Source organism: Vibrio sp. Vb1980 (assembly GCF_033338615.1).
GTDB classification, from domain to species: Bacteria; Pseudomonadota; Gammaproteobacteria; order Enterobacterales; family Vibrionaceae; genus Vibrio; species Vibrio alginolyticus.
The window spans coordinates 671,959-729,629 of record NZ_JAWOSZ010000001.1 but is presented as its reverse complement, the minus strand read 5'-3'; the positions used below and the strand labels follow the sequence as shown (position 1 = coordinate 729,629).

General features: G+C 45.8%; 41 protein-coding genes and 1 pseudogene (2 of these 42 only partly in view). 23 read left to right on the top strand and 19 right to left on the bottom strand.

Annotated features, from left to right (window positions below):
• The 4 genes and pseudogenes from R7F64_RS03195 to R7F64_RS03175 all read right to left on the bottom strand — a co-directional run.
• Window positions 1-295, bottom strand: the 5' portion of a protein-coding gene (locus R7F64_RS03195) for a hypothetical protein (protein WP_318071452.1). Its footprint begins 176 nt before the window's first position; only the first 295 of its 471 coding nucleotides appear in the window; the start codon lies at window positions 293-295; its stop codon lies beyond the left edge, outside the window.
• Window positions 285-1,195 (bottom strand): annotated as a pseudogene (locus tag R7F64_RS24495) (hypothetical protein). The gene R7F64_RS03195 and the pseudogene R7F64_RS24495 overlap by 11 nt, the downstream one beginning before the upstream one ends.
• 320 nt (window positions 1,196-1,515) lie before the next feature.
• Window positions 1,516-1,761: a hypothetical protein gene (locus tag R7F64_RS03180; protein WP_213910309.1), complete on the bottom strand. Its 246-nt coding sequence runs from the start codon at window positions 1,759-1,761 to the stop codon at window positions 1,516-1,518.
• A 40-nt stretch (window positions 1,762-1,801) separates the two neighbouring features.
• The gene (locus R7F64_RS03175) at window positions 1,802-2,017 is read right to left on the bottom strand and encodes a DUF3820 family protein (protein ID WP_005375557.1); all 216 of its coding nucleotides are present in this window, start codon (window positions 2,015-2,017) and stop codon (window positions 1,802-1,804) included.
• Window positions 2,018-2,161: 144 nt separating this feature from the next.
• On the opposite strand from R7F64_RS03175, the gene R7F64_RS03170 reads away from it, so the two are divergent.
• Window positions 2,162-2,470 carry a cysteine-rich CWC family protein gene (locus R7F64_RS03170; protein WP_080276966.1) on the top strand — a complete coding sequence of 103 codons (309 nt, stop codon included), beginning with the start codon at window positions 2,162-2,164 and terminating at the stop codon, window positions 2,468-2,470.
• A 38-nt stretch (window positions 2,471-2,508) separates the two neighbouring features.
• Here the strand turns inward: R7F64_RS03170 and R7F64_RS03165 are convergent, their stop codons facing one another.
• Window positions 2,509-2,853: a HopJ type III effector protein gene (locus tag R7F64_RS03165; protein WP_017634382.1), complete on the bottom strand. Its 345-nt coding sequence runs from the start codon at window positions 2,851-2,853 to the stop codon at window positions 2,509-2,511.
• A gap of 199 nt (window positions 2,854-3,052) precedes the next feature.
• On the opposite strand from R7F64_RS03165, the gene R7F64_RS03160 reads away from it, so the two are divergent.
• Window positions 3,053-4,822 carry a choice-of-anchor I family protein gene (locus R7F64_RS03160; protein WP_318071451.1) on the top strand — a complete coding sequence of 590 codons (1,770 nt, stop codon included), beginning with the start codon at window positions 3,053-3,055 and terminating at the stop codon, window positions 4,820-4,822.
• A 71-nt stretch (window positions 4,823-4,893) separates the two neighbouring features.
• On the opposite strand, the gene R7F64_RS03155 is transcribed toward R7F64_RS03160, so the two are convergent.
• The gene (locus tag R7F64_RS03155; RefSeq protein WP_104976512.1) at window positions 4,894-5,232 is read right to left on the bottom strand and encodes a 4a-hydroxytetrahydrobiopterin dehydratase; all 339 of its coding nucleotides are present in this window, start codon (window positions 5,230-5,232) and stop codon (window positions 4,894-4,896) included.
• A complete protein-coding gene (gene phhA / locus R7F64_RS03150) occupies window positions 5,222-6,016 on the bottom strand; it encodes a phenylalanine 4-monooxygenase (protein WP_318071450.1) in 795 nt (264 codons plus the stop codon). The genes R7F64_RS03155 and phhA overlap by 11 nt, the downstream gene beginning before the upstream one ends.
• A gap of 222 nt (window positions 6,017-6,238) precedes the next feature.
• Between phhA and R7F64_RS03145 the strand changes: the two genes are divergently transcribed.
• The gene (locus R7F64_RS03145) at window positions 6,239-8,206 is read left to right on the top strand and encodes an acetoacetate--CoA ligase (protein WP_318071449.1); all 1,968 of its coding nucleotides are present in this window, start codon (window positions 6,239-6,241) and stop codon (window positions 8,204-8,206) included.
• Window positions 8,207-8,361: 155 nt separating this feature from the next.
• Here R7F64_RS03145 and R7F64_RS03140 read toward each other — a convergent pair whose 3' ends face one another.
• Window positions 8,362-8,937 (bottom strand): class I SAM-dependent DNA methyltransferase, encoded by a 576-nt coding sequence (locus R7F64_RS03140; RefSeq protein WP_017821100.1) that lies wholly within the window; start codon window positions 8,935-8,937, stop codon window positions 8,362-8,364.
• A gap of 171 nt (window positions 8,938-9,108) precedes the next feature.
• Between R7F64_RS03140 and R7F64_RS03135 the strand changes: the two genes are divergently transcribed.
• Window positions 9,109-9,987, top strand: a complete 879-nt coding sequence (locus R7F64_RS03135) for a LysR family transcriptional regulator (protein ID WP_005375568.1) — start codon at window positions 9,109-9,111, stop codon at window positions 9,985-9,987.
• 176 nt (window positions 9,988-10,163) lie between these two features.
• The gene (locus R7F64_RS03130; RefSeq protein ID WP_005389400.1) at window positions 10,164-11,057 is read left to right on the top strand and encodes a cation diffusion facilitator family transporter; all 894 of its coding nucleotides are present in this window, start codon (window positions 10,164-10,166) and stop codon (window positions 11,055-11,057) included.
• A gap of 151 nt (window positions 11,058-11,208) precedes the next feature.
• Here the strand turns inward: R7F64_RS03130 and yddG are convergent, their stop codons facing one another.
• Window positions 11,209-12,111 carry an aromatic amino acid DMT transporter YddG gene (yddG, locus tag R7F64_RS03125; protein WP_005389394.1) on the bottom strand — a complete coding sequence of 301 codons (903 nt, stop codon included), beginning with the start codon at window positions 12,109-12,111 and terminating at the stop codon, window positions 11,209-11,211.
• A gap of 120 nt (window positions 12,112-12,231) precedes the next feature.
• On the opposite strand from yddG, the gene R7F64_RS03120 reads away from it, so the two are divergent.
• From R7F64_RS03120 to R7F64_RS03100, 5 genes are all read left to right on the top strand, one after another.
• Window positions 12,232-12,381: a hypothetical protein gene (locus R7F64_RS03120; RefSeq protein ID WP_017634379.1), complete on the top strand. Its 150-nt coding sequence runs from the start codon at window positions 12,232-12,234 to the stop codon at window positions 12,379-12,381.
• 12 nt (window positions 12,382-12,393) lie between these two features.
• Window positions 12,394-13,044 (top strand): isoprenoid biosynthesis glyoxalase ElbB, encoded by a 651-nt coding sequence (gene elbB, locus R7F64_RS03115; protein ID WP_017634378.1) that lies wholly within the window; start codon window positions 12,394-12,396, stop codon window positions 13,042-13,044.
• Between the two features lie 333 nt (window positions 13,045-13,377).
• The gene (yiaY, locus tag R7F64_RS03110) at window positions 13,378-14,526 is read left to right on the top strand and encodes an L-threonine dehydrogenase (protein ID WP_005442614.1); all 1,149 of its coding nucleotides are present in this window, start codon (window positions 13,378-13,380) and stop codon (window positions 14,524-14,526) included.
• A gap of 149 nt (window positions 14,527-14,675) precedes the next feature.
• On the top strand, window positions 14,676-15,752 hold the full coding sequence (locus tag R7F64_RS03105; RefSeq protein ID WP_213899610.1) for a PQQ-dependent sugar dehydrogenase: 1,077 nt from the start codon (window positions 14,676-14,678) through the stop codon (window positions 15,750-15,752).
• Between the two features lie 142 nt (window positions 15,753-15,894).
• Complete coding sequence (locus R7F64_RS03100) at window positions 15,895-16,509, top strand: HAD family hydrolase (RefSeq protein ID WP_318071448.1); 615 nt, start codon at window positions 15,895-15,897, stop codon at window positions 16,507-16,509.
• 108 nt (window positions 16,510-16,617) lie between these two features.
• Here R7F64_RS03100 and R7F64_RS03095 read toward each other — a convergent pair whose 3' ends face one another.
• The 4 genes from R7F64_RS03095 to R7F64_RS03080 all read right to left on the bottom strand — a co-directional run bounded on the left by R7F64_RS03095 (window position 16,618) and on the right by R7F64_RS03080 (window position 38,982).
• Window positions 16,618-17,097, bottom strand: coding sequence for a Dps family protein (locus R7F64_RS03095; RefSeq protein ID WP_005388254.1), 480 nt, complete (start codon window positions 17,095-17,097; stop codon window positions 16,618-16,620).
• Window positions 17,098-17,396: 299 nt separating this feature from the next.
• The gene (locus R7F64_RS03090) at window positions 17,397-19,397 is read right to left on the bottom strand and encodes a methyl-accepting chemotaxis protein (protein ID WP_151515434.1); all 2,001 of its coding nucleotides are present in this window, start codon (window positions 19,395-19,397) and stop codon (window positions 17,397-17,399) included.
• Window positions 19,398-19,518: 121 nt separating this feature from the next.
• Entirely contained in the window at window positions 19,519-19,872 is a 354-nt protein-coding gene (locus R7F64_RS03085) for a hypothetical protein (protein WP_005388258.1), read from the bottom strand.
• 432 nt (window positions 19,873-20,304) lie between these two features.
• Window positions 20,305-38,982: a tandem-95 repeat protein gene (locus tag R7F64_RS03080; protein ID WP_318071447.1), complete on the bottom strand. Its 18,678-nt coding sequence runs from the start codon at window positions 38,980-38,982 to the stop codon at window positions 20,305-20,307.
• A gap of 182 nt (window positions 38,983-39,164) precedes the next feature.
• Between R7F64_RS03080 and R7F64_RS03075 the strand changes: the two genes are divergently transcribed.
• The 7 genes from R7F64_RS03075 to R7F64_RS03045 all read left to right on the top strand — a co-directional run bounded on the left by R7F64_RS03075 (window position 39,165) and on the right by R7F64_RS03045 (window position 48,717).
• Window positions 39,165-39,533, top strand: a complete 369-nt coding sequence (locus R7F64_RS03075) for a hypothetical protein (RefSeq protein ID WP_031777210.1) — start codon at window positions 39,165-39,167, stop codon at window positions 39,531-39,533.
• A gap of 9 nt (window positions 39,534-39,542) precedes the next feature.
• On the top strand, window positions 39,543-40,892 hold the full coding sequence (locus tag R7F64_RS03070) for an HlyD family type I secretion periplasmic adaptor subunit (protein ID WP_318071446.1): 1,350 nt from the start codon (window positions 39,543-39,545) through the stop codon (window positions 40,890-40,892).
• 3 nt (window positions 40,893-40,895) lie between these two features.
• Window positions 40,896-43,127: a response regulator gene (locus R7F64_RS03065; RefSeq protein WP_318071445.1), complete on the top strand. Its 2,232-nt coding sequence runs from the start codon at window positions 40,896-40,898 to the stop codon at window positions 43,125-43,127.
• Window positions 43,102-44,526: a TolC family protein gene (locus R7F64_RS03060; RefSeq protein ID WP_318071444.1), complete on the top strand. Its 1,425-nt coding sequence runs from the start codon at window positions 43,102-43,104 to the stop codon at window positions 44,524-44,526. Before R7F64_RS03065 ends, R7F64_RS03060 begins: the two co-directional genes overlap by 26 nt.
• On the top strand, window positions 44,516-46,102 hold the full coding sequence (locus R7F64_RS03055) for an ATP-binding cassette domain-containing protein (RefSeq protein ID WP_054728910.1): 1,587 nt from the start codon (window positions 44,516-44,518) through the stop codon (window positions 46,100-46,102). The genes R7F64_RS03060 and R7F64_RS03055 overlap by 11 nt, the downstream gene beginning before the upstream one ends.
• Window positions 46,099-48,237: an ATP-binding cassette domain-containing protein gene (locus R7F64_RS03050; RefSeq protein WP_318071443.1), complete on the top strand. Its 2,139-nt coding sequence runs from the start codon at window positions 46,099-46,101 to the stop codon at window positions 48,235-48,237. Before R7F64_RS03055 ends, R7F64_RS03050 begins: the two co-directional genes overlap by 4 nt.
• Before the next feature lie 105 nt (window positions 48,238-48,342).
• Window positions 48,343-48,717: a hypothetical protein gene (locus tag R7F64_RS03045; RefSeq protein ID WP_318071442.1), complete on the top strand. Its 375-nt coding sequence runs from the start codon at window positions 48,343-48,345 to the stop codon at window positions 48,715-48,717.
• 26 nt (window positions 48,718-48,743) lie between these two features.
• Here R7F64_RS03045 and R7F64_RS03040 read toward each other — a convergent pair whose 3' ends face one another.
• The 3 genes from R7F64_RS03040 to R7F64_RS03030 form a co-directional block, all read right to left on the bottom strand.
• On the bottom strand, window positions 48,744-49,634 hold the full coding sequence (locus R7F64_RS03040) for an RNA polymerase sigma factor RpoD/SigA (RefSeq protein WP_086047295.1): 891 nt from the start codon (window positions 49,632-49,634) through the stop codon (window positions 48,744-48,746).
• A 332-nt stretch (window positions 49,635-49,966) separates the two neighbouring features.
• On the bottom strand, window positions 49,967-51,409 hold the full coding sequence (locus R7F64_RS03035) for a diguanylate cyclase domain-containing protein (protein ID WP_025768459.1): 1,443 nt from the start codon (window positions 51,407-51,409) through the stop codon (window positions 49,967-49,969).
• A 230-nt stretch (window positions 51,410-51,639) separates the two neighbouring features.
• Window positions 51,640-51,927: an alternative ribosome-rescue factor A gene (locus R7F64_RS03030; RefSeq protein ID WP_017821594.1), complete on the bottom strand. Its 288-nt coding sequence runs from the start codon at window positions 51,925-51,927 to the stop codon at window positions 51,640-51,642.
• A gap of 365 nt (window positions 51,928-52,292) precedes the next feature.
• On the opposite strand from R7F64_RS03030, the gene R7F64_RS03025 reads away from it, so the two are divergent.
• The 4 genes from R7F64_RS03025 to R7F64_RS03010 all read left to right on the top strand — a co-directional run bounded on the left by R7F64_RS03025 (window position 52,293) and on the right by R7F64_RS03010 (window position 54,137).
• Complete coding sequence (locus R7F64_RS03025; protein ID WP_005375625.1) at window positions 52,293-52,502, top strand: cold-shock protein; 210 nt, start codon at window positions 52,293-52,295, stop codon at window positions 52,500-52,502.
• An 89-nt stretch (window positions 52,503-52,591) separates the two neighbouring features.
• Window positions 52,592-53,137, top strand: coding sequence for a YaeQ family protein (locus tag R7F64_RS03020; RefSeq protein ID WP_005375627.1), 546 nt, complete (start codon window positions 52,592-52,594; stop codon window positions 53,135-53,137).
• A complete protein-coding gene (locus R7F64_RS03015) occupies window positions 53,124-53,666 on the top strand; it encodes a hypothetical protein (RefSeq protein WP_017635869.1) in 543 nt (180 codons plus the stop codon). The genes R7F64_RS03020 and R7F64_RS03015 overlap by 14 nt, the downstream gene beginning before the upstream one ends.
• 111 nt (window positions 53,667-53,777) lie before the next feature.
• Entirely contained in the window at window positions 53,778-54,137 is a 360-nt protein-coding gene (locus R7F64_RS03010) for a glutaredoxin family protein (protein WP_005375631.1), read from the top strand.
• Between the two features lie 191 nt (window positions 54,138-54,328).
• On the opposite strand, the gene R7F64_RS03005 is transcribed toward R7F64_RS03010, so the two are convergent.
• Window positions 54,329-54,955 (bottom strand): OmpA family protein, encoded by a 627-nt coding sequence (locus R7F64_RS03005; RefSeq protein ID WP_025768460.1) that lies wholly within the window; start codon window positions 54,953-54,955, stop codon window positions 54,329-54,331.
• Window positions 54,956-55,237: 282 nt separating this feature from the next.
• On the opposite strand from R7F64_RS03005, the gene R7F64_RS03000 reads away from it, so the two are divergent.
• Both R7F64_RS03000 and R7F64_RS02995 read left to right on the top strand, forming a co-directional pair.
• A complete protein-coding gene (locus R7F64_RS03000) occupies window positions 55,238-55,870 on the top strand; it encodes a thiol:disulfide interchange protein DsbA/DsbL (RefSeq protein ID WP_005375635.1) in 633 nt (210 codons plus the stop codon).
• Window positions 55,871-55,883: 13 nt separating this feature from the next.
• Window positions 55,884-56,357, top strand: coding sequence for an FKBP-type peptidyl-prolyl cis-trans isomerase (locus R7F64_RS02995; RefSeq protein ID WP_005375638.1), 474 nt, complete (start codon window positions 55,884-55,886; stop codon window positions 56,355-56,357).
• Window positions 56,358-56,439: 82 nt separating this feature from the next.
• Here the strand turns inward: R7F64_RS02995 and cyoE are convergent, their stop codons facing one another.
• Both cyoE and R7F64_RS02985 read right to left on the bottom strand, forming a co-directional pair.
• Window positions 56,440-57,339, bottom strand: coding sequence for a heme o synthase (gene cyoE, locus R7F64_RS02990; RefSeq protein WP_182016671.1), 900 nt, complete (start codon window positions 57,337-57,339; stop codon window positions 56,440-56,442).
• A protein-coding gene (locus R7F64_RS02985; RefSeq protein WP_033906821.1) for a COX15/CtaA family protein crosses the window boundary here: on the bottom strand, window positions 57,332-57,671 show its 3' portion. It continues 680 nt past the right edge of the window; the window shows 340 of its 1,020 coding nt (coding positions 681-1,020); the start codon falls outside the window, past its right edge; the stop codon is at window positions 57,332-57,334. Before R7F64_RS02985 ends, cyoE begins: the two co-directional genes overlap by 8 nt.

Sequence of the window (57,671 nt, the reverse complement as noted above, 5' to 3'; positions counted from 1 at the left end):
CTGTTTTTGTCGAAAATGGTACTTTTAGTAATAGTTCTGTTGACCTGTGTAGCATAGCTATGGGAATGATCGCTATAAAACCAAATATTAGAAGGCCTACAAAAGAAGCAACATTGTTCACTAAACCTGCTAGTTTTACTTTAGGAAAGATACCGATTGAGTTGTTAATGCTAATTAACTCATTAATTGAGCTGTAGCTCAACCACACCATAAAAACCATAAGAGGCCAACTAGCCATCACTTTAAGCCAACGCTTTATCTTTAGTCTTCGGTTAAATTTTTCATTAGAAATCATTAATAGTTTTCTCTACTTGATTCTTCATCGGTTCCGTGAATTTAAATTGGTCATCTAGTTTAGATATTTCCTTTCCTACAATAAACGCAGTAACAGCGAAAATACCAAGTGTTAGAGCGGTTGGCACAACAAGTACCGTACTTAATGTTGCGACTCCCAGAATAGTTATTCCTTGAGCGATAACTCCTGCGGCAATGCCCTTAGATATATCCGCTGTAAATTGGCCGACCACTTCACCTAGCGTTTTTTCATCATGTAGAATGTAGTCAACCGCATTAACCGCACCACTAAACACAAGTTCAACATAGATGTTGCCTTTCAAGAAACTGACATTGCCTTGAACAGTATTTAGAGCATGACCAATTTTAAGCATTTGTGGTGTTGCTTCTTGCCAACGGATACCTAGGTCTAAATATTTAGGCTTGTAGTTCTCAACCACAATATTCATTACACCATTGATATTGACAGCTTTAGCGGTTGCCCCCAACCGCCAAGCTCTTTAGCGACCTCATAAGCGCCTTTAAGCCCCATGCCTACGCCAGTGTAGTCCTTGCCGTTCGAAAGTTGTCCATGCGAGTCTTTGATGAGCAAGTCTAAATACTCGTTACCTTCTTCAACAGTCAGTACCGCAATACTCACGTTCTCTTGTTGAGAGGTGTCCCACTGATATTCTTTAGCTTGCTTTTGTAAATCATCGTTCCATTCTTTTTCTGTTAGGTCGTAAGCTTGTTGGACCGCTTTGCGTTCAGCAAGAACGCGCTCTCTATTTTCAGCCCATCGTTTCTCATCGCTCGCGGTAGATCTCAGCTCTTCCTGACGTTCTCAGCGTTGACGTGCTGCTCGTTCTCTAGTGGTTTCTTGTCTTTCTTCTGGGGCTACAGGAGAGGATTCATATCTCATGGGAGTCGGTTTTACTGATAAATAAAAAGGATAATAACAATATTTTCAGTGATTTATCATCCCCAACAAGATTGCATGATGATTTAACCAATTAAATAGGCAGTTTGACTAATCAAACAAGCACAATGAAGGCTCAATAGTGTTGAGTTACATTCAATCGGATAACTTTTCGTAGGGTAAAACGTACAAACCAAATTTTGTAGAGTATTTATTCCAGTTCTTTTTTGGGGCAATAAAGAGTTAGCCTAACGGTCTGGCTCTTTTGAATGAAAAAATAGTCTGGTGGGAGAACTTGTAAGGCTGTGGCAGGTTACACTCACTTACTCCTTAGGCAGGTGACCAGTTTCCTTCGCAAGCTTTTGCATCGCCTCGGCAAACGTTGTTGTCCCGCTTTTAGCTTTAAGCTGTATTACCTTATATCCCAACTTTTCCAACGCTTGGCGCTCTGCCAAAACAGCTTTGTCATTGTGTTGGCTACCTTGAGCTGGCTGATGAATGTAACATCCCTCTAGTTTACCATCTTCGACCAATTGGTGATGTTTCAGTGCATCGATATCAAAATTCATAATAAGTCTTTTCATTAAGAGTGGGAGTTTCTGTGGCTAGTTACATACGCTTCAAAGGCTTCACGACACTATCTAAGCCTTCAATTTTGAGCGCTAAACATAGCTTGAGCAAATCCCCTAGCTCGCCGCTTGGCCAGCCCTTTTTATCAAACCACAGTAAGTATTCTTCAGGCAGGTCGATTAACACTCGCCCTGCATATTTCCCAAATGGCATTTGCATTCTAGCGAGTTTAATGAGGTTTTCTTTTTCTAACATAAGTGACAGAGAGTTAAGGTAACTCGTCCAAGGGTAACACTGGTTCTCCCTCCTCACCAGCAAATCGCAGTCACGTTTATTTTTGGCGGCCTTGACTCGCTTTATGCTAGAGTACGCGGCATAAAAAATGAGAACGAGAAAGCAATGAAGTCACCTTGTCGAGCTGCATGTAAAAATAACGCCGGAATATGCTCTGGTTGTCACCGAACGATGGATGAAATCATCCAATGGAAAGACAAAACCGATCTCCAACGAGATGCGATTATCGAACAAATCGCAGGAGAAGATTCAACGCACAGTTGTCCTGAGTGCGGGACTCAAGCCCATTGTGATATCGCCGCAGGCAAAGAGACATGCTGGTGCTTTACTATAGAAACCCGTGATTTACCCAAGCCAAGCGCCAACCAGCTGTGTTTGTGCCGAAAATGTCTAGAAAAAAAGCCAGTCGCGTAATACGACTGGCTTACTGATCATCGTTTTCTGACTGGTGTTTATTTAGCGGTTAAAGCGGACGCTTCAAACTTAATGCCTTCCCACCCTGTCACCATAAAATTACGAATATTCTGGTGATCGCTGTTCTCTGGATACTGCAATACATCTTCACGATAAAAACGGCCAAAGCAGGCTAGCGTCGCTTCTTTGTCTAGGTTGTTTAGCAAACCGAAAGCGAAGATCTTACACGAACCGTTGTTCTCGCCTGCATTGTTTTGTGTCTCACCATTTACAAAAGCGGTTGGCTCAAACGTATAGTTATCTTCGATCACCGCCATCGTTGCTTCAAATTCGACCTGCTCTGGTGACGCTGCCAATAAATCTAAAAACGATTTTAATTCCATTATTCCTCTATCCCTACTTCATCATATTGATGACACATTAGTTTCATAAAAAGCCAATATAAGAGTCATCAATCATACATATATTCAGAGCCTTACCAAATCACACGTCATTCAGCGCTCTATCATTCCAGTTGCGGAAATGGACAGCAGCATAAAACCCATGCTGATTGACAACCTATCGGATTGATAAGGAGATATCATGATCACCCCTTTAAAGGCAATCGGTGCACTCGCATTGTCATCACTTGCCATCGCGTGTTCATCACAACCCGAAGATACCGTGGCTTCATTCGCTACACAATGCAAACCTACCACTGCGCCCGTTACTGGGGAAACTTCAATTCAAGGGTTAACGTTTATCGGGACATCCGTTGCTGATGCTCCATTCGATACATCGGCAGCTGAAATCGTGAGTTATGACGCCTGTACAGATAAGCTCTATGTGGTGAATGCTCAAGCAAAACGTATCGATGTACTTTCTATGGATGACAACGGCGTACCAACGCAAAGCGCATTCATTGATCTCAACAGCGCTGGCGAAGCAGCGGGCATTGAAATTGGCGCAGCAAACAGTGTCGCTGTATTCAATGGTTTGGTAGCTGTTGCGATTGAAAACAGTAATAAACAAGCGAATGGTATTGTTGGCTTGTACCGCTCCGACGATTTGTCATTAGTCATGACGTTTCCAACAGGCGCATTGCCAGACATGGTTGGCTTCTCGAAAGATGGCCGATACATCGCAACCGCTAATGAAGGAGAACCAAACAGCGATTACAGCATTGACCCTGAAGGTAGTATCACTTTGATCGATCTGAGCCTTGGTGTTACTCAAGCAGAAGTGTCACAAATTGGCTTTAACGAATTTGATGATTCACGAAAAGCAGAGCTTCCAAAGAATGTGCGTATTTCGGGGGCAAACGCCACCATCGCACAAGATCTAGAGCCGGAATACCTCACTTTTGCAGATAACGGCAAAATCTATGTCGCGCTACAAGAAAATAACGCCATGGCAATCGTCAATCCAGAGAGCAAATCAGTAGAGCGAATTGTTGGCTTGGGTGAGAAGTCTTGGTCGGGCGCTAAACTCGATGCATCCAACAAAGACAAAATCATTGGGAACTTGAAAAGCTACCCACAACTGGTTGGCTTATTTATGCCTGACACCATCGACAGCTACTCAGTGAATGGGAGTACTTACATCGTATCGGCAAATGAAGGCGACGGGCGTGAGTACGGATTCAAAACCACTCAAGAACTGTGCGACAAAGCTGGCTTTATGTGGGATGAAGACGATTACCTCGGTACAGATGAATATACATCTGAGCAAGGAACCTGTTTAAGCCATATTGATGAAGTGCGCGGTAAGAAGCTGAAAGTGGCAGCAGAACACCCATTGGCAGAGGCACTAAAAGACAACAAACAACTCGCGCGTTTAAAAGTGATTAAGCCGGAACAAACGCTTTCTGCACAAGAGAATGTTCAATCATTTGGCGCGCGTTCATTCTCGATTTGGGATGAAAACGGCAAGTTGGTCTTCGATAGTGGTGACGATTTCGCGACTATCGCGCTGCTGAATGAAGGCAAGAACTTCAACAGCACCAACGATAACAATAGTAGTGGGGATGACCGAAGTGATGATAAAGGTATTGAGCCAGAGGCGATTGAAGTAGCACAAATTAACGGTCGTCATTACGCGTTTATCGGCTTGGAGCGTCAAGGCGGTATCATGATTTATGACATCACAGACCCGAAACAAGCGCAGTTTATGCATTACGTAAACCGCCGTGATTACAATCAGCCAGTATGTACAGAAGTCGAAGATGGCGAATGCATGAACGACACATACAATCCAAAAGCAGGCGATTTAGGCCCAGAATCCATTAATTACTTTACCCGTAATGGTGGTCATTTTATCGCCGTTGGCAATGAGGTATCGGGCACGACATCCGTCTTCCGAATCAATCTATAAAGTAATGTAAAAGTCATTTAGAACCAAAACGCCCGACGTAAGCCGGGCGTTTTTTTGTATGAGGTAATGTCCTACTCTGCCGATACTAGCGCGTCACACTTTGATGCGCAGATAAAATCGTTTTTATGCAGACCTTTGATAGAGTGACTCCACCACGTTACGGTAACCTTACCCCATTCCAACAAAATAGAAGGATGGTGGAACTCATCTTCTGCCAGTTCCGCGATTTTGTTACTGAAAGCCCATGCTTGTTTGAAGTTCTTAAATTTATACACCTTTTCTAGTTGAGGTATATCTTCTCTTTCAATGATCTGCCAATCAGACAATTGCAGCAGCAGAGATTGTTGTTCTTCTTTGCTTAGTGCAATGGCATCGATACTACAAGCTTCGCATTTTTGTTCATTCAACATGAGCAGGTTCCTTTGGTTCAAAAAGTGGAGGAAGCAGTCCAGCTTCAATCGCTAGATCGGCTTGTTTCAATAAATTTAACTGACTGATTTTAAAAAGCTGAGAAAAGTCATCAATCACGTAATACTTCGGTTGCATGATGTCGATACGATAAGGCGTTCTCAGCACTGTTTGTAATTCAAATGGGTCGCGAATTGCTACATCACTCTCTAATGCGTAGAGGGTTTCGCCAGGAGATGAAAGAATACCACCACCGTAAATTTTGGTTTTGTCCCCTTCTTTCACCAAGCCAAACTCTACGGTAAACCAGTAGAGGCGAGCGAGATAGGCTCTTTGTTTTGGGGTAACGGCTTGCCCTAGTTGACCATAATGCTCGGTAAATGCAGCAAAGTCTGGGTTGGTTAACATCGCGCAATGACCAAATATTTCGTGGAAGAAATCTGGCTCCTGTAAGTAATCGAACTCATCTCTTGTACGCAAGAATGTGGCGACTGGAAAGCGCTTATTACCGAGTAGATTAAAAAATCGGTCGAAATCAATAAGCGCGGGAACGGGCTCCACTTGCCAACCTGTTGTCTCCATCAAGACACGATTAATTTCTGGTAACTGAGGAACGCGGTCTTGAGGTAAATCAAGCAGCGTCAAACCGTGTAAATAAGCCTCACAAGCTCTGTTTTGGATCACACCCATTTGTCGTGTTACCAAATCTCGCCAAATCGCGTCTTCTTCACGGCTCCATTCAACCCTGCCTTCCTGGTTTACGGGTTTAGAACGATACTGGGTCATGGCTCATCTCCATTAACAAATCCTTTACATTAAGCCTATCTGTAGTCTTAAGAGCTTCCAATCCCTGCGCGATTTTCTCAGCATCATCCCGATGTAACATATTGTTTACAACTCATCGTAACTGCATGATTTTTATGACACGATATAATATCTGGCTTGTTTGACTTTATCGTGTATTCCTCTCAAACTAAAACCTGTTATCACTTTGTTATAGAGGGACCTATGCGCGAGAGCAGCAAAGTATGGCAACCGAGCGAAAGTCGTATCGAAGAAGCCAACATTACACAGTTTATTGAACACATTAATCGACAAGGAAATACCCTTGAAAGCTTCGCTGATCTGCATCAATGGTCACTCGATCATGCAGAAAAATTTTGGCAGGAAGTTTGGCTATTCTGCGACGTCATTGGTACTCAGGGAGAGACCATAAAAGAGCGAGCAGAAAGTCGCTGGCAGCAACCTGTTGAAAATAGGGATATAAAATGGTTCCCAAACGCGCAAATTAACTACGCCGAAAATTTGCTAACCTACGCGTGTCACCAACCCGATGATCTCGCGATTTGGTTTGAAAATGAACGTGAAGAAAAACAGACCTACACCTGGAAACAATTGTGCGAAGAAGTTTCGAGTGTGCAGCAATGGTTGAAAGAATGTGGAATTAAGCAAGGTGATGTCGTCGCTGGTTATTTACCTCACCTACCTCAAACGGTGATAGCTATGCTAGCAACCACCAGTTTAGGGGCGACCTGGACTTCCACCTCACCTGATTTTGGCGTCGAAAGCGTTTTGGAGCGCTTTGGTCAAGTGAAACCCAAAATCCTGTTTACTTGTGATGGCTATACATTCAATGGCAAAACTTTCGATATGTCTGAGAAAAACCAGCATATTGCGGATCATCTTGATGGTCTTAAACAAGTTTGCCAAATTAGCTACCTTAAACCACACATTTTTGAATGCGATGTCTGCACCCAAGATTGGCAAAACGTCTTGAATCAATACACACCCGAAGCGCTGACTTTTACTCGTGTGAATTTTAACGATCCGCTATTTGTGCTTTATTCTTCAGGCACAACAGGCAAACCGAAATGCATCGTTCATTCCGTCGGCGGAACGGTGCTTAATCACTTGAAAGAGCATCAACTGCATTGCGATATTCAACCGAACGACAGAGTGTTTTACTACACAACCTGCGGCTGGATGATGTGGAACTGGCACGTTTCTTCACTCGCGAGCGGTGCATGTTTGGTGATTTTTGATGGTAGCCCTGTTTACCCCACTCATAATGTGCTCTGGGACCTCGCAGAACAAGCCGAAGTGACGCTATTTGGAACCTCAGCAAAATACCTAGAGGCGCTGGAAAAAGCATCTTTTTCTCCGCAGAAAAGTGATGCAATTTCAAGTCTGAAAACCATTTGTTCGACTGGCTCTGTTCTGTATCCAGAACAGTTTGATTATGTCTATCAGCACATTAAAGAAGATGTACACCTCGCCTCGATTTCTGGCGGAACAGACATTTGTGGCTGCTTTGTATTAGGCAACCCTATTTCTCCCGTTTATCGGGGAGAGTGCCAATCAGCAGGGTTAGGGGTCGATGTCCGAGTCTTTAACCCACAAGGTAATAGCGTAATGGGAGAGCGCGGTGAGTTGGTTTGTGCCAATTCATTACCCAACTTCCCTGCTGGCTTTTGGAACGACACCGGTGAGAGATATCATCGCGCTTATTGGGATAAGTTCGACAATATTTGGCACCACGGCGATGATGTTGAACAGACTCGCGTTGGGGGATACGTGTTTTATGGTCGAAGTGATACCACGTTGAATCCCGGTGGCGTAAGAATCGGCACGGCCGAAATCTATCAGCAAGTGAACTGTATAGACGGTATTCTAGATTCGATCGCAGTAGGAAAAGAAGTCGATCGCAACGAACAAATATGGCTGTTTGTCCAATTAGTCAAAGGGGTAGAGCTCAATGACGAGATGATCGCTTCCATCAAAGCACAGCTAAAGTCTGCATGTTCTCCAAGGCATGTACCTAGTGCGATTTACGCAATAAGCGATATACCTAAGACACGCTCAGGAAAGCTGGTCGAGTTAGCCGTTAAGCAAGTCGTTAACAACCGAAACGTCGAAAATTTAGGCGCAATAGCCAACCCTGAAGTGCTGGAGGAGATAAGCAGAATAATCGTCTAAAAATAACCTCCGAAGACTTAGTTGTTCGAGTATGTCCTTGCCTGCACCACGACGACTTGTTTAGAGCAAGTGAAGTTACACATACCCTCAGCAGATAAGAAAAAAGCGAGCTTGTTAGCTCGCTTTTGTCAATTTTTGTTCTTTATTCAGCGGTATTAGCGACGACCAAGCCCCATTAATACCGACATTGTTTTACCATCAGATGTAATGTCAAAAACGTGTTGCGATTCAACTTCAGTAAAACCCGCTTCTTTCAGTGCACGCTCAGACTTCGCAAGGGTAAAACCGTCTTGTTCACATTCTGCAATCCAATCAAAATGAACAAAATAGCCGCCGTGGTTAAGTAGAGAATGCGAGATCGTTAATGACGCGTCTAAGTCTTCCACGAACGCTAAAACTGATGATGCAACCACCAAGTCGAACTGTCCACGAAACGCAGGGTGCTGAGCAACCAAGCCGCGAGATAATGCATCTACCACAGGTTCTACGTTGACGAGCTCTTTTTTATCGAGTTCCTCAATCATGGCTTCCGATGCGTCTAATGCTACGATGTCTTTAACCATCGGTGACAATCGTTGACTTAACTGCCCTGTTCCGCATCCAAAATCTAGTACTTTAATGCCATCAAGCTGAGTTAGCTGTTGTAACTGCTCAAACACCGACTGCGCAAATTGCTCTGTTGCTGGATTTGATTCCCAGTTTTTTGCTAAGCCGTCCCAATCTTGTGCCATCGTGGCCTCCATGTTCACTTTTTGTAACCCACATAGATTACCGCAAAACCGTTAAAAGACCATAGACTTATCTGGCGGATTCGCGTTTTTTTCGATAATCTTTCATGGCTTTGGGAGCGCATCTGCATAATACCCAAATTATTTGAATTCATTTATTGGTTGTGTCAAATCATGAACTTAACTCAAGTAGAAGCCTTCTGCACCATCGCTGAGTGTGGTTCTGTTTCTGAAGCGGCAAGGCAACTCGACTGCAATCGCACCAAACTCAGCATGTCGATTAAGGCATTAGAGAAAGATCTCGACGTTGAATTGTTTAACCGAACTGGCAACCAGCTCACCCTCTCTGAAGCTGGGAAAGCCATTTACAAAGATTGCGAACACCTACTTATCATCGCACAACGGGTCAGAAAGACCTGCGCTCAAATCTCGGAAGGGTTTAACGCGGAAGTTTGGGTAGCACGTGACGACTCCTTACCTGATGATCTCTGGCAAGAATTATCTCATACATTGAATAACCGCTTTCCTTCAACAACCTTCAACTTAATCTTGGCATCCAGTGGCGACTTAGCCAACTTGGTCAGTACCCACCAAGTAGATTTTGCTTTCGGCGTTGATTATGAGCGAGTAGACGATCCTCGTATCGTATATAACCCTTTAGGTAAGATACGTATGATGTCAGTATGCAGTGTAGAACACCGCCTAAGTAAGATGCGCCGTGTCTCAGACGAAGATCTACGTAGTCAGATGCAAGCACTAATGGTGTACCTAAATGAGAAAGACAACCCTGAACTGCAACCTTTCTCGACTCGATATATTGGTTTTTCGAGTTTTGACTACATGCTGAACACCATCTTAGAAGAAGACGCTTGGGGCGTGCTTCCTGAACCATTAATCCGCCATTACCTTCGTCAGCAGAAGCTCGCCGTTATCAAACACACATACGGATTGACGCAAGAAGACTACTGTATGTTTTCACCTAACGGCCATACTGAGCATCCTGCAATGACGTGGTTAGCAGATAAATTGAGCGAGTATTTATTTGACTTCTAAACATTTTATCAGTGAGCGTCAATTTTACTGACACCAAAAAACCACAGTAAGCCGTTGTTTTATAAGAACATAAATAAAAGCGCAATTTTTTAGATTAGTTACTGGTCACTTTGTGGTTGCCTAAATTACCTTATGAGCGAAGAATAGTAAGGTATTAAAATTCAAAGGCATCTTTTATGTGTGACAGGACAAGCAAAAACGAAAACCGTATTCTAACCATTTCAGCCCTTTTGGCATCTGGGTTCGCTGCTGGTGGTATGGTACTTGGCTTGCTTGTAGGCTCAATTGTCATCGTGTTTGACGGTGTTTACTCTTTGGTCAGCTTACTGTTAACTTTATTGTCACTGGCCGCTTCTTACTATATTAACAAACCTTCAAAATCTGTATTCCCATTTGGAAAAGCGGTCTTAGAACCAATCGTTATTGCGATAAAAGCAGCCGTCATTTTAGTGGTTGTAAGCTTCTCTCTCTACTCTGCGATATCAGCATTGATGTCTGGAGGTCGCGAGGTCGATGCTTCTATTGCGACCTTATTCGGCATCGTGAATGTTATCGGCTGTGGTTACGCTTGGTGGTTTATGGCGAAACGCAGCCGCCGCTTCTCATCAGGCTTGATTGAAGCGGAGAAAAAACAGTGGCAAATGGATACTTTGTTGAGTGTGGCGGTGACCGTAGGATTTATCTCGGCTTGGGCTGTTTCACTAACGCCATTTTCTGAGTATGCAGTATATGCCGACCCCATGATGATGGTTTTAATGGGCTTTTACTTCCTCAAAGTACCGTTCGATATGCTAGTAGGTGCCCTACGTGAACTACTAATGATGACACCAAGCAAAGAGCTGTGTCAGAGCGTTGGCAAAGATGTTCTTGAGATTGAAAAAGTGACTGAGCATCAATTGAAACTGGCTGGCGTAACGAAGGTGGGCCAAGAGCTACGAGTAAATGTGGACGTACATATTGATGACGACACATTGGAGCTTGATACACTAGAGCACACTCGTAAGCAGCTTATCAAGCGACTGTCGAAGCACAGATTCAAGCTTCAACTACACTTGAACGTCGCTTATTAGAGCGCCACCAAAGAGCCGTTAAAACTCAATAAAAAGCTCCCAATCTCGGGAGCTTTTTTAATTTTTTCGATTTAGTTGCTTCGTATTCGAATACAGCTCGCAAGGGAGATCTGTTCGTTGCTCACTTAAATTCTCTGATCTCGTTGGTAACTTACCCAGCCGCTTCGCGCTTCTCTTTGGTGACTAACCAACACATCAGCGAGCCCACCGTTACCATCACAACGCCCTGCCAAAAACTATGGCTCAGAGTTACGCCAAGAATAATGGAAGAAAATAAAGCGGAAAAAATGGGCGTGAAGTAAGACAAGGTGGCGAGAAAAACCATATTGCCGCCAACGATCGCGATATTCCATAAACCATAACCACCAGCCATTAAAGCCGCAGAAGCCACTAAGTACCCCATCGCTTCCCAACTGAATGTCATTGGTGGCTCATCCGTAAACGCATATTTGACCCAAAGCGAAACAGCTGTTGCAATGAAAAACAGGGTAATCGCATTATGTTTAGATTGCTGCCTTTGGGTTAAGTTGCAATAAAAAGCCCATATAACCGCGCCAGCGAAAGCCATAAAATACACCAGAGGGTTACTACTAACATTGGACATGATCTGAGTTATGGATAAGCCATTCTCACCGCTCACAGTCCAAGCAACCCCAACAAACGCCAGCGTAACTGCGGGATAAAGCAACCAGTTTGTTTTTTTATTGCTGCCAAGGACCGCAAATAAAACCGTCAGTGCGGGCCAAAGGTAGTTGACAATCGACACCTCAATTGCCTGCGCGCGCGAGTTGGAATATCCCAAAGATAGAGCGAGAAATATTTCATAGCAGACGAACATCGCACCACCAAGCGCAAGATACTTGGGAGAAAAGTAAGACAACTTTGGAATACCGACCACGATAAGAAGGAAAACAGAGCTAAGAGAGTACAACATGGCTGCCCCGCCTACAGGACCTAAACTCTCCGTAACCAACCTCGCGATGCCAAGCAGACAACTCCAAGAGAGAATCGCGATACAACCATAAAGTGTGAAACGAAATTGCACTGATTTCATGTGACCTACCACTCACGAATGCCAAAGGAAACGTCAGCTTAACTCAAAAATGATCAGGTTCAACGTACTGTTTTATAAAAATCAGTATAAAAATCATTCTATTAAGCCGTTGGAGTCGATATGAAACATTTTCTGCCCTCTAGTGTTATGCTTACACCCTTTGTTGTGCGCTACTATGATGAAGATGACAACGAGAGTGAAAACGTTAAAACACATTCGGAAACGCATGGTCTAGATAGCGAAGAGCAATCTAAGGAACGTTCAGAGTAAAGGAATCCAAACATGAAAAAAGTCGCAGTCATTTTAAGTGGTTCAGGCGTTTACGACGGTTCTGAGATCCACGAAGCAGTGTTGGCGCTCTACGCCATCGAGAAAGCAGGGGCAACTTGGCACTGCTTTGCACCTAACATTGACCAACTCCATGTCATCAATCACCTAACTGGTGACGAAATGGATGAAACCCGTAACGTCTTGATCGAATCAGCTCGTATCGCACGCGGAAACATTGACGATGTTGCCAAACTTAACGTTGATGAATACGATGCCCTACTGCTTCCAGGTGGATTTGGTGCTGCGAAAAACTTAACCGACTTCGCCGTTTCAGGTGCAGAGTGCTCCATTAACACACACGTAGCTCAAGCTTGTCGCGCGTTTGCTAATGCGAAAAAACCAGCTGGCTATCTGTGTATTTCTCCTGTCATTATTCCGATGATTTATGAGCAAGGCGTGAAAGGAACGGTAGGCAACGATGAGGCAGTCTCAATAGCATTTAATCAAATGGGCGGTGAACACACCACGTGCCCTGTCGAAGACATCGTTTTTGATGAAAAACACCTCGTACTTTCAACCCCTGCTTACATGTTGGCAGAAAATATCTCTCAAGCGGCTTCAGGTATCGAAAAGTTAGTATCAAAACTGATTAAAATAGCTTAATTATTAGTAGTTAGCTTATAAAACACTTCCCTATCCCCATTGATAATTAAGTTATTAATGGGGATTTTTTATACTTTAGTCGAATTTAGAGATATATCCGCGTCAGAAGTCAATTTCTGCCAATCGTTTGCGTCCATAGTTTCATATTTGTTCTACTTTATATCAGTGTTGCACTTATACGCAGTGCAACAAGATCACTGTCACAGTTTTTCTCTTGCAAGTACCTCTAAGTGGGTAAACTTGCTTTAGATCAACTTCAATCTGGAAACGAATGTGCGACAGTAAATGGCAAATTAAGAAAGATTATTAAAAATAACGACGGAGCTATCCAATATGACAAGTGCATTTTTTATCCCTACGGTAAACCTAATGGGCGCTGGTTGTTTGAAAGACGCAGCAGACAGCATCCAATCTCAAGGCTTTAAAAAAGGTTTGATCGTTACGGATAAGATCCTTAACCAAATCGGTGTAGTCAAACAAGTTCAAGACCTTCTCACTGAGCGCGATGTAGCAACCGTTGTGTTTGATGGCACTCAACCAAATCCAACTATCAGCAACGTTAACGACGGCTTAGCACTTCTTACTGATAACGAATGTGACTTCGTTATCTCTCTAGGTGGTGGTTCACCACACGACTGTGCGAAAGGTATCGCGCTTGTTGCTTCTAACGGCGGCAAAATCGCAGATTACGAAGGCGTAGACCAATCTGCAAAACCAATGATGCCACTTATCGCGATCAACACGACGGCAGGTACTGCATCGGAAATGACGCGTTTCTGCATCATCACTGACGAAGAGCGTCACATTAAGATGGCTATCGTTGATAAGCACACAACACCGCTTATCTCGGTAAACGATCCAGAGCTAATGCTCGCTAAACCTGCTTCGCTAACTGCGGCAACAGGTATGGATGCCCTAACTCACGCGATTGAAGCTTACGTATCTATCGCGGCAACACCAATCACTGATGCGGTAGCAATCAAAGCGATTGAGCTTATCCAAGCGTACCTACGCACAGCAGTGAAAAACGGTGAAGATCTAGAAGCTCGTGAACAAATGGCATACGCACAGTTCATGGCGGGTATGGCATTCAACAACGCGTCTCTAGGTTACGTACACGCAATGGCACACCAGCTAGGTGGTTTCTACGACCTTCCACACGGTGTTTGTAACGCGATTCTTCTACCTCACGTACAGCGCTATAACGCGCAAGTATGTCCTGAGCGTCTACGTGATGTAGCGAAAGCAATGGGCGTAAACGTAGAGGGCATGTCTGCTGAAGCGGGTGCAGCGGCAGCAATCGACGCTATCGTTACTCTAGCGAAAGATGTGGGTATCCCAGCAGGTATTAAAGAGCTTGGTGCGAAACTAGAAGACATCCCAACACTAGCAGACAACGCACTGAAAGACGCTTGTGGTTTCACTAACCCTAAACAAGCAACTCACGAAGAAATTTCTAAGATCTTCGAAGAAGCGATGTAATCTCGCTACATAAACAATTCTCTAGCCTTAATTCAATCCCCGATCTCGTATCGGGGATTTTTTACATTCATATACAAGTGAATCTCTGCCAAACATAGTCTTTTAGTGTTAGCTTTTAAGTATTAACACGATTCATATTGGAAGGAACCATGAGAACGATTGCTGCTGCCCTACTCACTTGTTTATCCTTTTCTGCCAACGCTGCCGAATACCGCGCGAACGAGGTGGCGAATGGATTTCAGATCCCTTGGGGGATCGAGTTTTTAGATAACCAACGCGTTATTGTCAATGAAAAGAACGGTACGGTTTCGTTGCTGGATATCAGCACAGGCAAACCTCAAAAGCTGTTTAACGTCCCCAATGTGAACACCAGTGGACAAGCCGGCTTATTGGATGTCGCGCGCGCACCGAATGCCGATAAGCAAAACCCGCAACTCTTCTTTACCTACAGCAAGCGCACGAGCAAAGGCAATACGGTGGCGTTAGCGACGGCGCAATTGCAAAACAATCAACTTGTGGGTTGGAACGATCTCTTTGTTGCTGATGCCATCACCGACACAGGGCGTCACTACGGCAGTCGACTTTCATTTGTAGACGACAAAGTTTACTTCTCAATCGGTGACCGTGGCGAACGTGATAATGGGCAAGACACTCAAACCCATGCTGGCAGTATTCTTCGCCTTAACCTTGATGGTTCGGTTCCACAAGACAACCCATTCAAACCTTCCGAAGCTCGTCCTGAGATATGGAGTTACGGGCACCGCAACCCACAAGGTATGTTTTACGACGAAGCAACTAAACAGCTGTGGTCGATTGAGCATGGACCACGCGGTGGCGATGAAATTAATCTAATCAAGAAAGGCGCAAACTACGGCTGGGCAAAAGTCTCTCATGGTAAAGAATATTGGGGACCGTTGGACGTTGGGGAAGCTAAGTCGTTACCGGGAATGGAAGATCCCAAGCTGGTATACATCCCTTCTATCGCACCCAGTAATATGATTTTGTACCGTGGTGATAAATACCCAGAATTGGACGGGAAAATCCTCGCAGGCGCATTGAAACTGGCGCACATCAACGTGGTTTCTATTGATAATGGCAAGCTCACCGAATCAAAAAGATTGATGGAGAGTCTTGGTGAACGAGTAAGAGATATAACCATCAGCCCCGATGGCTATATCTATTTTTCTACCGACAGCGGCAAAATCTTTCGTCTTGAGGAAAGGTAATCAAACACTAAAATCGTTAAGGCTATATAATTTGTGACGTACTAGTGATTTATTTTCGTACAATCTAAGCAGAAGAATCTAAACTTAACAATAACCTTTTGTTTTTTAAAACGATAGTTCGGTTAAGTTGTACGAGGTCATTATGATTCCATTCCCTTTACAGCTCGATAAAATTAAAGCCGTGGTGTTTGATTTAGACAACACCTTGGTGAGTTCTGATATGAACTTCGGCGAATTGCGACAACAGCTTGGCTGTCCGCAGAGTGAAGATCTATTGGATTTTGTCGACGCACTTGAGCACCCTCATCATCGAGAGCACGCTCATAACGTGATATTTGATTACGAGATTTCTGATGCTGAGCAGTCTGCTCCAATGATTGGCTGCCATGAATTACTCGCCCACTTGCATCAAAATGAAATCAAAACCGCTATCGTGACGCGCAACTGCCAAATCGCCACGCAGCGCAAACTAGAGCACAACCAAATCTCTGTGGAGCGAGTCATCACTCGTGAATGCTTCCCGCCCAAGCCAGACCCATTGTCTTTACAGGTGTTGGCGCAAGAGTGGCGTTTGATGCCTGATGAAGTGCTTTATGTCGGCGATTACCTTTACGACTTACAGGCAGCGTATAACGCGCAGATGCCCTCTTGCCTTGTGCACCATGGGAATCAAGAAACCTTCAATGACTCAGCCTCGTTGGCGCTTAATGAACTCAGTGATTTATTGAGCCGTTTCGAATCCTTACCACGCAAATAAAGCACACACAAAAAATACGCAAACAAAAAAAGGGGCACCAACGTGCCCCTTATGACTTATTCCCGATTGTTTCATGCGTTCCCAAGGATTGCTTGGGTGATGCGCTGCTTAGCCTTGTAGGTAAGCGTTAAGCATCCACATTAATTTTTCTTGCTCACGGATGTAGTCACCCATCAATGCCGCTGTACCTTCGTCATCTGCTTCACCCGCGTTTTGTAGAATCTCACGCTGTTTTAGAAGTAGAACGCTAAAGCCTTGAACCAGACCTTGTACACACTCCTCACCAGAAGTCGCGTTTTGATGTTCTTTAATTTCACTTGCTTCCAAGTAGTTGCTGAATGCGTGCGCTGGCGTATGACCCAAAGTTAGAATACGCTCTGCAAGCTCATCGATTTTTGTTTGTAGATCAGTGTAGATCTCTTCAAATTTTACGTGCAGTTCGAAGAATTGCGCACCTTTAATATTCCAGTGGTAACCGCGAGAGTTCATGTACAACACTTGGTAATGCGCTAGCAGTTGATTTAACTGTTGAGCTAGTTGTGCTGATTGTTCGCTGTCTAGACCAATTAGGCTTACTTGTTTGTTCATAATCTTGCTCCTAGAAGGATGATACCAATCGTAGTAACTAACAATTCTCTTACTGGGATTGGTATAAAGTTTAAAAATTCTTTTGCAGTATTTGCTGCCGATGGAGTCATATTACGACTCCGGCTCGGTGAAGAGAATTTGGTTTTAACTATGATTTAAATAGCTAAATCCAATGAGCAAGTAGACGAATATCGGCGTATCATCCAACAAAAAGCCCCAACCCTTTTTGTGTAAAAAGGATTGGGCTTTTTTACTATTTGGTTAACGTTCAAAAGTAGATGAACAGACGTAAACCTTATCTACGCCGTTTTAAAAGTTGCCATCTGTTGATTCAGCTCGGTAACTTGCTCTTTTACTTGCAATGATGTCTCTGATGCACGTTGGCTGTTATTCGAAACCTCATCCACTGATTGAGTAATACCGGACATCAATCCAGTGATCGAATTGGTCGCATGAGATTGCTGCTCTGCCGCTGCCGCAAGCTCTGCCATTTGTTCATTCAAGGAACCTATTTGCTCAGTAGTAACAAGCAAACGAGTTACCGCTTTTTCAATGTGCTCAGCGCCCTGCTCCGCAAGTGATTGACTGTGTTCAATCTCCTCAACCACAGAATTGGTCGAGCGTTGAATCGCATTGATGATGCCGTTGATTTCTGTCGTCGATTGAGTAGTGCGCGTCGCTAACATGCGTACTTCGTCCGCCACAACCGCAAAGCCTCGTCCTTGGTCACCCGCACGCGCTGCTTCTATCGCGGCATTCAATGCCAGTAAGTTAGTTTGTTCTGCTAAGCCTTCAATCACCTCTGTAACTCGGCCAATGGCTTCGCTCTCTTTGCTTAACTGTGTTACTTGCGTACTCGCGGTTTCAATGCTGCCGTGCAAGCTTTCCATGGTGACTTTGTTTTGCTCTAAAGCATCACGACCTTGTTCAATCTCGCCTTTTGAGTCAGAAAGCTTCTGCACCGATTGATTGGCTTGATCTAGGGTGTTACGCGCGGCTAAAGCGATTTCATCCAATTGGCTTCCCATTTCAACAATGCTGGTCTGTTGCTGTTCAACATTCGATGAGGTGACTTGCGCCGATTCCAACAAAGCTCCCATGCTGGTATCCACTTGGTGCGCTTTCTCACTCACCCCTGCCACGATGCTCGCTAACGATTGGTTCATGCGGTTAATCGAATCGGTAAGGTCTGCCAATTCATCTTTCCCAACAACAGTGAGCGGAGGCTGAGAAACGTCTCCTGAAGCGATCGTCTTTGCACGCTCCGATAAGTTTTTCACTCGGCGACCAATGGTGTTGCCCATGTATTTTGAAATCGCTACTGCGGCAAACAAAACTAATGCTGCTGCAATCAACATAGTGGTCAGTACGTTCTTGATCGACTGATTAATACCCTGTCCACTTTGATCAGCACGACTTTGCTGAGCCAATACGATCGTTTCTAAACTTTGGTCTAGTGCATCCGCTGCTGGCAACAGTTCATTCGCCATTAACAAGTTTGATTCGTTCCATTCTGGCGATTGACGCAATGCAATCACCTGCTCTGCTAAAGGAAAGTACAGTTGCTGCATTTCTTTAAACAGTGACCACAGTGATTGGTCGTTATCGGTAAGTCTGTCGAGTTTGCTGTCGATTTCCGCCACGGACTGATTGTGGTACTTAATCAAGTCGTGGTATTTGTCCAAATGATCTTGCTGCCCGTACAACAGGAAATCTCGCAAAGCAGACAGTGCATTGGCGAGGGAGGTATAGCTGTCGGCGTAGACTTTAAACAAACGCTTTCTGTCCCCACCAAATGGGTTCCCTGACTCTTCGTTGATTAAGCTTTGAAGCTGATCAAGTGCCACTTCTGCAATGGGTGCCGCTTCGTTAATAAAGAGGTTATGCGCGGGTAAGTTCTCATCACTGTGGCTAAGTTCAATCAACTTGTTTAGAGAAACTTTTACCGCATCCCACTGGGTTTGAATCGCTTGAAAATCCTGTTCAGAGATCAAAGCCTGCAACGTTGGAAGCGACTCGTCTGTAGATGCCATGATATTGCGTACGTCCTCACTCAGACGTGCGCTCGCCTCTTCATCGCCACCTAGCAACATGTAGGCTCGAATAGAAGACAGCGACGCTTGAACGGACTGTTGGATACCGCGACTGGTGTCGACGGTCGGTAAATCGGATTTAAGTAACGAAGAGGCGTATTGCTCTACGGTAGTGACGTTGCGATACGTGAATACCGCTGATGCCATAAAAAGTACGGCTAGCAGCACAAAACTGAGCTGCAACTTCCCTGATATCGTAAGGTTCATCCATAAACTCCTGACAACGATGAGCCTTAAATATAACGATGTTTACAAAAATGTTAAATACTGGTATCAAAAGTTACTAAGAAAACCATGTAAATCACTATTTTAAGCCGATAAATAGGGCTTATTTGAAGTATGGTATGCGCTCACTACGTAAAATCAGATAATTAACGTAAGTCGTTTCTAAGCAGTCTTGATCCCACAACGAAAGAATCCGCTTAGTGGCGAAGTAGTAATCTTTATTACGCAGTAGCACACCCACCGTGCGGCTGAGCTGCTTAAAGCGCTGTTGCTCATTAGCAGAGATGTAATTGTCTTCATTTTGAATGATCGGCGCCAATCCATCGGCAAACCAATTGTTCAGAATTTCACGCATCTCTAGTTCTGACTCCGGCACATCCATACACGACAACTCACGATGCAGTGGCGGCGGTACTATGTACTTTGACGCTTTTGGCGAACTGACATAACGGTACATGTCGCTCCTCCTTGTAAATGACTCTTATACCCAAGTGACTTCAAGATGCAGGATTCAGAGCGTTGTCATTGATTCGGGGTCAAGGAAAACAACGCAGCGTAATAGTCAGCTCTTTCCAAGTTGTTTGACACAGAAGCCGAGTCAATGACACGCTCCCGAAGGGCGAGCTGTCTTGGTTTGTATACTTTGTTGTCGATTCTTGATTTAGACCCACTAGACCTTTAAATCGCCGCTGCGTCTACAAACCAAGCCATTCTCGCTGAACCTAACATCTCGAGGTTACTTGGGTATAAACTAGCTAAGAATACTTTTTTCAATTTCCAAGTTTTTTTCTAGAGCTCATAGAAAGAAGACCAACAAAAAAGCCATGCAAAGTAGGCTCTGCATGGCTTTGGTTCGGGCAGCAATGACACTGCCCTCGTCTAGGACTGGTTACATTGAGCTTTGATCGAAATCGTTGCCTTGGTCAGTACCCGTTTGAGTATCCGAGTCGAAGCTGCCAGAGTCATCCGTGAAGTCAACACCTTGATCTTGACCTCCCGCACTTGTCCAGTCGCTGCCGCCAGATTCCATACCCGCCATATCTGGTTGCTGATCTTGAGCAGAACTTTGCATGGTGTATTGATCATCGACTTCAACTTCAACTGTACCACTCGCACCTTCTACTGCGCTGCCCAATTCGTCGTAACCTTGGAATTGGATTTCGCTCGTACCTTCGTAACCTTCTGGTAGGTCAACCGATACTGGTTGGTTCAGGTTGCCACTTAATGTGAAGCTGCCATCGCCATTATCCAGTGCGTTGCTTACTGATGCACCATCAGGTAGACCGGACATTTCTGCATAATCCACCGATTCGTTACCACTGACCTCATCTGGAACCGAGATAGAAATGGTATCGCCTGGTGCTGCAGTCACATCAGCTGCGCTCTCCTCTTCACTGTCTGCACCGTTTGCTGCTTGCTCTTCAGGCTGTTGCGCTTCGCCGACTTGCTGCTCTGATGATGCTTGAGCAGTTTGGATTTGTGGCTCCTCGCTTTGCGCTGAGTCGTCCGCAACTTGGATGCTCAGATTCTGAGTCGATACCTCACCGTTGTCGTTGACCTGAACATCCATAGCCAAATTGCCATCGAAGTCATCGTTCGGCCAGTATGTCCACTCTTCATCACCTGATTTCGCGAAGAAACCTGCATCGTTTGCATCGGCGACATCCAACACTTCTGCTGAAGGGCTAATGCCAAGCTCATCAATCAACTGTGCTTCCGTTAGTGTTAGTGAACCATCATCAGCCAGTGCGTAGCCTTCGCTAGTTGTGGTTTCACTCTCACCTTGGATGTCGACATTAAAGAAGCTCTCAATGCGGTTTTCACCGTCAGTTGCAATAAAGCCAACTTGAACATCTCCGGTGTAGCCTTCTGCTGGTGTGAATTGGTAGTTACCTTGATTATCGGTCTCTATCACACCTTGACCTTCCATTAGGCTCACTGACTCAATGCTCAAGCTGTCGCCTTCTGCATCGCTCAAGGTCGATAGCATGTCATCGTTGGTGAACGACAAGGTGCCATCCGCTGCCATCTCTGTGGTAGAAATGCTGTCGATTTCTGGAGAAGCATTCTCTTGTGGTGCGTCTTCTTTCACGACCACGCCTGTTTGCTCATCATGAAGCACACCGTCTTTATCAATCACGTAAGCGATATCCGCTTCACCAGTAAAGCCTGGTGCTGGATTGAATGTCCATGTGCCATCACCGTTATCGACTATCTCACCTTGGCTGCGATCAGCTAGGTGAACGAATTTCACTTCATCACCCGCGTCAGCGTCTACGTTTTCTGCCAATCCGATTAGGTCATCAGCGGTTAGGATAACGGGTTCACCCGCTAGGGTTTCGAAGTCACCTGAATCGATACCATCTTCGAACTCTTCTGGCTCGTCACCATAATCCACCGTTGTTGCGGTCACGGTTACGAAGAACTCGCCATTAAAGTCAGCCGGAGGCGTCATTTGCAAGTCTGAAATATCCCACTCGTTCAAGTCGATGTATTGACCCGGTTCCGTAATAGTAATGGTGTTCACACCATCCGTAACTTCGAAGCCAACAGGGAAACCAGTCATCACTAGGTTACTTAGCGTTTCTGAATCGTCGATTAGACCGACATTCAAGCCTAGGTGACCCGTTTCGTCCTCACCGAAGACTAACGGACCATCATGGTCGGTTGTGATGACCGCGCCATCCGCAACAGGGCGAACAAACACTGGTACATCAAGTACTGTTTCAAACTCACCGTCACTTACCACAACTTGCAAGTCAGAAACCCCTGCAAAATCGCCAGTCGGTGTGAATGTCCAAGTACCATCACCGTTGTCTGTTACCTCACCACCATCTTCACCTTCTGCGGTGATAATGCGTGATACGACTAGGTTTTCAGTATCGATATCGCCGAACAAGTTCATCAGGTCGCCAGCGTCGAAGGTGAATGCGCCATCTTCGTCGGTTGCCATAAAGGCATTACCCACATTGAATGGAGCATCGTTGACTGGAATAACATCCACATTCAACGAGCCTTCAACCACTTCTTCACCATCCGTCGCGGTGTAGCCCAGTTCCACCAAACCATTAAAGTCTTGAGTGGTCACCAAGTGGTACATACCATCTGGTTGCTGAGTTAATGTCGCGCTTGCAGGAGCACGAACCGTGATGCTTTCTACGCTGATTTCGTCACCATCAAAATCCGTAACTTGATCAGCGATGTAAGCTGGGTCAATCACCATGACCACATCTTCTTCGCCTTGCATCTGGATGGTTGGCGCTTCTGGTGCATCGTTAACCGCTTCGACGTTTAGATTGCCTTCAACCGGCGTAACTAAATCACCATCGCTGACGCCGAACGACATTGGCACATCACCATTGAAGTTCTCAGCCGGAGTGAATGACCAAGTACCATCACCGTTGTCTAGCAAGTCACCGTATTGCTCATCAATCACTAAGTCGACAGCAGACAGTTCGTCGTAGGTGTTATCGATGTCTGTCGCGTTAACAAGCAACATGTCCTGCGTGATAAGAATGGTGGTATCTTCGGTGCCAGCAATATTCACTGGCGTTGATTGCGGCGCATCGTTAATTGGGTTCACCGTTAGGTCGACGCCCACTTCCACGCTCGCACCATCGTTATCAATCAAGTCGAAGCTTAGGTCGATATCGCCATTGAAGTTCGCATCAGGCGTAATCGTAAAGCTACCATCTTGGTTCTCAACAACGGTTGCATTGGCTACCGCGGTTAAGTTCACTGCTTCTAGATTATCGCTGTCTACGTCACCCGCTTGAGCCAGTAACTGCTCTTGACTCAATGTGATTGAACCGTCTTCATCGACGCTGTAAGCCAAGTCGCCAGATACCGGAGCATCGTTGACTGGCAATACATCAATGTTCGCGTTGGTTGTCGCAGTTGCACCGTCTTCATCAGCGACGACTACGTCTAGGCTTACGCCACCGTTGAAGTTTTCATTTGGTGCGAAGCTGTAAGTGCCATCGTCATTCGCCGTTAGAATGCCGTCGTTACCACTGTAAGAGACGCTTTCTAGGCTCACGTCGCCTTCCACATCGCTTGATTGCGCTAGCAGTTGCTCTTCCGTGAAGATAATGACTTCGTCTTCATTGACAGAGTAACTTGTCGCACCTGCGATTGGTGGATCGTTCACCTCAAGAACGGTAATACCCGCAGTGGTTGAGTCTGTCGCACCCTCTTCATCGACAACTACAACGTCTAGGCTGACCTCGCCATTGAAGTTCTCGTTTGGAGAGAAGGTGTACGTACCATCACCATTGTCTTGGAACACGCCATCTGCGCCGCTGTAGCTGACACTATCAATCGCGACTTCGCCTTCGACGTCAGATGAGTTAGCCAATAACTGCTCGTTACTGATGGTGATCGAATTGTCTTCATGCACCGTGTAAGACGTGCTGCCTGCAACCGGTGGATCGTTCTCTGGCGTCACGCTTACGTCGATATTTGCGGTCACGGTATCCGTGCCATCAGAAACATCGAAGGTAAAGTTCACATCACCATTGAAGTTCTCGTTTGGAGCAAAGCTGTAGGTACCATCACCGTTATCGGTTAGGACACCATCGGCACCAGTGTAATTGACACCTTCTACCGATAGGTCATCACCATCAATATCCGTTGCGCCATCAAGCAGATCTTGGTCAGTGAAGGTCAACACGCCATCTTCACCAATGGTGAACGCTTGATCCTCAGGCTGCGGTAAGTCATTAACTGGGTTAACCGTTAGGTCAGCCGTTGCAACGATAGTATCGGTGCCATCGTTGATATCGAACGTGATATCAATGTCGCCATTGAAGTTCGCGTCAGGCGTAATGGTAAAGCTGCCATCGTCATTAGCCGTAACCGTCGCATCACCGTCAACCACTAGGTTAGATGCAGTTAGTGCATCACCTTCTACATCCGTTGCTTGTGCCAACAATTGTTCTTGGCTTAGCGTGATTGAGTTGTCTTCGTCGACACTGTAAGCCAAGTCACCCGATACTGGAGCATCATTGATAGGCAGAACATCAATGTTTGCGGTCGTCGAAGCGGTCGCACCATCTTCGTCCACGACTACAACATCAAGGTTCACTTCACCATTGAAGTTTTGGTTTGGTGCAAAGCTGAACGTACCATCACCATTGTCGGTAAAGATACCTTCGCTGCCACTGTAGCTCACGCTATCTAGTGCTACCTCACCTTCAATATCGGAAGAGTTTACCAACAACTGTTCTGCACTGATGGTAATGACTTCATCTTCATCAATGGTGTAACTGGTTGTGCCTGCGATTGGTGGATCGTTCACCTCAAGAACGGTAATACCCGCTGTTGTTGTATCAACCGCGCCGTCCTCGTCAACCACGACAACATCTAGGCTAACATCGCCTGTAAAGTTTTCGTTTGGTGAGAAGGTGTAAGTACCATCGCCATTAATTTCTAGCACACCGTCGTTACCGCTGTAGCTCACGCTGCTGATCGCAACATCACCCTCGATATCAGACGAATTAGCCAGTAGTTGCTCATCACTAATGGTGATCGAGTTGTCTTCATGTACGGTGTAAGACGTGCTGCCCGCAACTGGCGGATCGTTCTCTGGCGTCACACTCACATCAATGTTGGCAGAGGTCGTATCCGTACCGTCTGACACATCGAAAGTGAAGTTCACATCGCCATTGAAGTTCTCGTTCGGTGCGAAGCTGTACGTGCCATCGCCATTGTCGGTTAGGACACCGTCTGCACCTGTGTAAGTCACGCCTTCAACGGTTAGGTTGTCACCTTCTACATCCGTCGCGCCTGTTAATAGGTCTGCATCTGTGAAGGTAAGAAGACCGTCCTCACCCACTGTGAACGCTTGATCTTGTGGCTCTGGAGCATCATTGACTGGTGTTACTGTTAAGTCGAGGCCAGCAGCAACCACTTCTTCCCCGTCAGTCACATCGTAGGTGAACTCGATGTCACCGTAGAAGTTCTCGCTCGGAGTAATGGTGAAGCTGCCATCCTCGTTCATTTCAACCGTTGCATTTTCATCATTGGTGCTCAGGTTGATTGCACTTAAGTCATCGCCATCGATATCAACAGCGTGCTCCAGTAACTGCTCTTGAGTTAGCGTAATACTATTGTCTTCGGCAGTGACTGCGCTGATATCACCCGTCGCTTCTGGTGCATCATTGGTTGGCGAGATATGAATCGTCACATCTTGCGTTGCTGTTGCTGTGGTTCCGGTATCCACATCTGTAGAGGTTGCATTCACGGTTAGCGTCACATCGCCATTGAAGTCCGCAGAAGGAATAAACTCTAGCCCTTCTAGCTCGCCTGGTTGTAGTGACCAAGTGCCGTCGCCATTATCAACACCTGCTGATAGTGCGCTGCCTTCTGGCACGTCTTCAATCAAGATAGCGAGGTTTTCTGAACCATCGGTATCGGTCAATGCGGCATCAATATCAAGCGGCACTGGTGTATCTTCGGTACCAATGATTTGGTAATCCGCGTCCGCTACCGTGATTTCGATGTTGTCGATGCCGAATGACTCGTCAGGAATACTTTGGTTTAGCGTAGAACCAAAGCCTAACTGAAGCTGACCGTCTTCCACCGGAACGGTTAAGTTAACTTGGTGTGCTTGGTCGTTCCAACCACTGAAGCCTTCACGTTGAGAGGCTCCGTGGATCACTTCACCCACTTCGTTACCGTCAGAATCGTAAAGCGTTGTCGTACCATCTTGAGTACGGAACGCGGAGTTCTCCAAGGTGGTTAGCTGTTCGCCGCCGACAAAGATTTGGAACGACTCGCCATCCCATGAATCGATTTCGTAGAAGCTAAACGAGATATTCACTTCATTAACATCACTTGGAATATCGTAGGTTTTGCTGACCGCTTCATCACCGCCAGTGCCACCAATACGACCCAGCATGTCGCCCGTTTCGAAGCCTTGTGAGCTTTCGGTGTTCGCGTTCCAACCGTTCGAGCCAGACTCGAAGTTATCAGAAGCAATCACCAAGTCCGAAGCAATCGACAGCTCTGGCATATCAACCACAGATTGAACATCAATGTTCGCTTCAGCAGGAACCGTTGCGGTGCCATCGTTGACATCAAACGTTACGTTCACGTTGCCATCGAAGTTTTCATTCGGAGCAAAGGTGTACGTGCCGTCACCGTTATCAACCAAAGTACCGCTGTCAGAAGCAACGTTTTCAACCGTTAGGTTATCACCATCGATATCACCTGCATTTTGCAGCAGTTGCTCTTCGGTGAAGGTGAAGCTGGTGTCTTCTTGCGTGACAAACTGTGGCTGACCAACCGTTGGTAGGTCGTTCACTGGGTTCACAGTCAGATCGGCAGTCGCTTGAATGGTTGCATCGCCGTCCGTAATGTCGAAGCTCAAATCAATGTCGCCATTGAAGTCCGCATCTGGTGTGATTGTGAAGCTGCCGTCATCGTTCGCAACAACGGTCGCATTGCTGTCAACAGTGAGGTTAGATGCGGTTAGGTCATCGCCATCTACGTCGCCGGCTTGCGCAAGAAGTTGCTCTTGGCTGAGAGTGATAGAACCATCTTCATCCACGCTGTAGGCCAAATCACCTGATACCGGAGCATCATTGATTGGCAATACATCGATGTTTGCATTGGTTGACGCAGTTGCACCATCTTCATCGGTCACGACAACATCTAGGCTGACATCACCGTTGAAGTTTTCGTTTGGCGCGAAGCTGAATGTGCCATCGCCGTTGTCAGTAAAGATACCGTCAGAGCCGCTGTAGCTGACGCTATCAATCGCCACCTCACCTTCAACGTCAGAAGCATTCGCCAACAGCTGCTCAGAGCTAATGGTGATGACTTCGTCTTCGTTGACTGAGTAGCTAGTTGCACCGGCAATTGGCGGATCATTCACCTCAAGAACAGTAATGCCAGCGGTGGTTGAGTCCGTCGCACCGTCTTCATCTACCACGACAACATCTAGGCTGACTTCACCATTGAAGTTCTCGTTTGGAGAGAAGGTATACGTACCATCACCATTGTCTTGGAACACGCCATCTGCGCCGCTGTAGCTGACGCTGTCAATTGCGACTTCGCCTTCGACGTCAGATGAGTTAGCCAATAACTGCTCGTTACTGATGGTGATCGAATTGTCTTCATGCACCGTGTAAGACGTGCTGCCTGCCACTGGTGGATCATTCTCTGGCGTCACGCTTACATCGATATTCGCCGTCACGGTATCCGTGCCATCAGAAACATCAAAGGTAAAGTTCACGTCGCCATTGAAGTTTTCGTTTGGCGCGAAGCTGTAAGTGCCATCACCATTGTCGGTTAGAACACCATCTGTGCCAGTGTAAGACACACTTTCTACCGATAGGTCATCACCATCGATATCCGTTGCGCCATCAAGTAGGTCCTCATCAGTGAACAGCAAGACGCCATCTTCACCAATGGTGAACGCTTGATCTTCTGGCTGCGGCAAGTCGTTAACTGGATTAACCGTTAGGTCAGCCGTTGCAACAATAGTGTCGGTGCCATCGTTGATGTCGAACGTGATATCAATGTCACCATTGAAGTTCGCATCAGGCGTAATGGTAAAGCTGCCATCATCATTTGCCGTAACCGTTGCATCACCGTCAACCACTAGGTTAGTCGCGGTTAGCGCGTCGCCTTCTACATCCGATGCTTGAGCAAGAAGCTGCTCTTGGCTTAGCGTAATTGAATTGTCTTCATCGACACTGTAAGCCAAGTTGCCCGATACTGGCGCATCGTTGATTGGCAATACATCGATGTTTGCGTTAGTTGCCGCAGTTGCACCGTCTTCATCAACAACCACAACATCTAGACTAACATCGCCATCAAAGTTGGCGTTTGGTGCGAAGCTGAATGTGCCGTCGCCGTTATCGGTAAAGATACCGTCGGAGCCGCTGTAGCTCACGCTATCAATCGCAACTTCACCTTCAACGTCAGAAGCGTTCGCCAACAGCTGTTCAGAGCTAATGGTGATGACTTCGTCTTCGTTCACTGAGTAGCTGGTCGCGCCTGCAATTGGTGGATCGTTCACCTCAAGTACTGTAATGCCTGCGGTAGTTGAATCCGTTGCACCGTCTTCATCGACCACGACAACATCTAGGCTCACTTCGCCATTGAAGTTCTCGTTTGGCGAGAAGGTGTACGTACCGTCACCATTGTCTTGGAACACGCCATCTGCGCCGCTGTAGCTCACGCTATCAATCGCCACTTCGCCTTCTATATCAGACGAGTTAGCCAACAGCTGTTCGTTACTAATGGTGATCGAGTTGTCTTCATGCACCGTGTAAGACGTGCTACCTGCCACTGGTGGATCGTTCTCTGGTGTGACTGTCACATCGATATTCGCAGTCACGGTGTCCGTGCCATCGGAAGCATCGAAGGTGAAGTTCACATCACCATTGAAGTTCTCATTCGGTGCGAAGCTATAGGTACCATCGCCATTGTCAGTTAGGACACCGTCCGCGCCTGTGTAAGTGACACCTTCTACCGATAGAACATCGCCATCGATGTCCGTTGCACCATCCAACAGGTCTTGATCAGTGAAGGTCAACACACCATCTTCACCAATGGTGAACGCTTGATCTTCCGGCTGCGGCAAGTCATTAACTGGGTTAACGGTTAGGTCCGCCGTTGCAACAATAGTGTCGCTGCCGTCGTTGATATCGAACGTGATATCAATGTCGCCATTGAAGTTCGCATCTGGCGTGATAGTGAAGCTACCATCGTCGTTTGCCGTAACCGTTGCATCACCGTCAACCACTAGGTTAGACGCAGTCAGCGCATCACCTTCCACATCCGATGCTTGAGCAAGAAGCTGCTCTTGGCTTAGCGTGATTGAGTTGTCTTCGTCGACGCTGTACGCCAAGTTACCCGATACTGGTGCATCATTGATTGGTAAGACATCGACTGTGATGTAAGTATCGACCTCTGCGCCGTCTTCATCACGAATGGTCACATCCAACTGCACTTGACCATTGAAGTTTTGATTCGGTGCAAAGCTACAAGTACCATCGCCGTTTACTGAGAAGATGCCATCTGGACCGTCGTAGCTGATGCCAACTAGCTCAACATCCCCTTCAACATCCGAAGCATTCAGTAGCACTTGCGATTCACTGAAGGTTAGAACTTGGTCTTCATCGATAGTGTATGCGGTAGGACCTGCGATTGGTGGGTCATTTACCTCAATCACAGTAATGCCTGCAGTGGTCGAGTCCGTTGCACCATCTTCATCGACAACGACAACATCTAGGCTCACCTCGCCGCTGAAATTTTCGTTTGGTGAGAAGGTGTACGTACCATCACCGTTGATTTCCAGCACGCCATCGTTACCGCTGTAGCTCACGCTATCAATCGCCACTTCGCCTTCTATATCAGAAGAGTTAGCCAACAGCTGTTCGTTACTAATGGTAATCGAATTGTCTTCATGAACGGTGTAAGCCGTGCTGCCTGCAACCGGTGGATCGTTCTCCGGCGTCACGCTTACGTCGATATTCGCCGTCACGGTATCCGTGCCATCGGAAACATCGAAAGTGAAGTTCACGTCGCCATTAAAGTTCTCGTTTGGTGCGAAGCTATATGTGCCATCACCATTGTCGGTAAGAACACCGTCCGCGCCTGTGTAAGTGACGCCCTCAACAGATAAGTCATCCCCTTCAATATCGGTAGCACCTGTTAGGAGATCCGCATCAGTAAAGGTCAGCACACCATCTTCACCAATGGTGAACGCTTGATCTTGTGGTTCAGGCGCATCGTTAACTGGTGACACCAATAACTCAAGGTTGGTTGAGACAACATCATCGCCGTCAGACACATCGAACGTAAAGGTGATGTCACCATTAAAGTCCGCATCTGGCGTTAAGGTGTAAGTACCGTCACCATTGTCTGTGATGGTGATGTTTTCATCATCCGTTGCCAAGTTCAGTGCTGTCAGTTGGTCTCCATCCAAGTCACGCGCATTAGCGAGCAAATCTTCTTGCGTGATTAGGATTGAACCATCTTCTTCAACCACAGCAGAAACAGGCAATGCTTCAGGCGTATGTTCAATGTGAGCACCCGTTGCATTGACGTAGATGGTTTGAGAAACGGTTTCAGAATCATTATTTGATAGCTCTGTCGCCGTTGCCGTTACATTGATTTCTAGCTGTTGGTTAAAGTCTTCTGGCAATTGAATCTGTAGCTCTTGTTCAATTGCTGTGGTTGGAAGCGTTACAGAACCATCTGGACCGACTGTTACTTCACCGCTGTAGATCTGGCTGTTCACTTCACCTACATCAATGGTGAAGTTGAAGTCACTATAATCGGCATCGCCGCCACCGTAGAGATCTTCAAAGCCGTAAACCAGTTCACCGTCTTCGTTCACAGTAGTTCGAGTATGTTCAATGCCATCTTGGTTGAGCTCTGAGCTTGTGCCGCCATGGAAGACTGCATCACCAAATTGGCTTTGAATCACGGTTTCAGAACCATCAGCACCCACAAACACGAGTTGTGGGTCGACCGTATCCATGTTCGCAGAAGAGCCATCTGCCGCACGGAACTCATACTGACCATCTTGCATGGACGCAAAGTCATTGAAGTTATGACCGTTAGGAATCAAGAATAGGTTGAAGCTTTCCCCTTCCGAGATTTGGAAGCTGAACTGATCTTGTCCCGGTACGAGGTCACCGCCACCGCCAACTTGAGAGGCATTTTCGTATACCACTTCAACGCCCGTGATGTTGCCATCTTCATCGACTTTGTAATAACCCGCTGTGTTTTGGTAACCCGCGGTTTCACCTTCAAACGTAACCGTGATTTCAGTATCGTTGAAACTGGTGATACCGTTGTCTTGATCGTTAAGTACCCCTTCGTTGTCGTAGCTGATCACCGAACCTTCTGGAACACCATCAACGGTCACAGTCAGCGTTTCTGACAAGTCTTGGTCAACCAATGCTGCGGCGATGTTCACTTCAACAATACCGCCTGGCTCAACCAAGATTGCTTGATCATCCACGTTTCGACCGTCGCCATCAGTGATGACTAGGTCTGGCGCATCTGCCACGGCTTCGATATGGACATTAATGTCTTGCTCAACTTCATCCGTACCGTCAGAAACCGTAAAGCTGAATTGCAAGTCACCACTGAAGTGCTCTTCTGGTACGAAGCTAAATGTACCGTCACCGTTGTCCGTTACAGTACCTTCATCACCCGAGTAGTTAATGCTGGTAACGGTGAGGTCATCACCATCAATATCAATCGCGCCACTTAGCAGATCTTCTTGCGTGAACAGGATGCTGCCATCCTCTTCAATTTGGTACATGCCAGGCGCAACAATTGGAATGTCATTGACTGGATTCACCGTCAATGTCATTTCATTAGCAACACTTAGTTCACCGTCACTCACTTCATAAGTGAATGCAATGTCACCATTGAAGTTTTCCGACGGTGTCACCGTGAAGGTGCCGTCGCCGTTATCCACGATAGAGGCATTCGGATCATTGGTTTCTAGTGCCGTTGCGTATAGGTCATCACCATCTTGATCGCTGGTATTTTCAAGTAGCATCTCTTGTGTCACGAGGATAGAACCATCCTCGTCCACGTCTGCCACGATTGGCGCTGCTTCTGGTGCGTCGTTGACGAACTCAACTTTCAAGTCGATGTTTGCCGCCACCACATCGGTGCCATCGCTCACATCAAACGTGAGGTCAACATTACCAAAGAAGCCTTGCTCTGGCGTTAACGTGTAAGTGCCATCGCCATTGTCTGTTACTTGAACCGTATCGCTTAAACTCGTCACGTTAACAACAGACAGGTCATCGCCTTCGATGTCCGTTGCTTGAGCCAGCAGCTCTGCTTCAGTAATCGTGATAGCTTCGCCGTCTTCTGTGGTGAAGGACAAATCAGGCACATCTGGTAGGTCGTTCACTGGGTTAACGGTGAGGTTTAGATCCGCGGCGACGGTTTCAATCGCGTCAGTTACGTCATAAGTAAATTCGATTTCACCAAAGAAGTTTTCACTCGGTGTAATCGTGAAGCTACCATCAGCGTTCTCAACGATGGTTGCATTAGGATCGTTGGTCGACAGGTTCACCGCTTCAAGGTTGTCACCATCCACGTCCGTCGCGTTCGCTAACAAGTCTTCTTGAGTGATGGTAATTGAGCCATCTTCATCGACGACCGCATCAACAGGGCCGCTGACCTCTGGACCTTCGTTGACGATCTCAACATCGATCTTCGCTGTGCTTGGTGCGCTTGCTTGACCATCGCTGATGTCGAAGGTCAGGTTCACTTCGCCGTAGAAGTTCGAAGTTGGCTCGAAGGTAAAGGTGTTGTCGCCGTTGTCTGTCAACGTACCTTGTGACTGATCAACAAGCAGCAGGTTCTCGATATGCAGAATGTCGCCATCCACATCGGTCGCACCTGATAACAGGTCTTTTGCTTCGATGATGATGGTGCCGTTTTCTAGCATTTGAGTATGCAGCGGCGCACCAGGAACTGGCACATCGTTGACTGGAATAACGGTCAGATCTAGATGGGTATCGACTTCATCGGTGCCATCGAAGACTTTGTAATCGATGTCGACTTCACCATTGAAGTTTTCATTCGGCATAAAGGTGTAAGTGCCGTCGCCATTGTCGACAAGCTCACCGTTGTCACCGCTGTAAGAGATATCAGAGATAGACAACGCATCGCCTTCCACATCACTTGCATTGGCAAGCAAATCGTCCGCGCTAAACGTAATGCCCACATCCTCATCAGTCGACAACACAATCGGACCAGAAACGATTGGCGCATCATTTACTGCTTCGAAGTTGATGTTGATGATGTTGTCGTCGGTTAGCTCACCATCCGTGACTTGGTAACCAAGCTCAATCTCACCGTAGAAGTTCTCATCTGGTGTGACGGTCCATGTACCATCGCCGTTGTCAGTTAACGTAGCGTGCTCCGCGTTATCCCCCACCAGTTCTAGGTTTTGAATATCAAGAACGTCGCTATCGATATCACTCGCTTGTGCGAGAAGCTGCTCTTCTGTGATTACCACAGAGGCAAACTGCGTAGAACCTTCGGTATCGATGGTCACATTTGGCAGATCAGCCGTCAGTTCGATTTCACTGTCACCTTCTCGGATATTCAGTTCTACCGTCTCCGTGATTTCCGTGCCGTCCACGCCAATAGATGTGAACACTGCTTCATCATGACAAGTTTGCGATACCGTCATGTTTTGAACCACGTAAGTACCGTTACCTTGAATTGTTCCTAGCTCAAAGTAAGACACTGGCTCGTTCACCGTTAGGGTGTAATCCGTCTCATAGCTACCACGATCTTCTTTGTGGTAAGTCATCGAGTCGATCAAGTCACCATCGGAGTTGAATGCACGAATTTCGACTTCGGTAAAGTGGCGAGACTCTTCCATAAACCAGCCGCCTAGACCGTCTAGGTGGAAGCTGATTTCGTTGATGTCTTGACCTTCAACGGTTACAGTCAGTTTTTCATCGCCACTCAAACCTTGGCGGTCAGTATCGCCAATACCATGCCCAATGTGCGTGTTACCATTCCAAGCACCAAGAGGGTCGTCGTTACTCTGCACCGTTACGGTCAAATCACCATCAGTGAACTGGCGAGTATATGGGTCAATTTCATCACCCCAATCATCAACACTCGCATTGTCATCAAACGTACCGATTTGAGTGGTATGCGTACCGTTCGCCAACGCATCATCATTTGGAATGAAGCGCACTTCCGTATCTGCAGGAACCTCCTGCCCGACTTCTAGCTGTACCCATTCGTCATTTAGATTCGCTTCAATGATGCCGTTTTCAGGGGCTTGGTCGAGACGTAACGCAGGCTCTTCACGCAGAGAAACACCCACGGTTTGATCTTCTTCCGCTTGAATAAAGATCTCGTCGCCCGCTTCTGGCGCATCGTTGACAGGGTTAACGGTCAGATCCAGCGTGGTCAGAACATCATTTTCGCCATCGCTGATGTTGTAAGTGAAGTCCAAGTCTCCGTTAAAGTTTTCCGTATGCGTAATGGTGAATGAACCATCGTCATTGGCTACGATCGTCGCATCTGGGTCATTGGTTTGTAGATTGCTGGCAACAAGGTCATCACCTTCAATGTCTGTCGCATTCGCAAGCAACTGTTCTTGCGTGATGGTGATGGCATTATCTTCATCCACCTCAGCTTGAATACCTGACGTTTCTGGTGCGTCGTTCACCGCAATAACATCAATACCTGCCGTTGTCGTATCCGTTGCACCATCTTGGTCGATAACCGTAACGTCGAGCGAAATGTTACCGTCAAAGTTCTCATTTGGCGTGAAGGTATATGTGCCGTCGCCATTGTCCACGAAGCTACCGTTGTTACCGGAGTAGCTAACATTCGCCAAGGCGACATCGCCTTCCACATCAGAAGAGTTGGCTAACAACTGCTCGTCACTAATGATGATTTGACCATCTTCTTGAACCGTGTAAGACGTAGAACCTGTCACCGGAGGATCGTTCACTGGTGTCACGCTGACATCAATGAATGCTGGCGTTGAACCTGTGCCGTCAGACACATCGAATGTGAACTGAACATCACCGTTGAAGTTCTCATTCGGCGCGAAGCTGTACGTGCCATCGCCATTGTCGGTAAGCACACCATCTGCACCTGTGTAGAGAACGTTTTCGATAGACAGATCATCGCCATCAATATCCGATGCGCCTTCCAATAGGTCTGCATCCGTGAACAGCAAGGTGCCATCTTCTTCTACCGTGAACTGTTGATCTTGCGCTTGTGGCAAGTCATTCACAGGATTAACCGTAATATCCAGACCAACTTGTACCGAGCCACCATCGTTATCAATGATATCGAAGGTCAGATCTAGGTCACCGTTGTAGTTTTCATCCGGTGTGATGGTGTAACTGCCATCATCGTTGTATTGAATTGTCGCGTTGTCATCTGTCGATAGATTGATGGCTTCAAGGTTCTCGCTATCAATATCGCCCGCTTTGGCAAGCAGCTGCTCTTGGCTTAGCGTGATTGAGCTGTCTTCGTTGATGGTGTAAGCCAAATCACCCGATACTGGTGGATCGTTGATTGGCAATACATCGACATTGATGTGCGTATCAACGGTTGCCCCATTCTCATCTTGAATGGTCACATCCAACTGAACTTGACCATTGAAGTTCTCGTTTGGTGCAAAGCTGCAAGTACCATCGCCATTGACGGTAAAGATACCATCCGAGCCTTCATAGCTGATGCCAACAAGCTCTACATCGCCCTCGATATCAGATGCGTTGGCAAGAATTTGTGACTCACTGAATGTCAGTACTGAATCTTCGTCAATCGTGTAAGACGTTGGACCGGCAACTGGAGGGTCATTCACTTCAATGACGGTAATGCCTGCTGTCGTTTCGTCAATCGCACCTTGCTCATCCGCCACAATCACATCAAGGCTGATATCACCGCTAAAGTTCTCATTCGGCATGAAGGTGTAAGTACCGTCACCGTTGTCTTGGAATACGCCATCGGTGCCTGAATAGGTCACGCTATCGATGGACACTGCGCCTTCCACATCTGAAGAGTTAGCCAGAAGCTGCTCATCGGAAATCGTAATCGCATTATCTTCATCAACCGTGTAAGACGTTGAACCCGCAACCGGAGGATCGTTCACTGGAGTGACGCTCACGTCCACATTGGCAGGTACGGTTTCAGCACCGTCAGAAACACCAAAGCTAAAGCTGACATCACCGTTGAAGTTTTCGTTTGGTGCAAAGGTGTAAGTACCATCACCGTGGTCAGTCAGCACACCATCGCTGCCTGTGTAGCTAATGCCATCAACCGTTAAGTTGTCGCCATCGATATCGGTCGCGCCAGCAAGTAGGTCCGCGTCGGTAAACTGCAGCGTGCCGTCTTCTTCAACGCTGAACTGCTGGTCTTGAGGCACAGGAAGATCGTTAACTGGATTAACCGTTAGATCCGCCGTTGCTTGGATAGTGTCTGTGCCATCTGTAATGTTGAATTGGATATCAATGTCACCATTAAAGTCCGCATCTGGTGTAATCGTGAAGCTGCCATCATCGTTCGCTGTAACGGTTGCGTTTCCATCGACAGTCAAATCGCTAGCAGTCAGGTCATCGCCCTCAATATCAGACGCTTGAGAAAGAAGCTGCTCTTGGCTGAGTGTAATCGCACCGTCTTCATCAACGCTATAAGCCAAATCACCCGATACTGGCGCATCATTGATTGGCAATACATTCACATTGATGACGGTATCAACTTCAGCTCCATCTTCATCTCGAATGGTCACATCAAGTTGAACTTGTCCGTTAAAGTTCTCGTTTGGCGCGAAGCTGCAAGTGCCATCATCGTTAACGGTGAAAATGCCATCCGGACCATCGTAACTAATGCCAACAAGCTCTACATCGCCTTCCACATCAGAGGCATTCAACAGCACTTGCGACTCACTAAACGTCAGAACTGAATCTTCATCAATGGTGTAAGAAGTTGGTCCAGCGACTGGTGGATCGTTCACTTCCAGCACCGTAATGCCAGCAGTGGTGGCATCCGTTGCGCCTTCTTCATCAGCGACGACAACATCAAGCGTCACTTCACCATTAAAGTTTTCATTTGGAGAGAAGGTGTACGTACCGTCACCATTGATTTGCAACACACCATCGCTGCCAGAGTAGCTCACGCTATCAATCGAGACATACCCTTCTAAATCCGAAGAATTTGCCAACAGTTGCGCGTCAGAAATGGTAATAGAGTTGTCTTCGTGAACCGTGTAAGACGTTGAACCAGCCACCGGAGGATCATTCACCGGCGTGACACTCACATCTACATTCGCTGAAACCGTATCTGTGCCATCAGATACGTCGAAGCTGAAGTTTACATCGCCATTGAAGTTCTCATTTGGCGCAAAGCTATACGTGCCATCGCCATTGTCAGTTAGAACGCCGTCGGTTCCTTCGTAGCTGATTCCCGTTACAGAAAGGTCATCGCCTTCAATGTCGGTAGCACCGGCAAGCAGATCCGCATCAGTAAATTGCAGTGTGCCGTCCTCTTCCACACTGAATTGTTGGTCTTGAGGAACAGGCAGATCGTTGATTGGATTAACGGTTAGGTCAGCAGTTGCTTGAACGGTATTCGTGCCATCTGAAATATCGAAGCTAATGTCGATATCACCACTGAAATCTGCGTCTGGCGTGATAGTGAAACTACCATCGTCATTTTGAGTCACCGTCGCGTTGCCATCTACCGAAAGATTAGATGCCGTCAGTGCATCGCCTTCCACATCGGAAGCTTGCGACAACAACTGTTCTTGGCTCAAACGAATCGAGCCATCTTCATCCACTGAGTAAGCAAGATTGCCAGATACTGGCGCATCATCAACTGGCGTAACGTTAACATCAATGTTGGCAGAAACCGTATCTGTACCGTCGGACACATCAAAGCTGAAGTTTACATCGCCATTGAAGTTTTCATTTGGCGCAAAAGTGTAAGTCCCGTTACCGTTGTCGGTCAGGATGCCGTCGCCACCGTCGTAGCTCACGCCTTCAACTGTGAGGTTATCGCCTTCAATATCCGTTGCGCCAGCAAGCAGGTCAGCATCGGTGAAGATCAGCGTGCCGTCTTCTTCCACCTCAAAGGTTTTATCTTCCGGCACTGGTGCGTCATTGATTGGACGAACAGTTAAATCAATCGAGCTAGAAATGGTTTCTTGACCATCACTGATATCAAACGTTAAGCCGAGTTCACCATTAAAATCTGTATCAGGTGTGACGGTATAAGTGCCATCACCATTATCCACAACCGATGCATTAGCACCCACTTGCACGTTGAATGCGGCAAGATCATCGCCATCAACATCACTCGCGTACCCGAGAAGTTGTTCTTGAGTGAAGGTAATAGTGCCATCTTCATCCATGATGTATGCCAGATCTTGCCCTACTTCTGGCGCGTCATTTTCACCTTCGACTTTAATTTGGAACGTTTCGCTCGTAGTTTCGGAGTCGAAATCATCTTCTACTTGCGTCGTGGTTTCTTCGCTGGTGTCTTGTACATCCACCGCGAAGCTCTCTTCAGTGGTTTCTGAATCTAGCTCGTCACCACCTTGAGAACCTTCAGAGTCTGAAGAAGCACTTGGCGCAGATGAAGTTTGTACCGCTTGTCCTTGCGCTTCATTGCCTTCTGCGTCCGAACCACCTTCAGAGCCAGAGGCATCGCCACCACCGACCGCTTGGGCACCCGCCCCAGAATCCGAACCACCGCTGCCCAGAGCCTGGTCACCTGATTCTCCGCTAGAAGCTACACTATCAACAACATTGGATTGTGCAGCGTCAGAGTCGCTGCTACTTTCAGTATCCTCTTCTTGAACTGCGCCACCCGAGCTCACTGCTTCTTCTTCCGTACCCGCGCCACTAGGATTTTCTTCCATCGCACGATTGGCTTCATCAACAGCATCTGCACTTTCAGCACCGGTCGCTACAGTCGAAGAGACGGTCGACTGCTGTTTTTCTTCTTTTGTCCCCGTATCCTTCGTTTCTGTTTGCTCTACCGCATCGTTAAGCTTTTCATTGTCTTTTTCTTGATTAGTGTCGCCTGCCATTACAGCCTCCGTTGCTTTTAGCTAACTGATCGTATTTAGAGGCAGTAAAGGACACCATTTTTAGAAACCAACTTTTTTATACAACTTCTTTCATACCTTTCGAGTTCCATAAAAACAAAAAAATTTGAAAACCCAGTATAAAGATCCTTACTTGTTGTCATTAAAGCAATTAGTGCGGTGGGATAATGATAAATATGACAAATCTGTTGCGCTCAGTCGACAACAGCCATAAAGGGCTGCAATTGCTATTAGGCGATTTTTACCAAGATTTCAGTGACGCAGGGATTGATATTGAGATGCTGCATAAACAAAACCGTTTTGAAGCACTCAGATGTTATTCAAAAAGACTAAAGACCATTCTCGTCTTGTTATGTGATGACGACTTACCACCAAAATTGGCAAAGCTTGAACACTTAAACAAACACCATTTCCCTGCTCCTAATGAATTGATCGAGGACGTTAAAACCGAGCTTAACAACGTAAACAAACAAATTAGCCAGCTGTTAAAAATCGAAAATTCAATCGATAGCCGCACAGGTAGTGAATCGTAGGGGTGGCTCATGAGTAATAAGCAAATAGAACATCACCTCAAAAAGGCGCTCGTTTCGAACAACGAAGCTTCGAAGGTAACAGCAGACGATACAATCGTGCTAGCCAGTGCAATGACCAGCGTACACAAAACCTTGCTGGTTATCTTTTTGCTTTCCATGGTGGCTATCGCCGTGGCATCTCAGGCTCGTATCGACATTGTGGTGTCGGTGCGCGGTGAGCTATTGCTCGAATCTGACATCGAAAAAGTGCAACACCTTGAAGGCGGTATTCTAGAAGAAATGCTAGTACGCAAAGGCGAAGTGGTTTATGAAGGTCAGCCTATTGCACGCCTTCGCTCTCTGGATAGAAACACTCAACTTGATACGGTAAACACAGAGATCATTCAGCTTGAGCTAGACAAGATTCGTTACGAAAGCCTGCGCGATATGGTGGAACCCGATTTTTCTGCCTACATCGAAAAGTACCCAGAATTAGTGCAAGTCAACATGAATACCTGGCAGCAAGAATTTTCTAAAAACCGTTCCAGTGAAGAGTTGATCACTCACGATATCCAACATAAGAATTCGCTTATTGATTCAATGCTCAAGCGCCGTAAAAGCTCCGAGAACCAGCTCTCCTTAATACGCAAGCAGCTCAATATTAAGAACACCTTGTACAAAGAGGAAATGGCGTCTTACGTCGATGTTCTGAATATGCAGGTTCAAGAGTCAAACATGGTGCGTGAGATTGAAAACCTTGATGAGTCGGTCATGAATGAACGCTTCCAACTCGACAAACTAGAGAAGCAGTACCGAGACTTGGTGGAGAATCGTAATGCCGAGTATCAAGCGCAAATCATCCAAGCAAACAAGGACTTAAAGTTGAAACGTATATTACGTCCTCAACACTCAGATAAAGTGGATCGCCTCGTGGTTTACGCCCCTATTGACGGTGTAGTAGATAAAGTGCATTTCAACTTCCGCTCCGCTGTGATACCGCCAGGTGAAAGCATCGCGGACATTGCACCGATCAATAACGCCCTTCATGGAGAGGCGAAGATCCCGCGTAAAGACATGGGTTTTGTAGAAATCGGACAAGCGGTCAAAGTGAAGATGGATACCTACAACTTTGCCAAATACGGATTTTTGGAAGGTCGAATTGCATCGATCAGCCGTTCTTCTTATGAAGAAGAAGACGCTGAATTCTACCTCGCGGAAATCCAAATCAGTCAAAACTATCTAGAGCGCGGAGGCACACAATACAAGCTGTCCCCTTATATGGAGTTTACCGCAGACGTGAAAACAGGTTCACGCCGGGTTATCGAATACGCAGCGAAGCCGGTTATGTCGGCTATCGAAGACGCGTTCGATGAGAGATGATGGATGAGTAGCAAACCTTCTTACAATATTTCCGTTCCTGTTATGCGCCTAAGCATTGCTTTCAGCTTGATGCTGGCTGCCCTCGCCTTTTATTTGTATATCTCTTGGGACAAAGTGGATTCAGTCGAGAAAGTGCAAAACGCGCCTCTGTTGGTTCAAGCTCAACAGCTCAACCAAACTATCGAGTTTGATATTCAAACGCTTCAACGCTGTTTAACCGAACGTTATTGCAGTACAACAGAGCTTGATTTTGAGGTTCTGAAGAACGAAATTGACCAATTTAAGTCGCTCGCGTCACTCAACAAAACCGAGTTTAGCTTGGTGGGCGCGACCGAATACACGCAGCTTGAACTGGCAATCAATCGCTTCTCAGACAGCCCAAAAACACGCGACGATGTGTTGGCACTGTACCTCTCGCTCACCAATAACTACCTACAAATGGACGACAACTACCGGACCATATTTAACAACCATGCGAGCGACCTAATGATGGAGAAAAACGAGTTCTTCATTTGGTTGTTTGTGGTCGTTGTCGTACTGGTTGGTATCGCAGTGCTATCGAACTTGGTGGCAATCCTTAAGCTGAAAAAATCCAGCTCGAATGAGCGTGACATTGACCAAGAATTCGATGAGCTTTATCAAGAGCTCAAACAACTGGATTTACAAAGGTTGGAAGAGTTGCTGAATGAAGTGAGCATCAATCCGAAGCAGCGTCAGATCTACTCACACCTAAAACTGATTTTCAGCAAACTCGAAGAGCAAAAACGCAATAACGATCTCTACAAGCAGCTCTATGCTCTGATTGGTTACGAGATTCGTGGCATCACCAACACCATTAACGGCGGCGTGCAATATCTCGTTCAAGAGACCGATGAGAGCGGCGTGTTGATGGCGCAAGATATAACCTCGGCTGCCAATACCCTGTCTGAATTGGCAGAGAACTACAACCGACTCATTTCACAAGGGACCGAGAGCAAATCGAAAGAGTTTTCACTGCTGAATGTACTGTCTGAATTGATGATTCACATCAGTTCAAAAGTGCAGCGAAATGAAGGTGAGCTAGACTGCTTTATCTCGGATAACCTACCAAACCGTGTTGAAGGACAATCCACCAGCTTATTCTGGGTGTTGTTCCTACAGCTATCAAATGCCATCCAACTCAAAGCCGACAAGAAACTGTTTGTCACCATTGAATCAGGTGCGGCGTCAGACATTGAAAATACCCGCCTGACCATCAATCTAAACTTCTTAACCACACTGGATGTGCCGTTTGCCAAGCTCAATACCCTACACTGGAGCGACCATAAGCAGCACACTGCAACCAAAGACGATTTGGCGAAAAGCGTACTGAAAGATTATGGCTATTACGAGAGCCATTGGTATCAATCGGGCAATCAGGAACGTTTTCAAATTCAGCTCGATTTGAAAGCCAAAAGCTTCCACACCGAGAAAACTCGCTTCGACAATAAGCGCCTATTACTGTGTGCCAACTCTCAGCTGCGCATTGATGTGATGAACAAAATGTTAGTCAACTTGGGCTTAGAGATTACGCCAATTCGAACGCCGAACGAACTCTTCTCTGCGGCAAAAACCTTTGGCGAATACGATGCCATCATGCTGACCGACACGTTCGAGCCAAACAAGCTGCCCTCACTGAGCAAAACGGTGAAATCGCAACTGCGCAATCACCCGAACACGAAGTTGTTGCTTTCAGTCACTAGCACTCAGCAAGCACAAGAGAGTCATACCTTTGTCGACAAGATTCTGAACTCCCCTGCGATTCCGTATGAGTTCATCCCTAACCTATTAGCAATCATGGAAGCGGAAGCCTCTGAAGAACAGATGGAGAACAGCTCATTCCTGATTGTGGAGGATGACCGTGTTCAACAGATTCTACTCAAACGTATTTTGAGCAAGCAAGAATACGAAGCCGACACCGTTGGCGATGGCGCAGACGCCGTTCAGCATTTCATGAATCAGCGCTCAGACATCATTTTTATGGACTGCATCATGCCGGGCATGGGCGGCATTGAAGCGACCAAACGCATTCGACAATACGAACAAGAGAGCGGACAGAACCCTTGCACCATTATAGGTGCGACAGCATTGACCAGCAGTAATGAACACCAAGCTTGTATCGAAGCTGGAATGGATTACGTGATCAGCAAACCTTATAAAAACGACGAAATCATCAAGGTGATCAACAAGTATGTGGCGGTACAGAAACTTAACTAGCTGCGTATTGGCAGCGCTTACATTGAGCAATGCTCCTTCGGCAATGGCGACCACCTTGCTTGAGGCGGTCAAACTCGGCTTGGAAAACAATTTATCTCTGCGCGCTAGTGACAAAGGCGTGGAAGAAAACGAATACAACATCGACATTAGCCGTTCTAAGTTTCTACCCTCTTTAAACGGTGCTGCTGATACCACATGGAATGAAAACGAAACCATATTAACGGGAACACCGGATACACGTTCTAGCTACAACTCGAACAGCTACAGCGTGTCTTTATCCCAATCGGTGTTTAACCTTGGTGACATCTTTAAATACGGCACCGCGAAGCTTGACTTCAACATTGAAGAAATCAAACACGAGAACAAAATCCAGAGCACCATTTCTGAAATCGCGACGCAATATTTCGAATACCTGAAAAACAACGCGCAAATCAAAGCCACCCAAGTAGAACTTAAATCGTCTGAAACACGTGAGCGCCAAATGCGTCGCAACGTGGAACTTGGCAACACTGCGGCGAGCGAGTTGTATGAGGTAATTGCCCAGAAAGAAGGCATTGCCAATCGCTTAAGAACCTTAGAGAAAGACCGGCGCGTAATTTTGAACGGTTTAGAGATTCAAGTTCAATACCCAGTCACCCCATCACAGGACATCTACGAAAGCGTGCCCTTGGCGGAAATCAGCGAATCCGAACAACGTGAGATTCTTGAACAAGCTTTGAAGCTCAATAACGACTTATTGGTTGCGAAGAAAACCGTCGAGCGCAGCCGAAGAGGCTTGAAAGAAAGCGGTTCAAACTTTGTGCCGACCGTATCGCTCTCTGCCAGTTACCGCTACGACGATGCGAACAACTATGACCGAACCGACCCAACCGCAACAGGGGACAGTAACTCCACCAGTGTCGGCTTGAACTTGAATGTGCCAATTTTCTCAGGCGGTTCGGATTACTACGGTTTTCAAAAATCATCGACTGCCATCGAGCGAACGGAGCTGCTGTACCAAGATTCGTTGTTCACGACGCGCAATAGCGTTAACACCTCAGTACTCAACATTAATGACTTCTCCCGCGCCATCAGCAGTTACGAGAACATCATCCGTGCCAACTACGCTTCCTACAAAGGCATTCAACGCGCCTATCAGCTTGGTACTCGAACCATTACCGACTTACTGGCAGCGGAAAGTAAACTGTTTAGCGCGCTACGTGATTACGAGAGCGCGCGTTATGACTACATCATTGAATCGATCAATCTTGAGCAAATCAAAGGCATGCTGTCGGTGCAATCCATCGAAAGCATCATGCAGTTGATGGGCGATATCGAAGGCAGAAGCAATCAAGACTTAGTTCCAAAACACCTTCTCTCTAAACCATCGATTAAGAAAGGAGGTAGCAATGCAAACTGAGCATTTTTCCCAGAAGATTAACTTTGCTGACAAGTGTTACCTGACTTTCTCCACGGTGATCTCAACACTGTTTGGTTTAGTGCTGCCCTTTTCGATTCTGATTATCTTTGACCGAGTTTTACCTAACCAAGCCAAAGACACGCTGTTTCTTCTGTTTGCCATTATCTTGATCACCATCTTCCTCGACTATCACTTAAAGAATCAGGAAGAGAAGATTTCGTCGGTGATCATGAAGCAATTCGAAACCAACTTAACCAACAAGGTGTTTCAATCCATCTGTTTGGCTGAGATATCGAAGTTTCGTCGCCTAGAACCCGGTGAATACTTAGAGCGTATTGCCACCATTCCCGAGATTAAATCCTTCTTTGGCGGAGAATCTGTACGGGCATTGATCAACCTTGCCGTCAGCATACTGACCATTCTGATTATCGGTGTGATCAACATTTGGGCGGGAGTGACCATCTTGCTCGCCTCCATCATTTTGGCGGTGTTCGCACTGAGCCTATCTAAGCAGAAAATCAACAGCTTAGAAAACAAATCCGACATCGAAGGCTTAACTACTTCTAAAATCATCGAGATCATCTCTAGCCCACTCGATATCAAAGCGCGCAATATGGAATATCGCGTTGAGAGCCTCATGACACAAATGGTGGAAGAGCGTGAAGTCGAGAACATCAAATACGAGCAAATTGAATCGAACTTCAGCCTTATCTTGTCGCTCATACAACAGCTCTCCATTGCTTGTGTGGTGGTAGTTTTGGCAACGGCAGTTATCAACATGCAATCGAGCCAAGGCATCATGGCTGCCATCATCATGCTTACCAACCGCTACTTCGCGCCATACCAGCAAGTAATGCGCACGGTGAGTCGATGGGAGTTGAACAAGCTTCATATTCAACGTATCGCCGAGCTGCTTGAACTTGCTGCATCTGTAGAACAACAAAATGACACGACAGAAGTCGAGCGCATCTCGGTGAAGTATTCGGAAAAACAACGCATCGAGTTTGATCGTGGTCAGGCTTACTTGCTAACAGGGAAAAGCGGCGCAGGCAAAACCCACCTCGCGAATTGCATTACGCGACAAAACACCGACAGTAAGCTCGATATCCAAATCAACGAGACACCGCTCGATGATGTCAACTACAACGTCTGGCGTAATAGCGTGCTCATGGTCGACAAAACCAGCTCGTTCGTCGAAGGCACCATCATAGACAACCTGACTTGTTTCCGCCCAAGCTTAAATAACACGGCATTTGCGCTTTGCGAAACCATGAACATCAAAGCACAAATCGATGCCCTTCCTGCTGGTTTTTACACCGAACTTAAAGGACATTTACGCAATCCATTCTCGCGCCAAGTTGCTTATGCCTTGCTGCTAGTGCGTGCCTTGCTTGCAAACAAACGAGTGTTGATCTTCGACGATATCGACTGTGTTTATGACGACGACTTTGCTCGATTGGTTTTGACCAGTACTGCGTATCGCGCCAACGACAAAATACTCATCATCGTCAGCAATAAGATGGACAAACTCAATCATCGCCTCAAACGCGTCAAACTTACCGGAGGTGACCAATGAGTATTTTGGTTGATTTTAATAATGTCCCTCAACGCTTGTTGGACTTTGAGGCTCGCAGTTATGACGAGCGATACAATCAGTCACCTTTGATTCGTGGTTTAGCTTACACACTCATTGCACTTGAATGGGAAGGCACACCTTCTATCCTCAGCGACGCTTTTATCCCTAAGCCAAAAGACAGCGACAGTTTTATCGCCACGATTGAACGCCTTGGTTACCGTTGTGACGTCACCAAACTAAAAACGTTGGAGCACATCGAGGGGCATCCTCACCCTTGTTTTATCGAGATAGAAAACCTCACTGCGATTTTCTTGGGCACCAAAGACGGCAAGCTGATCCTGTTTGATTACACCAATAACAACACCATTGAATACCCGCTCTGCAAAAAGCCATGCTTGTTGGTCTCGATCAGCGAATACTCGCGCTTGTTCCGAGAGCCACCACCTGAATCTCAAGACCGCAGTAACTGGATTAAATACGCGTTTTATCGCTACAACAATGAACTCAAAAGCCTGATTATTCTCAGCTTCGTGGTCAGCATTCTCGGCGCACTCCAGCCTTTTTTTATTATGAGTGTGTACAACTTCGCCTTAACCTCTAGCTCGCAAGCCACGCTCTATTGGCTCACGTTATTTGCTGTGATTGTTGGGTTCTCGGAATACTTTTTCAAGAAAATGCGGGTCAACATCATCGCCACATCAGGGAAGGATTTGGCGGTGCATATTTCTCAAAACGTAATATCCAAACTGTTGTGGCTTCCTTATTCGATGACATCTACCGCTGGTGTCTCTTCTCAGTTAGCACGTTTGAAAGACATCGACACTTTCCGCCGTTTGGTAACCGCAGAGTCAACATTAAGCTACTTCGACATGCCGTTTGTTATCGTATTCATTATTGCCATTGCTCTTATGTCTGGTACCGCGGCGCTAGTCGTTATGGCGGGGTTGATTTTAATGTTGGTGTTCTGTGTTTATTCTCGTTACATCTACTCGCAAGCCACGTCCAAGAGCTCTCGCGCCAACGCCATGGTTTCTTACCAATGGAATGAGATTCTTCGTGGTATAAAAACCATCCAAGGCTTGCCATTGTTGCGTGTTATCCAGTCCCGCTTTAGCGCATCGCATTTACAAAGCACCAACGATGCAGAACATGTTTCAGTGACTAATAGCAGGGTTCAGGCAGCAGGCGGGAGTTTGATTCAGGTTATTGGTACCGCAAGTATCGTCGCGGCCGTTATCGGCGTGATGGACGGCACCTCCGATGCAGGTGCAATGCTTGCTACCGTAATTTTAGTCTGGAAGGCGTTGGGGCCTATTATGGGCATCTACAACTCTATTTCTAAGTTCCAATCCATTAAGGCGTCTTCTGCGCAAATCAACAACCTTATGGCGATGAATGACGATAAGCTAACGTTAGAGAAAAGCCCCCCTATTCGCCTCTTTCAAGGTAGTATCGTCGGCTCTGGTGTGAGCCATCGTTATAATGGTGCGGCAACAGGCTTAACTAATCTCGGTTTTAAAATTCCACCGGGCGCAAAAGTCGTGATTTGTGGACCAACAGGTTGCGGTAAAACGACGCTCATTTCTATTATCGCTGGGCTAGAGGAACGCTATCAAGGCTCAGTTTCGGTGGACGGTTATAACATCAAACAGTTCAACAGTTACCGCTATCGAACCTCGATTAACTACATCCCGTTTAACCTGCATATTTTTGAAGGCTCCTTGGAGACTAACTTCATCTTGCATAATGGGTTAATCCCAACAGAAAAAATGCGTGAAATGGTGAGTTTCTTTGAGCTCGATACATGGTTGCCACAAGGCCTGGACACTCAATTGAGCGTTGATATCTGTAAAAGTTTACCAAATGGTATTCAACAAAGACTGCGGCTCGCATTAGGGCTAGGCAACTGCGAACAATCTTTGATTATCATTGACGAGCCATTTAATGGTGCAGAGCAAGAAAACTCCCACTACTTCAAGCGGTTATTTAGCGACAAACTACTCAATAAGACCGTTATTTTCTCAACGAATGATCCGGGCATGATCTCTACATCCAATATGAGCTTAGTCTTGGAGCCAGATGGCAACCTGAAGTATTTCGGGTTAACCGATAAGTACTTAAAAAGTCTAAGTTAAGTTCGGAATGTGGTGTGGTTCATCATTCATACTTGAGCACGGTCATTGACAAAAATGTAAACGATGAGACTATTTACTCTGTAAGCGCGTACACTAAGGAATCCGATGTATACATTTGTTGCAGACAAATTGGATGTGGTTTATTTATCAACAATACCAGAAAACTACCATTTACAAGACTTCGACGTGCCTGAAGAAGAACTCGAAATTCGTGAAATTGTAGAGGTATGGTATGAGTGTGCGTTTCTTCCTGACTTTAACCTTCAATACATCGACATCGAAAACAAAACCGCATTAGTCGAGACACAAGCGCAAGTCGTAAACAACTACACAAGTACGCTCGCTTTTTTACTCAAAAGTCGTGCTTATCGCGCAGCACTTAACCGATTATTGAGTGTATGGAGATTGGAGGCAGCAGCTAAAACACAGCTTGAGCTGCTGTTACTTACGGAAGAACAGAGTAGCAAGCCAGTAAATTAATCGGCTAGGATAAGGGGCTAAAAATCTTAAACCCAACCATCGAATCGGAGACGTTTCTGCACGCGTTCAACCGCCTCTATCTGCATCTGACGAACACGCTCGTTAGACACGTTTAACAACAGGCCTATTTCCGACAAGGTTTTCACTCTCTGGTCAAATAATCCGAATCGATGGATTAAGACTTCCTGCAACTTAGTTGGCAAGGTTTTAATAATATTTTCAATAGCTTGAGTAAAGCACTGGTTTTCACAGTCTTGTTGTGGATCTGGCGTATACTCACTTTCACACAGTTCAAGAACAAATGGAACGCGATGTAGGTCCGCAGTGGTCGATACATCAATAAAGCCACTAAGCGCAACAAGTTCATCTATACGCTCTGCTTTCACCCCTGAGCAGCGTGAGAGTTCAGAAATAGACAACTCCTTGCTCTCACTTTTTGACGCATCGAGCTTTTTTAAAGCCAGGCTATTTATCTCTTTGCACACATGAGCAGGTAAACGTACCGTGCGGCCATTGTTCATTAATGCCGCTTCTATATTCTCGCGAATCCACCATACCGCATAAGTAGAAAAACGGTAGCCTGGCTCAGGATCGAACTTATCGACCGCTTTTATCAAACCAATATTACCTTCTTCTATTAAATCGAGCAGAGTAAAGTTATTGCCTGGCCGTTTGAGGTAGCCTTTTGCGATTTTCACAACAAGTCGAAGATTAGACTCAATCAACATTTCGCGCGCTTCTTCATCACCAGCTCGATTAAGTTTGGCGTAATGCAACTCCTCTTCACGAGACAATAAATCAATGCCCACAATATCTTTGAGATAGTGAGCATAAGGGTCTTTCCCAACTGACAACGATTCTTTCATTGACAGTTCATCCGTGACAGCTCGGAACCTAGCAAAGCATTCGTTGTTCATTCCCCGTCCTTCTCAAGCCAACTTATTTCTTATCTTCTTTAATTGTTTTTGTACAACACTGTATGCATCATGCTTTATATGCATTACTTTACACTGAGTGTAGACAGGGGTTCTGATCTTTACCAAGAAATCACTTATCACTTTAAAACAATTACTGCTTCTATGATAAAAACGTGAGCAGGTGGGGGTTATATATATGAAAGTGCAAGTATTTGTACGCAAATTGGCCTCAAAGAAAACAACGCAACGTGATCGTTAACGCTTACCACGTTACTCTGACTAAAACTTTGAGGCTTGAGGATGGTTTGAAGTATCAGTTGAATTAGCGAGATCTAATTCACTTGACGAAGCGCAGGTTGAAGCTGACAGTCTGTTATAACTTGGAAAACTGCACGATTCTTTCCTTCAGACTTACCTTGATACATCAACTCGTCAGCATCTTGCAAGCTCACGATGTGGGTAAACTCAGGATAGTAAGCACAGCCCAAACTGATACTCAAATGAATTGCTTGTCCACCCAGTATAACAGGCTGATCGTAAACTGCTTTACAGAGCATATTGGCAAAATTGAGTGCTTCTCGCTCTGACAGAGAAGACGTAACGAGTGCGAACTCTTCTCCTCCAATTCTCGCCAATGTCATTCGGTCATCAGTCATCGACTTAGCGGCTTCTGCGATGGCAACTATTGCTCGGTCTCCAGCAAGGTGGCCATATCGATCATTGATTGATTTAAAATCATCAATATCAAACACCATCACCGTTAAGTTTCGCTTCAAATGATTCAGTAGCGCCAATTGCTCAATCAGGTGTCTACGGTTGTATAGCTTTGTGAGAGAATCCGTCAACGTCATCTCCAGCAATTGCTGATTGGCAATCGTTAATTGCCTTGTCCGAAGAGCAACCATACGTTTGAGGGCAAAAATATGATAAAGCGTTGCGACCGCCATAATGAAAATAGCAATAGGGAAAAGATAAAGTGGATAAACCGTTTTCACCACACTCCAACGGGTGAGGATCCGCTCACGATCCGTATCGATGACTTTTTCAAACGCTCGTGATACCTCTAAAATGGAAGTTGCACTGTGCATTCCTGCTGCAATCCGAAGATCTTTACTATACAAGCTAATTGTCGGGACAAACATACCCGCTCCCGGCGTGGTTGCCATATAAAAGTTAGCAACTTGCAGGTCTGCAACAAAGTACAGCACCTTTTTATCGACGGCTGCTTGTATCATCGAATCATTGTTAATGTACTCTGCAATAGGTGCATTTGGATAATTCGTCTGAACAAACTCAGACTCGTAACTTCCTTTAACAACGCCAATTGGCAGCGTCATTTCGCCAGTTAAAACACTCCTGATATCAACCGAAAGTACATCTTTATTTACGTACAGTTTGGTTTGGATAGGCATTATGACTGCGCCAAAGTCCATATACTTCGCTCTTTCGGGCGAGTAGACAAGTCCTCCGTGAAAGTCAGCCTTACCCTCTTTTACGGCTTGTAAAGAAGCATCCCAATCCAAAAGGAGAAACTGAACGTCGATTTGGTTGTTCGCCGCGTACTCTTTCCAAAAGTCGATTAAAATACCTTTAGGTTCACCATCTGGGCTAAGGTAAGAGAACGGCTTCCACGCTTTGGAGTTAGCAACAATTAAAGAATGAGACTCTGATTTGTGCGCATGCGCCATCGGACAAATGGACAGCCACACTAGTAATAAAGAAGCACACGCTTTTTTACATTTGCAACCATAAGTACCATAACTCGTCGATGACATACCTACTTCTCACCAGTCTTTTTAAACCATAATCTCGGCTGTTTGATTAGACTAAAGATATAGTAGAGTTGCATAAGACAGGAAGTGACGCTTATTGATATGAATCTAACTTAGTAAGTTTTAGTACTTAATTGGTACTTTCAACGCCTGGTTCGCTGAAGCAGTTGAAGCAGTTGAAGCAGTTGAAGCAGTTGAAGCAGTTGAAGCAGTACATAATAAATTAGGAAAACTTATCTGGTACTAAAAAATTGAATATCATCAGTTTTGCAAACACCTAGTACCAATAAAAAAGCCCTATTCAAAATCCACCTTGGGGAGAACTTTGAATAGGGCTCTTTGCCTCTATGCTTCATTTTACGGCTGAAGCTACCTTTACCTTTTTTCGCTTTAACGACTCGTGTTTGGAACAGCTGACTGGTAACAACCGCTTTTAACGCGTTGTCTTTGATTTCACCTCTGCCGAAGTCGGTCTCATGTTGTGAGCCACTCGGTTGAGGACTGATTTTACGCTTTGCCATAAATCCTCCTTAATGGTCGAACCAGATTGGACAATAATTATGTAAATAAGTCAAATTTATAGATTTAGTTGAATTTTATGCTAAAAAACTTCACATCACCGTCATTTATTTGAAATTTAATCAAAAACATGCTGGTTAAATAGTGACTAAATACAAATATTTGTCCATAAAGCACTAATATATGTTGACTCTTCGTGGAATTAACCTAGACTCAAACACGGCTAGAAAGAAAGTTCTTTGTTTTCACATTTCGTTGGATTACTTGTAACCCGTCGTCCTGTGGTACGCAATAGCAATTTATTTTTCCACGCTATAAGCGCCGTTGAGGCGAAAGATTACATTATTTAGATATTTAGGAAATAGACATGTCTAACACAGCTACTGGCACAGTTAAGTGGTTCAACGAAACTAAAGGCTTCGGTTTCATTCAACAAGAAAACGGTCCTGACGTATTTGCTCACTTCTCTGCAATCACTGGTGACGGCTTCCGTACTCTAGTTGAAGGCCAGAAAGTAGAATTTGTTATCTCTCAAGGTCAAAAAGGCCCTCAAGCAGAGCAAATCAAAGTACTTTAATTCTTAAAGAATTTGATACGATAGCCAGCTTTTAAAGCTGGCTATTTTTTTGCCTAAAACTTATTTTGCCAACAAAACGATATAAATCTATGGCTCTTAAACCAACCATTTACAAATTTCGTATCGCCATTTCCGATATGAATAATGACTATTACGATTCTAAAAATCTAACTATCGCCCTTCACCCTTCTGAAAAGCCGCAACGAATGTTGGCTCGCATTCTAGCTTACTGTTTAAATGCTCAAAGCAATCTAGAGTTTACAAAAGGACTCTCTACGATTGAAGAGCCTGATTTATGGCATGTTGGCGATGATCAAAGCATTACTCACTGGATTGAAATTGGCGAACCAGAACCAGACAGAATTAAGAAAGCTTCTCGCCTCGCAAAGCATGTAAAAGTTTACACTTATAACACCAAAGCGGCTGTCTGGTGGGACAAAATGTCAGGAAAGTTCTCAATGCTTCCCGTCAACGTAGAGAGCTTTGACTATGACGCTATCGACTTGATTTGTCAGCATCTTGACCGAGGTACTAGCCTTTCTGTTATGATTACTGGCAGCTCAATTTTTGTTGATATCAATGATCAACATATCGAAGTAACGGTGAAGGAACTAAAAAACCATGACGTCTCTTAGTGAACTGAGTCAAGAGATGGGATTTGAAGAAATCCCCTTTGTTAAAGAACATAAAGCAGCAAAGCGACGTTGGTTAAAAGAACAGTCACAACTATTTACAAAAGTTTGTGAGAACAAACCCACAACAGCACCTACTCTTCACCTGCTTGGCCTTTTGACCAAATCACATATTGAAGCAAGTGCTAACTACGAGCAACATGCTCACTCTACCCAGCGTATGCAGCAAGTTCTGACTGACTCCTTGGGTAATGAGCACGCGGATAAGTTTACTAACCAATCTGCTGAAGACCTAATCTTAGTCACCCACCTTTGGTTATACACGCAAGGCTATTTAAATATGGATTTCAGCTTGGCGCACGATCATGCCGAGCAGACTCAAAATACATTGCAGCACGAACTTGTCATGAAACGCATGGACGTTGATGCATTCAGAACCGAACTCATGCAAAGTTTTTATCAAGGTAAAGAAGCCCGTCCGGCTTCAGCAAGTGGCTTTTGGGGTTGGTTTAAACGTCTATTTTCCGCATAAAATACATGGTTTTATCCATTTCAAACAACTGATAGACTTCACGCTCAGTGCAACAAGCATCATGATTGCATTCTTAAAGGACAATTACCCAATGAACATCAAGGGATCATTATGAAGTTTATCCGTTGGATTTTAGGCAAGGTTATCTTATTGCTGAACGCGGTGTTCTCACCTCGTGGTATTAAGCGCACCGCAGAAGAACAGCAACGTATTGATGAAAAAGCGAAACAATACGCACTTTACCAATTTGAAGCCTGCCCTTTTTGCGTAAAGGTCCGCCGTGCAATGAAGCGTCAATCGGTGAACATTGAGCTACGTGATGCAAAAAATAACCCGACTCATCGAGCTGAACTAGAGCAAGGTGGTGGGCGAGTTAAAGTCCCTTGCCTTCGTATCGAAAAAGATGGCGAAACACAGTGGTTATACGAGTCATCTGACATCGTCGCTTACGTTGAAAAAGAATTTGCCTAAGTTCCCCCTATGAACATTGGCGGATGTAAAAGAGGCACCTAACGGTGCCTCTTTTCTATTTTTTCTAGCTAAATGTTGCCGTGCGAGCTTTCCTTATTCAGTCTTCTTGCTCAACTCCGAACTTAAACTCCACTAAGCAAATAACGGGTATGTGAGAACAACACAACGAAGATTACCGCCTAACGTCTGCGTTATTCATCCACGATCAATGTTAGCTCTACGCGCCGATTGCAAGCTTTACCACTCGCTGTCGCATTGCTGCACTTCGGTACATACTCTCCGAAGCCTCTAGAAAACACTCGTTGACGTGGAATACTCGTCGCCAATAGTTGTTTTTCTACTTCACGAGCTCGCTTTTCAGATAGCGTGTCATTGAAGCTTTCAGCTCCCGTGCTATCCGCATGACCATCAATCACGACATCAACATCAGTTCTTCCAGCCAGATAGTGACCAATGTTTCGAATCCAGTCTTGAGATTGAGCAGATAACCGTGCAGAACCCGTTTGAAAATGCACTTGCTCTTTCAAACGTATCATCAGGTGACCACCACTGAGCGTCTCGTGAGGAATGTTATGCCTGCTCAGGAACATTTCCAGAGAGGTCACGTTTTGCGACTTTTTTACTGACGCCCTCGCCGTTTGATATGAACGAGGGGAAGAAGCCACATTGGATGCGCTCGGGTATCCCCATTCTGGGTGTCTCAGCTCAGTGTTTGATTTAGGAGCTGTATCTAAAATGTTCCCACCTGGGACCATATCTTGATCGAGGCTACTGCACCCGGCCAGAATGCCACAAACAATTAAAAACCAATGCTTCATACCATTACCAACGTAGAAAAACTCTTGTTCATTGTGTCGACAAAACACGCCGAATCTTTAGCGCTTTTGTCCACCGATTGGTTTGTCTATGCAGCGTTCATGCCACTGGAGTCAATGCAAAATCATCTCTCAAATAAAAAGCAACACTAAAATACCCTACCCTTGCAGCCCATACGTCAGGCAAAGTCTGTTACCAATGGTCTCACTTTATTGTTATTTAATGGTTTTAGTCACTATCGTTAACCGATAAACTAACGCAAATTTCTCATTTAGAGCACTACTATGTTAAAAACCATATCGAAAGGCTTTGCTGTTGTTGTTGCCGTAATGGCTTTGTCGGCATGCGATAGCGGCAAGAGTCAGCCTCAGCAAGGCAAACAATACGAAGTTTTGCCAGTATCCCTTGAAGAATATGATTTAGCTCCCCTGACTGAAGCATTCTCTTTAACTTGTGGCCACTGCCGCTCAATGGAAGAGTTTGTCCCTCAAATTGAATCATTGACCGATCAAAGCGTTGAAAAAATGCATGTAACGTTCAATGAAAGTGCACAAGTGAGCGCCATCATCTTCTATACTGCCGTAATGCAGCTTGAATCAACACCAGATAAAGCGTTTATGGCGGATCTTTTTACTGCTGTGCAAATGGGTGCCGATGCAACGGCTGAGGAACGCCAAATCGCTGTTGAGAAAGCCTTTGAGTCTCGCAACCTTATCAGCCCTTACCATTTAGATGAAGCACAGCAAAAAACGCTGTTTGAGTACATCACTAAGGCAGAAGCGATCACGACTCGCGGCCAAATTAACTCCGTTCCAGCCTTTATCGTAAACGGAAAATATCAAGTGATTACTGGTGGTCATGACAGCGTTGAAGCCATGGCAGAAACCATCAACTTTTTGCTAAAACAACCTAAATAGACAAGGAGATCACGTGTCTAAATTTTTGTTTCCTCTTATTATTTTTATTTTGGCGGGCTTTTTCATTTACCGTACTTGGACAAACCATAAAGTAGCAGATGAAAACTTTGCCAAAGGCCAAGCATTCTTACTAGAAAATGCGAAAAAAGAAGGCGTTATCACAACAGAAAGTGGCCTTCAATACATGGTTCTTGAAAAAGGCGAAGGTGAGGTTCACCCAACTGCAACAAGTAAAGTAAAAGTACACTACCACGGCACCCTGATTGATGGCACGGTATTCGATAGCTCTGTTAATCGTGGTGAGCCGATTTCATTTGGTCTTAACCAAGTCATTAAAGGCTGGCAAGAAGGTCTACAATACATGGTAGAAGGTGAGAAAATCCGCCTTTTCGTACCAAGCACGCTTGGCTATGGTAAGAGTGGCTCTGGCCCAATTCCACCAGCAAGTGTTTTGATCTTTGATGTTGAGCTGCTAGAAATTCAATAAATCTAGAAAGCTTTGTCTTAAAGCCAAAGTATCAAAACCAAAAACGCCGCGAACCACGCGGCGTTTTCTGCTTTAAGAGAGGTTAAAAACCAATATAGTGATCCGAAAGCAATGCAATGAACAACGCCAAAAGATGATAGATAGAGAATTTAAACGTCTCCATCGCGGTATTTGGCTCTGGTGCATATTTTAGCTTCCATGCATGGTACATAAAGCCAACATTGAGTAGTAGCGAGGCAAAAAGATACACCACGCCGACCATACCAACCAAAACCGGTAGGACACAAACCAAAGTCAATAGAACCGTATACAACAGAATAGAAGTTTTGGTGTACTCAATGCCGTGTGTCACTGGCAGCATGGGAATATCTACCTTGCGGTAATCCTCGACACGATGAATAGCCAGAGCCCAAAAATGTGGTGGCGTCCAGATAAAAATGATCATCACGAGCAGCCAAGCATTCGCATGTAATTGCCCTGTTACAGCAGTCCAACCGAGAAGAGGCGGCATCGCACCGGCAATCCCTGCAATGACGATATTTTGGGGCGTAGCACGTTTGAGGTACATTGTGTATACCATCGCATAGCCGAGCAAACTCATCAAAGTCAACCATGCCGTCAGCGGGTTGACCATCGCATATAGAAGTACAAACCCTAAGACACCTAAAACTGTAGCGAAGGCTATCACCGATGATGGTTTAGTCTCACCCGATGGCAATGGTCGTTTGTGTGTACGTGCCATTCTCGCATCAATTCGGCGGTCAATTAGATGATTAAACGCTGCCGCAGACCCTGCCATCAGACCAATCCCCGTTAGGCCAACTACCGCCTGAAACCAGGGGAAATCATCAACCGGGGCTAAGCTCATCCCTACTACTGCCGTCACCAACATTAACGCCACCACTTTAGGTTTCGTTAACTTCAAATAAACGGAACTTAGTCGCTTTCGCCCATTTAACGACAGCACGATTTCTTTACTCATAGCGAACTCCTTTCGCGGTGTAATTCCAAGCCGTTTTACCCTGCCACAAGTAAAACTGGCTAACACAAACGAGACTCAACATAACAGCGGCACCAAGGTTGTGTGCCACCGCGACATAGATAGGAAGTTGAAATACTACGTTGCTTACACCCAGCATAATTTGGCACACCAGAGTGAATAACAACCACCCTCCGATTCTCTGTGAATGATGAGAATCTTGCCTCATAAGCCCAATACTATAAGCCAATACCACGGTGGCGGTAACAATAGCGCCTATACGATGAGTGACGTGTATAGTCATTCTTGCCGGATACTCCAAGACACCAAATTCA

Excerpts from the sequence above, each read along its gene's own strand:
- R7F64_RS03180 (WP_213910309.1), bottom strand. The coding sequence starts at position 1,761 with ATGAATTTTGATATCGATGCACTGAAACATCACCAATTGGTCGAAGAT.
- R7F64_RS03175 (WP_005375557.1), bottom strand. The coding sequence starts at position 2,017 with ATGTTAGAAAAAGAAAACCTCATTAAACTCGCTAGAATGCAAATGCCA.
- R7F64_RS03170 (WP_080276966.1), top strand. The coding sequence starts at position 2,162 with ATGAAGTCACCTTGTCGAGCTGCATGTAAAAATAACGCCGGAATATGC.
- R7F64_RS03165 (WP_017634382.1), bottom strand. The coding sequence starts at position 2,853 with ATGGAATTAAAATCGTTTTTAGATTTATTGGCAGCGTCACCAGAGCAG.
- R7F64_RS03160 (WP_318071451.1), top strand. The coding sequence starts at position 3,053 with ATGATCACCCCTTTAAAGGCAATCGGTGCACTCGCATTGTCATCACTT.
- R7F64_RS03155 (WP_104976512.1), bottom strand. The coding sequence starts at position 5,232 with ATGTTGAATGAACAAAAATGCGAAGCTTGTAGTATCGATGCCATTGCA.
- phhA (WP_318071450.1), bottom strand. The coding sequence starts at position 6,016 with ATGACCCAGTATCGTTCTAAACCCGTAAACCAGGAAGGCAGGGTTGAA.
- R7F64_RS03145 (WP_318071449.1), top strand. The coding sequence starts at position 6,239 with ATGCGCGAGAGCAGCAAAGTATGGCAACCGAGCGAAAGTCGTATCGAA.
- R7F64_RS03140 (WP_017821100.1), bottom strand. The coding sequence starts at position 8,937 with ATGGCACAAGATTGGGACGGCTTAGCAAAAAACTGGGAATCAAATCCA.
- R7F64_RS03135 (WP_005375568.1), top strand. The coding sequence starts at position 9,109 with ATGAACTTAACTCAAGTAGAAGCCTTCTGCACCATCGCTGAGTGTGGT.
- R7F64_RS03130 (WP_005389400.1), top strand. The coding sequence starts at position 10,164 with ATGTGTGACAGGACAAGCAAAAACGAAAACCGTATTCTAACCATTTCA.
- yddG (WP_005389394.1), bottom strand. The coding sequence starts at position 12,111 with ATGAAATCAGTGCAATTTCGTTTCACACTTTATGGTTGTATCGCGATT.
- R7F64_RS03120 (WP_017634379.1), top strand. The coding sequence starts at position 12,232 with ATGAAACATTTTCTGCCCTCTAGTGTTATGCTTACACCCTTTGTTGTG.
- elbB (WP_017634378.1), top strand. The coding sequence starts at position 12,394 with ATGAAAAAAGTCGCAGTCATTTTAAGTGGTTCAGGCGTTTACGACGGT.
- yiaY (WP_005442614.1), top strand. The coding sequence starts at position 13,378 with ATGACAAGTGCATTTTTTATCCCTACGGTAAACCTAATGGGCGCTGGT.
- R7F64_RS03105 (WP_213899610.1), top strand. The coding sequence starts at position 14,676 with ATGAGAACGATTGCTGCTGCCCTACTCACTTGTTTATCCTTTTCTGCC.
- R7F64_RS03100 (WP_318071448.1), top strand. The coding sequence starts at position 15,895 with ATGATTCCATTCCCTTTACAGCTCGATAAAATTAAAGCCGTGGTGTTT.
- R7F64_RS03095 (WP_005388254.1), bottom strand. The coding sequence starts at position 17,097 with ATGAACAAACAAGTAAGCCTAATTGGTCTAGACAGCGAACAATCAGCA.
- R7F64_RS03090 (WP_151515434.1), bottom strand. The coding sequence starts at position 19,397 with ATGAACCTTACGATATCAGGGAAGTTGCAGCTCAGTTTTGTGCTGCTA.
- R7F64_RS03085 (WP_005388258.1), bottom strand. The coding sequence starts at position 19,872 with ATGTACCGTTATGTCAGTTCGCCAAAAGCGTCAAAGTACATAGTACCG.
- R7F64_RS03080 (WP_318071447.1), bottom strand. The coding sequence starts at position 38,982 with ATGGCAGGCGACACTAATCAAGAAAAAGACAATGAAAAGCTTAACGAT.
- R7F64_RS03070 (WP_318071446.1), top strand. The coding sequence starts at position 39,543 with ATGAGTAATAAGCAAATAGAACATCACCTCAAAAAGGCGCTCGTTTCG.
- R7F64_RS03065 (WP_318071445.1), top strand. The coding sequence starts at position 40,896 with ATGAGTAGCAAACCTTCTTACAATATTTCCGTTCCTGTTATGCGCCTA.
- R7F64_RS03060 (WP_318071444.1), top strand. The coding sequence starts at position 43,102 with ATGTGGCGGTACAGAAACTTAACTAGCTGCGTATTGGCAGCGCTTACA.
- R7F64_RS03055 (WP_054728910.1), top strand. The coding sequence starts at position 44,516 with ATGCAAACTGAGCATTTTTCCCAGAAGATTAACTTTGCTGACAAGTGT.
- R7F64_RS03050 (WP_318071443.1), top strand. The coding sequence starts at position 46,099 with ATGAGTATTTTGGTTGATTTTAATAATGTCCCTCAACGCTTGTTGGAC.
- R7F64_RS03045 (WP_318071442.1), top strand. The coding sequence starts at position 48,343 with ATGTATACATTTGTTGCAGACAAATTGGATGTGGTTTATTTATCAACA.
- R7F64_RS03040 (WP_086047295.1), bottom strand. The coding sequence starts at position 49,634 with ATGAACAACGAATGCTTTGCTAGGTTCCGAGCTGTCACGGATGAACTG.
- R7F64_RS03035 (WP_025768459.1), bottom strand. The coding sequence starts at position 51,409 with ATGTCATCGACGAGTTATGGTACTTATGGTTGCAAATGTAAAAAAGCG.
- R7F64_RS03030 (WP_017821594.1), bottom strand. The coding sequence starts at position 51,927 with ATGGCAAAGCGTAAAATCAGTCCTCAACCGAGTGGCTCACAACATGAG.
- R7F64_RS03025 (WP_005375625.1), top strand. The coding sequence starts at position 52,293 with ATGTCTAACACAGCTACTGGCACAGTTAAGTGGTTCAACGAAACTAAA.
- R7F64_RS03020 (WP_005375627.1), top strand. The coding sequence starts at position 52,592 with ATGGCTCTTAAACCAACCATTTACAAATTTCGTATCGCCATTTCCGAT.
- R7F64_RS03015 (WP_017635869.1), top strand. The coding sequence starts at position 53,124 with ATGACGTCTCTTAGTGAACTGAGTCAAGAGATGGGATTTGAAGAAATC.
- R7F64_RS03010 (WP_005375631.1), top strand. The coding sequence starts at position 53,778 with ATGAAGTTTATCCGTTGGATTTTAGGCAAGGTTATCTTATTGCTGAAC.
- R7F64_RS03005 (WP_025768460.1), bottom strand. The coding sequence starts at position 54,955 with ATGAAGCATTGGTTTTTAATTGTTTGTGGCATTCTGGCCGGGTGCAGT.
- R7F64_RS03000 (WP_005375635.1), top strand. The coding sequence starts at position 55,238 with ATGTTAAAAACCATATCGAAAGGCTTTGCTGTTGTTGTTGCCGTAATG.
- cyoE (WP_182016671.1), bottom strand. The coding sequence starts at position 57,339 with ATGAGTAAAGAAATCGTGCTGTCGTTAAATGGGCGAAAGCGACTAAGT.